59 protein-coding genes and 2 tRNA genes (2 of these 61 running past the window's edge) are annotated in these 57,671 nt (G+C 39.9%); 57 read left to right on the top strand and 4 right to left on the bottom strand.

The window, feature by feature from the left end; genetic code table 11:
* The 3 genes in view from TZ94_RS05880 to TZ94_RS05870 are tightly spaced (at most 2 nt apart) and all read left to right on the top strand, a layout consistent with a single transcriptional unit that may run on beyond the window.
* Positions 1 to 881: the 3' portion of an ABC transporter ATP-binding protein gene (locus TZ94_RS05880; protein WP_045615117.1), read on the top strand. It extends 655 nt beyond the left edge of the window; 881 of the gene's 1,536 nt are visible here — the last part of the coding sequence; the start codon falls outside the window, past its left edge; it ends in the stop codon at positions 879 to 881.
* Positions 874 to 1,932 carry an ABC transporter permease gene (locus TZ94_RS05875; protein WP_045615116.1) on the top strand — a complete coding sequence of 353 codons (1,059 nt, stop codon included), beginning with the start codon at positions 874 to 876 and terminating at the stop codon, positions 1,930 to 1,932. The genes TZ94_RS05880 and TZ94_RS05875 overlap by 8 nt, the downstream gene beginning before the upstream one ends.
* A 2-nt stretch (positions 1,933 to 1,934) precedes the next feature.
* Positions 1,935 to 2,891: an ABC transporter permease gene (locus TZ94_RS05870; RefSeq protein ID WP_045615115.1), complete on the top strand. Its 957-nt coding sequence runs from the start codon at positions 1,935 to 1,937 to the stop codon at positions 2,889 to 2,891.
* A 31-nt stretch (positions 2,892 to 2,922) separates the two neighbouring features.
* Here TZ94_RS05870 and plsY read toward each other — a convergent pair whose 3' ends face one another.
* Complete coding sequence (gene plsY / locus TZ94_RS05865) at positions 2,923 to 3,564, bottom strand: glycerol-3-phosphate 1-O-acyltransferase PlsY (protein ID WP_045615114.1); 642 nt, start codon at positions 3,562 to 3,564, stop codon at positions 2,923 to 2,925.
* Between the two features lie 216 nt (positions 3,565 to 3,780).
* Here plsY and TZ94_RS05860 point away from each other — a divergent pair, with 216 nt between their 5' ends.
* The 26 genes from TZ94_RS05860 (at position 3,781) to TZ94_RS05735 (ending at position 29,259) form a co-directional block, all read left to right on the top strand.
* Positions 3,781 to 4,422, top strand: coding sequence for an amino acid ABC transporter permease (locus TZ94_RS05860; protein ID WP_045615113.1), 642 nt, complete (start codon positions 3,781 to 3,783; stop codon positions 4,420 to 4,422).
* 10 nt (positions 4,423 to 4,432) lie between these two features.
* A complete protein-coding gene (locus TZ94_RS05855; protein ID WP_016465680.1) occupies positions 4,433 to 5,062 on the top strand; it encodes an amino acid ABC transporter ATP-binding protein in 630 nt (209 codons plus the stop codon).
* Between the two features lie 9 nt (positions 5,063 to 5,071).
* Positions 5,072 to 5,914, top strand: a complete 843-nt coding sequence (locus tag TZ94_RS05850) for an amino acid ABC transporter substrate-binding protein (protein WP_045615112.1) — start codon at positions 5,072 to 5,074, stop codon at positions 5,912 to 5,914.
* Between the two features lie 145 nt (positions 5,915 to 6,059).
* Positions 6,060 to 8,003, top strand: a complete 1,944-nt coding sequence (gene parE, locus TZ94_RS05845) for a DNA topoisomerase IV subunit B (protein ID WP_045615111.1) — start codon at positions 6,060 to 6,062, stop codon at positions 8,001 to 8,003.
* 49 nt (positions 8,004 to 8,052) lie between these two features.
* A complete protein-coding gene (locus TZ94_RS05840; protein WP_045615110.1) occupies positions 8,053 to 8,541 on the top strand; it encodes a hypothetical protein in 489 nt (162 codons plus the stop codon).
* Positions 8,538 to 9,080, top strand: coding sequence for a hypothetical protein (locus TZ94_RS05835; RefSeq protein WP_241767280.1), 543 nt, complete (start codon positions 8,538 to 8,540; stop codon positions 9,078 to 9,080). The genes TZ94_RS05840 and TZ94_RS05835 overlap by 4 nt, the downstream gene beginning before the upstream one ends.
* Complete coding sequence (locus TZ94_RS05830; protein WP_045615109.1) at positions 9,070 to 9,891, top strand: aminoglycoside 6-adenylyltransferase; 822 nt, start codon at positions 9,070 to 9,072, stop codon at positions 9,889 to 9,891. Before TZ94_RS05835 ends, TZ94_RS05830 begins: the two co-directional genes overlap by 11 nt.
* Before the next feature lie 183 nt (positions 9,892 to 10,074).
* Positions 10,075 to 12,552 (top strand): DNA topoisomerase IV subunit A, encoded by a 2,478-nt coding sequence (parC, locus tag TZ94_RS05825; RefSeq protein ID WP_052689735.1) that lies wholly within the window; start codon positions 10,075 to 10,077, stop codon positions 12,550 to 12,552.
* Positions 12,553 to 12,676: 124 nt separating this feature from the next.
* The gene (locus TZ94_RS05820; RefSeq protein ID WP_016465685.1) at positions 12,677 to 13,699 is read left to right on the top strand and encodes a branched-chain amino acid aminotransferase; all 1,023 of its coding nucleotides are present in this window, start codon (positions 12,677 to 12,679) and stop codon (positions 13,697 to 13,699) included.
* A gap of 21 nt (positions 13,700 to 13,720) precedes the next feature.
* Positions 13,721 to 15,688 carry a peptide ABC transporter substrate-binding protein gene (locus tag TZ94_RS05815; protein WP_045615107.1) on the top strand — a complete coding sequence of 656 codons (1,968 nt, stop codon included), beginning with the start codon at positions 13,721 to 13,723 and terminating at the stop codon, positions 15,686 to 15,688.
* 31 nt (positions 15,689 to 15,719) lie between these two features.
* On the top strand, positions 15,720 to 16,409 hold the full coding sequence (locus tag TZ94_RS05810) for a DUF969 domain-containing protein (protein ID WP_045615106.1): 690 nt from the start codon (positions 15,720 to 15,722) through the stop codon (positions 16,407 to 16,409).
* Positions 16,406 to 17,329, top strand: coding sequence for a DUF979 domain-containing protein (locus TZ94_RS05805; RefSeq protein ID WP_045615105.1), 924 nt, complete (start codon positions 16,406 to 16,408; stop codon positions 17,327 to 17,329). The genes TZ94_RS05810 and TZ94_RS05805 overlap by 4 nt, the downstream gene beginning before the upstream one ends.
* Before the next feature lie 13 nt (positions 17,330 to 17,342).
* Complete coding sequence (gene pcp, locus TZ94_RS05800; protein WP_045615104.1) at positions 17,343 to 17,987, top strand: pyroglutamyl-peptidase I; 645 nt, start codon at positions 17,343 to 17,345, stop codon at positions 17,985 to 17,987.
* Between the two features lie 134 nt (positions 17,988 to 18,121).
* Positions 18,122 to 18,352, top strand: a complete 231-nt coding sequence (locus TZ94_RS05795) for a DUF2969 domain-containing protein (RefSeq protein ID WP_006154105.1) — start codon at positions 18,122 to 18,124, stop codon at positions 18,350 to 18,352.
* Positions 18,353 to 18,401: 49 nt separating this feature from the next.
* Positions 18,402 to 18,482 (top strand) — tRNA-Tyr (locus TZ94_RS05790).
* A gap of 9 nt (positions 18,483 to 18,491) precedes the next feature.
* Positions 18,492 to 18,563 (top strand) — tRNA-Gln (locus TZ94_RS05785).
* A gap of 158 nt (positions 18,564 to 18,721) precedes the next feature.
* The gene (gene rpsA, locus TZ94_RS05780; RefSeq protein WP_006145742.1) at positions 18,722 to 19,924 is read left to right on the top strand and encodes a 30S ribosomal protein S1; all 1,203 of its coding nucleotides are present in this window, start codon (positions 18,722 to 18,724) and stop codon (positions 19,922 to 19,924) included.
* Between the two features lie 85 nt (positions 19,925 to 20,009).
* Positions 20,010 to 20,507 (top strand): GAF domain-containing protein, encoded by a 498-nt coding sequence (locus tag TZ94_RS05775; protein ID WP_045615103.1) that lies wholly within the window; start codon positions 20,010 to 20,012, stop codon positions 20,505 to 20,507.
* Positions 20,507 to 22,171 (top strand): DNA polymerase III subunit gamma/tau, encoded by a 1,665-nt coding sequence (gene dnaX, locus TZ94_RS05770; protein ID WP_045615102.1) that lies wholly within the window; start codon positions 20,507 to 20,509, stop codon positions 22,169 to 22,171. Before TZ94_RS05775 ends, dnaX begins: the two co-directional genes overlap by 1 nt.
* A gap of 22 nt (positions 22,172 to 22,193) precedes the next feature.
* Positions 22,194 to 22,388, top strand: coding sequence for a DUF3272 family protein (locus tag TZ94_RS05765; RefSeq protein WP_045615101.1), 195 nt, complete (start codon positions 22,194 to 22,196; stop codon positions 22,386 to 22,388).
* A 154-nt stretch (positions 22,389 to 22,542) separates the two neighbouring features.
* Positions 22,543 to 23,313 carry a Fe-S cluster assembly ATPase SufC gene (gene sufC, locus TZ94_RS05760; RefSeq protein ID WP_045615100.1) on the top strand — a complete coding sequence of 257 codons (771 nt, stop codon included), beginning with the start codon at positions 22,543 to 22,545 and terminating at the stop codon, positions 23,311 to 23,313.
* 27 nt (positions 23,314 to 23,340) lie between these two features.
* Positions 23,341 to 24,603: a Fe-S cluster assembly protein SufD gene (gene sufD / locus TZ94_RS05755; RefSeq protein ID WP_045615099.1), complete on the top strand. Its 1,263-nt coding sequence runs from the start codon at positions 23,341 to 23,343 to the stop codon at positions 24,601 to 24,603.
* A gap of 10 nt (positions 24,604 to 24,613) precedes the next feature.
* Positions 24,614 to 25,840, top strand: coding sequence for a cysteine desulfurase (locus TZ94_RS05750; RefSeq protein WP_045615098.1), 1,227 nt, complete (start codon positions 24,614 to 24,616; stop codon positions 25,838 to 25,840).
* Complete coding sequence (gene sufU / locus TZ94_RS05745; protein WP_045615097.1) at positions 25,827 to 26,267, top strand: Fe-S cluster assembly sulfur transfer protein SufU; 441 nt, start codon at positions 25,827 to 25,829, stop codon at positions 26,265 to 26,267. The genes TZ94_RS05750 and sufU overlap by 14 nt, the downstream gene beginning before the upstream one ends.
* A gap of 57 nt (positions 26,268 to 26,324) precedes the next feature.
* A complete protein-coding gene (gene sufB, locus TZ94_RS05740) occupies positions 26,325 to 27,737 on the top strand; it encodes a Fe-S cluster assembly protein SufB (RefSeq protein ID WP_045615096.1) in 1,413 nt (470 codons plus the stop codon).
* A gap of 124 nt (positions 27,738 to 27,861) precedes the next feature.
* Positions 27,862 to 29,259 (top strand): APC family permease, encoded by a 1,398-nt coding sequence (locus tag TZ94_RS05735; protein ID WP_045615093.1) that lies wholly within the window; start codon positions 27,862 to 27,864, stop codon positions 29,257 to 29,259.
* A gap of 29 nt (positions 29,260 to 29,288) precedes the next feature.
* On the opposite strand, the gene pbp3 is transcribed toward TZ94_RS05735, so the two are convergent.
* Complete coding sequence (gene pbp3, locus TZ94_RS05730) at positions 29,289 to 30,530, bottom strand: D-alanyl-D-alanine carboxypeptidase PBP3 (RefSeq protein ID WP_045615091.1); 1,242 nt, start codon at positions 30,528 to 30,530, stop codon at positions 29,289 to 29,291.
* Between the two features lie 105 nt (positions 30,531 to 30,635).
* On the opposite strand from pbp3, the gene TZ94_RS05725 reads away from it, so the two are divergent.
* From TZ94_RS05725 to TZ94_RS05655, 15 genes are all read left to right on the top strand, one after another.
* The gene (locus tag TZ94_RS05725) at positions 30,636 to 31,727 is read left to right on the top strand and encodes an AI-2E family transporter (protein WP_045615089.1); all 1,092 of its coding nucleotides are present in this window, start codon (positions 30,636 to 30,638) and stop codon (positions 31,725 to 31,727) included.
* Positions 31,728 to 31,927: 200 nt separating this feature from the next.
* A complete protein-coding gene (gene tuf / locus TZ94_RS05720; RefSeq protein WP_004253262.1) occupies positions 31,928 to 33,124 on the top strand; it encodes an elongation factor Tu in 1,197 nt (398 codons plus the stop codon).
* Between the two features lie 158 nt (positions 33,125 to 33,282).
* Entirely contained in the window at positions 33,283 to 34,392 is a 1,110-nt protein-coding gene (gene proB, locus TZ94_RS05715; RefSeq protein ID WP_045615088.1) for a glutamate 5-kinase, read from the top strand.
* Between the two features lie 9 nt (positions 34,393 to 34,401).
* Positions 34,402 to 35,664, top strand: a complete 1,263-nt coding sequence (locus TZ94_RS05710) for a glutamate-5-semialdehyde dehydrogenase (protein WP_045615086.1) — start codon at positions 34,402 to 34,404, stop codon at positions 35,662 to 35,664.
* Positions 35,665 to 35,667: 3 nt separating this feature from the next.
* Entirely contained in the window at positions 35,668 to 36,465 is a 798-nt protein-coding gene (proC, locus tag TZ94_RS05705) for a pyrroline-5-carboxylate reductase (protein WP_045615084.1), read from the top strand.
* A 109-nt stretch (positions 36,466 to 36,574) separates the two neighbouring features.
* Entirely contained in the window at positions 36,575 to 37,213 is a 639-nt protein-coding gene (tmk, locus tag TZ94_RS05700; protein WP_045615082.1) for a dTMP kinase, read from the top strand.
* A complete protein-coding gene (locus TZ94_RS05695) occupies positions 37,210 to 38,094 on the top strand; it encodes a DNA polymerase III subunit delta' (RefSeq protein ID WP_045615081.1) in 885 nt (294 codons plus the stop codon). The genes tmk and TZ94_RS05695 overlap by 4 nt, the downstream gene beginning before the upstream one ends.
* Before the next feature lie 36 nt (positions 38,095 to 38,130).
* Positions 38,131 to 38,448 carry a DNA replication initiation control protein YabA gene (gene yabA / locus TZ94_RS05690; RefSeq protein ID WP_016465702.1) on the top strand — a complete coding sequence of 106 codons (318 nt, stop codon included), beginning with the start codon at positions 38,131 to 38,133 and terminating at the stop codon, positions 38,446 to 38,448.
* 2 nt (positions 38,449 to 38,450) lie between these two features.
* Positions 38,451 to 39,329, top strand: coding sequence for a 16S rRNA (cytidine(1402)-2'-O)-methyltransferase (gene rsmI, locus TZ94_RS05685; RefSeq protein ID WP_045615077.1), 879 nt, complete (start codon positions 38,451 to 38,453; stop codon positions 39,327 to 39,329).
* Between the two features lie 133 nt (positions 39,330 to 39,462).
* On the top strand, positions 39,463 to 40,797 hold the full coding sequence (trmFO, locus tag TZ94_RS05680) for a methylenetetrahydrofolate--tRNA-(uracil(54)-C(5))-methyltransferase (FADH(2)-oxidizing) TrmFO (protein ID WP_045615075.1): 1,335 nt from the start codon (positions 39,463 to 39,465) through the stop codon (positions 40,795 to 40,797).
* A gap of 83 nt (positions 40,798 to 40,880) precedes the next feature.
* Positions 40,881 to 41,618 (top strand): UMP kinase, encoded by a 738-nt coding sequence (gene pyrH, locus TZ94_RS05675; protein WP_006145718.1) that lies wholly within the window; start codon positions 40,881 to 40,883, stop codon positions 41,616 to 41,618.
* An 8-nt stretch (positions 41,619 to 41,626) separates the two neighbouring features.
* Entirely contained in the window at positions 41,627 to 42,184 is a 558-nt protein-coding gene (gene frr / locus TZ94_RS05670) for a ribosome recycling factor (protein WP_006152642.1), read from the top strand.
* A 60-nt stretch (positions 42,185 to 42,244) separates the two neighbouring features.
* Positions 42,245 to 43,099 (top strand): RNA-binding virulence regulatory protein CvfB, encoded by an 855-nt coding sequence (gene cvfB, locus TZ94_RS05665; RefSeq protein ID WP_045615071.1) that lies wholly within the window; start codon positions 42,245 to 42,247, stop codon positions 43,097 to 43,099.
* Between the two features lie 8 nt (positions 43,100 to 43,107).
* Positions 43,108 to 43,323 carry a YozE family protein gene (locus TZ94_RS05660; protein ID WP_001232087.1) on the top strand — a complete coding sequence of 72 codons (216 nt, stop codon included), beginning with the start codon at positions 43,108 to 43,110 and terminating at the stop codon, positions 43,321 to 43,323.
* A gap of 84 nt (positions 43,324 to 43,407) precedes the next feature.
* Positions 43,408 to 44,394, top strand: coding sequence for a PhoH family protein (locus TZ94_RS05655; RefSeq protein WP_045615069.1), 987 nt, complete (start codon positions 43,408 to 43,410; stop codon positions 44,392 to 44,394).
* A gap of 49 nt (positions 44,395 to 44,443) precedes the next feature.
* Here the strand turns inward: TZ94_RS05655 and ald are convergent, their stop codons facing one another.
* On the bottom strand, positions 44,444 to 45,556 hold the full coding sequence (gene ald / locus TZ94_RS05650; protein WP_045615067.1) for an alanine dehydrogenase: 1,113 nt from the start codon (positions 45,554 to 45,556) through the stop codon (positions 44,444 to 44,446).
* A gap of 165 nt (positions 45,557 to 45,721) precedes the next feature.
* Between ald and TZ94_RS05645 the strand changes: the two genes are divergently transcribed.
* From TZ94_RS05645 to TZ94_RS05585, 13 genes are all read left to right on the top strand, one after another.
* Positions 45,722 to 46,291, top strand: coding sequence for a GNAT family N-acetyltransferase (locus TZ94_RS05645; RefSeq protein WP_045615064.1), 570 nt, complete (start codon positions 45,722 to 45,724; stop codon positions 46,289 to 46,291).
* 65 nt (positions 46,292 to 46,356) lie between these two features.
* Positions 46,357 to 46,998: a helix-hairpin-helix domain-containing protein gene (locus tag TZ94_RS05640; protein WP_045615062.1), complete on the top strand. Its 642-nt coding sequence runs from the start codon at positions 46,357 to 46,359 to the stop codon at positions 46,996 to 46,998.
* Complete coding sequence (locus TZ94_RS05635) at positions 46,982 to 49,192, top strand: ComEC/Rec2 family competence protein (protein ID WP_045615060.1); 2,211 nt, start codon at positions 46,982 to 46,984, stop codon at positions 49,190 to 49,192. Before TZ94_RS05640 ends, TZ94_RS05635 begins: the two co-directional genes overlap by 17 nt.
* Before the next feature lie 123 nt (positions 49,193 to 49,315).
* On the top strand, positions 49,316 to 50,602 hold the full coding sequence (locus TZ94_RS05630; RefSeq protein ID WP_045615058.1) for a peptidase U32 family protein: 1,287 nt from the start codon (positions 49,316 to 49,318) through the stop codon (positions 50,600 to 50,602).
* A gap of 13 nt (positions 50,603 to 50,615) precedes the next feature.
* Positions 50,616 to 50,927 (top strand): CHY zinc finger protein, encoded by a 312-nt coding sequence (locus TZ94_RS05625; protein ID WP_045615057.1) that lies wholly within the window; start codon positions 50,616 to 50,618, stop codon positions 50,925 to 50,927.
* 227 nt (positions 50,928 to 51,154) lie between these two features.
* The gene (locus tag TZ94_RS05620; protein ID WP_045615055.1) at positions 51,155 to 51,355 is read left to right on the top strand and encodes a F0F1 ATP synthase subunit C; all 201 of its coding nucleotides are present in this window, start codon (positions 51,155 to 51,157) and stop codon (positions 51,353 to 51,355) included.
* Between the two features lie 34 nt (positions 51,356 to 51,389).
* Positions 51,390 to 52,103 carry a F0F1 ATP synthase subunit A gene (gene atpB / locus TZ94_RS05615; protein WP_045615053.1) on the top strand — a complete coding sequence of 238 codons (714 nt, stop codon included), beginning with the start codon at positions 51,390 to 51,392 and terminating at the stop codon, positions 52,101 to 52,103.
* A gap of 13 nt (positions 52,104 to 52,116) precedes the next feature.
* Entirely contained in the window at positions 52,117 to 52,611 is a 495-nt protein-coding gene (gene atpF, locus TZ94_RS05610; protein WP_045615052.1) for a F0F1 ATP synthase subunit B, read from the top strand.
* On the top strand, positions 52,611 to 53,147 hold the full coding sequence (locus TZ94_RS05605) for a F0F1 ATP synthase subunit delta (RefSeq protein ID WP_045615050.1): 537 nt from the start codon (positions 52,611 to 52,613) through the stop codon (positions 53,145 to 53,147). The genes atpF and TZ94_RS05605 overlap by 1 nt, the downstream gene beginning before the upstream one ends.
* Positions 53,148 to 53,161: 14 nt before the next feature.
* Positions 53,162 to 54,667, top strand: coding sequence for a F0F1 ATP synthase subunit alpha (gene atpA, locus TZ94_RS05600; protein WP_045615048.1), 1,506 nt, complete (start codon positions 53,162 to 53,164; stop codon positions 54,665 to 54,667).
* Between the two features lie 15 nt (positions 54,668 to 54,682).
* Positions 54,683 to 55,561: a F0F1 ATP synthase subunit gamma gene (locus tag TZ94_RS05595; protein ID WP_045615047.1), complete on the top strand. Its 879-nt coding sequence runs from the start codon at positions 54,683 to 54,685 to the stop codon at positions 55,559 to 55,561.
* An 81-nt stretch (positions 55,562 to 55,642) separates the two neighbouring features.
* Positions 55,643 to 57,049 carry a F0F1 ATP synthase subunit beta gene (atpD, locus tag TZ94_RS05590; protein ID WP_000094353.1) on the top strand — a complete coding sequence of 469 codons (1,407 nt, stop codon included), beginning with the start codon at positions 55,643 to 55,645 and terminating at the stop codon, positions 57,047 to 57,049.
* 10 nt (positions 57,050 to 57,059) lie between these two features.
* Positions 57,060 to 57,479: a F0F1 ATP synthase subunit epsilon gene (locus TZ94_RS05585; RefSeq protein ID WP_006150932.1), complete on the top strand. Its 420-nt coding sequence runs from the start codon at positions 57,060 to 57,062 to the stop codon at positions 57,477 to 57,479.
* Between the two features lie 40 nt (positions 57,480 to 57,519).
* On the opposite strand, the gene TZ94_RS05580 is transcribed toward TZ94_RS05585, so the two are convergent.
* A protein-coding gene (locus TZ94_RS05580; RefSeq protein ID WP_045615045.1) for a lactonase family protein crosses the window boundary here: on the bottom strand, positions 57,520 to 57,671 show its end. 862 nt of this gene lie beyond the right edge of the window; the window shows 152 of its 1,014 coding nt (coding positions 863-1,014); its start codon lies off the right edge, out of view — the gene reads right to left on this strand; the stop codon is at positions 57,520 to 57,522.

Genomic DNA, 57,671 nt, shown 5'->3' with positions numbered 1-57,671 from the left:
AATCTATCGAAACAGTTGAAATTGCTGGTGCAACTAATGCTGACTTGGCAGAAATGATGGTGGGACGTTCTGTTTCTTTCAAAACTGCTAAAGAAGCATCACATCCAAAAGAAGTTGTTCTTTCTATTAAGGACTTGGTTGTAAATGAAAACCGTGGTGTTCCTGCTGTTAAAAATCTTTCACTCGATGTTCGAGCTGGTGAGATTGTCGGAATTGCTGGGATTGATGGTAATGGACAGTCAGAATTGATCCAAGCTATCACTGGACTCCGTAAGATTGAGTCTGGTAGTGTGGAGTTGAAAGGCCAGTCTATCGTAGGTTTACACCCTCGCCAAATTACAGAAATGAGTGTGGGCCACGTTCCTGAAGACCGTCACCGTGATGGTTTGGTCTTGGAAATGATGATTTCTGAAAATATCGCTCTTCAAACCTACTATAAGGAACCTCTTAGTAAGAAGGGAATTTTAAATTATACCAATATCATCGGGTACGCTAAGCAATTAATGCAAGAATTCGATGTGCGTGCTGCTAGTGAGATTGTTCCAGCCTCAGCTCTTTCTGGAGGAAATCAACAAAAAGCAATTATCGCTCGTGAAGTTGATCGAAATCCTGATCTCCTCATCGTCAGCCAACCAACTCGTGGTTTGGACGTCGGTGCCATTGAGTACATTCACAAACGCTTGATTCAAGAACGTGATAATGGAAAAGCTGTCCTTGTAGTCAGCTTTGAACTAGATGAGATATTAAATGTTTCAGATAGAATTGCCGTTATCCATGATGGTAAGATTCAAGGGATTGTAACGCCAGAAACAACCAACAAGCAAGAGCTTGGAGTCTTGATGGCTGGTGGTGAATTGGAAAAGGAGAAGAGTGATGTCTAAAAAATTACAACAAATTTCGGTTCCCTTGATTTCTGTTATTTTAGGAATTCTACTCGGAGCCATCGTCATGTGGATTTTCGGTTACGATGCTATCTGGGGTTATGAAGAACTGTTCTACACAGCCTTTGGTAGTGTTCGAGGAATCGGTGAAATCTTCCGTGCCATGGGACCTTTGATTTTGATTGCTCTCGGATTTGCAGTTGCGAGTCGTGCTGGTTTCTTTAACGTCGGGCTTCCAGGACAAGCACTCGCTGGTTGGGTTATGAGTGGCTGGTTCGCTCTTTCAAATCCAGATTTGCCACGTCCATTGTTGATTCTTGCGACAGTTGTCATTGCGTTAGTGGCTGGAGGAATCGTTGGAGCCATTCCTGGTGTTTTAAGAGCCTATCTTGGAACATCTGAAGTTATCGTAACCATTATGATGAACTACATAGTTCTTTATGTGGGAAATGCCTTTATCCACCACTTCCCTAAAGAAATCATGCAAAGTACTGACTCATCAATCCGAGTAAGTGCAAATGCAACATATCAAACACCTTGGCTTGCTGAGTTAACAGGAAACTCTCGTATGAACATAGGGATTTTCTTTGCTATCATAGCAGTTGCGGTTATATGGTTCTTGCTCAAGAAAACAACTCTTGGTTTTGAAATCCGTGCAGTTGGTCTCAATCCGAATGCTTCTGAATACGCAGGTATTTCTGCCAAACGTACCATTATTCTATCAATGATTATTTCTGGTGCCCTTGCAGGACTTGGTGGAGCAGTAGAAGGACTTGGTACCTTCCAAAACGTCTACGTTCAAGGTTCATCATTGGCAGTTGGATTTAATGGTATGGCGGTAAGTCTGCTTGCTTCAAACTCACCAGTTGGAATTCTATTTGCAGCCTTCCTTTTCAGTGTTCTTCAAGTAGGTGCTCCTGGTATGAATGCTGCACAAGTACCATCTGAGCTTGTAAGTATCGTTACAGCCTCAATTATCTTCTTTGTCAGCGTTCACTACATCATCGAACGCTTTGTCAAACCAAGAAAACAACTTAAAGGGGGTAAATAAGGATGTCGATTACAACAATGTTAACCCTTATGGTTTCTTCAATGTTGATTTATGCAGCACCACTTATTTTCACAAGTATCGGAGGAGTTTTCTCCGAACGTGGTGGAGTTGTTAACGTTGGTCTTGAAGGAATCATGGTCATGGGTGCCTTTTCTGGAGTTGTTTTTAACCTTGAATTTGCTCAAGATTTGGGAGCACTAACTCCTTGGTTGGCTCTCTTAGTTGGTGGATTAGTTGGAGCTATCTTCTCGCTCATTCACGCAGTAGCTACAGTTCATTTCCGTGCAGACCATGTTGTCAGTGGTACCGTACTTAACTTGATGGCGCCAGCCTTGGCAGTTTTCTTGGTGAAGGTACTTTATAACAAGGGCCAAACGGACAACTTAACGCAAACTTTTGGACGTTTTGATTTCCCTGTTTTGGCTAATATCCCAGTTATCGGAGATATCTTCTTTAAGTCAACAAGTTTACTTGGTTATCTAGCAATTGCCTTCTCATTCTTAGCATGGTTTATCCTCTTTAAGACTCGCTTTGGACTTCGTCTTCGTTCAGTTGGTGAACACCCACAAGCAGCAGACACTTTGGGGATTAATGTCTACAAGATGAGATATCTGGGAGTTGTGATTTCAGGTTTCCTTGGAGGAATCGGTGGAGCTATTTACGCTCAATCAATTTCCGTTAACTTCTCAGTTACAACTATCGTAGGACCTGGATTTATCGCTCTTGCAGCTATGATCTTTGGTAAATGGAATCCCGTTGGTGCTATGCTTTCAAGTCTCTTCTTTGGACTATCACAAAGTTTAGCAGTTATCGGTTCCCAACTTCCTTTCTTGCAAGGAGTTCCAGCCGTTTATTTGCAAATCGCACCATACCTCTTGACCATTGTTGTACTAGCAGCCTTCTTTGGTAAAGCTGTTGCACCTAAGGCAGATGGTATCAACTATATCAAGTCTAAATAACATAAAAAAAACGTCAGTTAAAACTGACGTTTTATTTTTTTGGTTCTTGGTGTGTTAAGTTAAGTCCCCAAGGAATGAGATTTTCTGTTTTATTTTGGATCCGTTTGATGTTGTCCTTATGTCGCACAATTACCAGACTCGCAAGAGCGATAATAATCAAAGTGAAGAGTAGATCATAACTAGTTAAAATAAATCCAAATAGAGGAAACAGGAGGACGCCAATAATCGCAGCAATAGCAGCTGAAATACTAGAGAGGGAAATCATACTTCCCAGATAAAGGATTCCAAAGAAAATGACTGCTAGATAAAGGCAAAAGAGAGGAGCAAATCCAAAAATAACTCCTGCACTGGTAGCGACAGCCTTGCCACCCTTGAATTTGGCAAAGATAGGGAAGGTGTGGCCAATGACTGCTAAAAGCCCAAAGACGATTGGTGAAACTCCCTGCACATGGAAGATTAGTGGAAGTAGAGTGGCTAGAGTACCTTTAAAGAAATCAATGACAAAGGTTGCCATTCCAGCTTTCTTGCCTATGATTCGGAAGGTATTGGTCGTCCCAGTATTACCAGATCCATGTTCTCTTAGATTGATGTTAAAGAATATTTGTCCAATCCACAAGCCTGAAGGAATTGAACCTAATAAATAAGCTAAAATTAATAATACTATTGTCATCATATTTCTATTATACCATGAAATAGGAGAGAAACGAAACTGAATCTTTTCACCACTTGTGACATCTGATACTTGAGATAAGTAGAAAAAGATACTTATGAGTACTTTTATTATTAGAAATCAATGAAAAGTTTTAAAAATTCATGAAAATATCTGAAAATCCTTGCTTTTGTGTTTATTTATGCTATAATAGGAACAATTATTTTTAGGAGGTGGAGTATGTCTTACTTATTCGAGATATTACCAAGTTTATTGAGCGGTGCGACAATGACTTTACAAGTTTTTGCACTGGTCTTACTCTTTTCAATCCCTTTAGGCATTTTGGGTGCCTTTTGCTTACAGGTTCATTGGAAACCCCTCCATTACATGATTGATGTTTATATCTGGGTGATGCGTGGAACACCCTTACTTTTGCAGTTGATTTTTATTTATTATGTCCTGCCAAGTATCGGAATTCGACTTGACCGAGTACCAGCGGCTATTATTGCCTTCACGCTTAATTATGCAGCTTATTTTGCAGAAGTATTCCGTGGAGGGATTGCCACCATTCCTCAGGGTCAATATGAGGCAGCGAAAGTTTTAAAATTCAATCCTATCGATACTGTTCGCTATATCATCTTGCCACAGGTGACCAAGATTGTCCTACCAAGTGTATTTAACGAGGTTATGAGTTTGGTTAAGGATACTTCTTTGGTTTATGCACTCGGTATTTCAGATTTAATCCTAGCCAGTCGAACTGCGGCCAATCGTGATGCTAGCTTGATTCCGATGTTTCTAGCGGGAGCTATCTATCTTCTAATGATTGGTGTTGTTACAATCCTAGCTAAGAAACTTGAGAAAAAGTTCAGCTACTATAGATAGGAGGCTATCCATGTTAGAGTTAAGAAATATCAGTAAAAAATTTGGAAAAAAAGAAATTTTATCCAATTTCAGTTTAACAATTCCTGAAAAGCAGATTTTGGCCATCGTTGGACCTTCTGGTGGTGGAAAGACTACCTTGCTTAGAATGTTAGCTGGACTTGAGACCATTGATTCAGGAGAGATTTTTTATAATGGAGAATCCCTACCATTGGATGAACTTGAAAAACGACACTTGTTAGGATTTGTTTTTCAAGATTTTCAGCTTTTTCCGCACCTTTCCGTTATGGAAAATTTGATCTTGTCACCCATCAAGACTATGGGAATGTCTGAAGCAGATGCTAAGAAGAAGGCGGTAGAATTACTCACTCGTCTAGGTCTTGAAGCACACGCAGATGCTTATCCATACTCATTGTCTGGTGGTCAAAAGCAACGGGTTGCCTTAGCACGTGCAATGATGATAGATCCAGAAGTGATTGGGTATGATGAACCAACTTCTGCCCTTGATCCAGAGTTGCGTCTCGAAGTTGAAAAGCTGATTTTACAAAATAGAGAATTAGGCATGACTCAAATTGTCGTAACCCACGATCTCCAGTTTGCAGAGAATATCGCTGACCAGATTCTCAAAGTAGAGCCTAAGTAGGAGGTGTCTATGAATCGAAAGAAAATCAGCCTTGTTTTGGGATTCTTTCTTGCTTTTTTCCTCGTAGGATGCACGCAAAAGGCTAGCAATCCTAAAGTAGATAATTGGGAAAAATACCAACAACAGGGAACAATTACTATCGGATTTGACAATACTTTTGTTCCTATGGGATTTGAAGAAAAGAATGGGCAATATGTTGGATTTGATATTGATTTAGCCCAAGCTGTTTCTGAGAAACTTGGCTTTAAGGTTCAGTTTCAACCTATTGATTGGGATATGAAGGAAACAGAACTTCAAAACGGTACCATTGATGCGATCTGGAATGGATATTCAGCGACGGATGAACGCCGTGAAAAGGTAGCTTTTACCATTCCTTACATGGAAAATCAGCAAGTTCTCGTCTCTAAAAAATCGCAAAATATCCAATCAGTGTCTGATATGGCAGGTAAGATTTTGGGTGCTCAGGCAGGTTCTTCGGGTTATCTGGACTTTGAAGCGCAACCTGACCTTTTGAAAAATATCGTAAAAGATCAAAAGGCTAACCAATATCAAAGTTTTAATGAAGCCTTGATTGACTTACAAAATGACAGGATTGATGCCCTTCTAATTGACCGTGTTTATGCCAACTATTATCTTAAAACTGAAGGAATCTTAGACCAGTATGAGATTTTCACAGCTGGTTTTGAGAGTGAATCCTTTGCAGTCGGAGTAAGACCAGCTGATAAGACCTTGTTAGAAAATTTGAATAAAGCTTTTGTCGAACTCTATCAAGAAGGAAAATTCCAAGAAATCAGCCAGAAATGGTTTGGCGAAGATGTGGCTACGAGCCAAATTAAAGGAAAAGAAAACTAAGATTTTGTCTTGGTTTCTTTTTTTGGTGAAGATGGACGATTTTTTGCTAAAAAAGACTTCGGAATAGGCTTTTTAACTAGAAAAACTTTGCAAAATCCTTAGAAAACCTGTAAAATAGAAAAGATGAACAAATAGGAGGTTCCTTGTGTCAAAAAAGGAAATCAATATTAACAATTATAATGATGACGCCATCCAGGTGCTAGAAGGGTTGGATGCGGTCCGTAAACGTCCAGGGATGTATATCGGATCGACAGACGGTGCTGGACTCCATCACCTAGTCTGGGAAATCGTGGATAATGCGGTTGACGAAGCCTTGTCTGGATTTGGTGATCGGATTGATGTAACCATTAATAAGGATGGGAGTTTAACGGTTCAAGACCACGGACGTGGGATGCCAACGGGAATGCACGCTATGGGGATTCCAACAGTAGAGGTGATTTTTACCATCCTTCATGCTGGAGGAAAATTCGGTCAGGGTGGTTATAAGACTTCTGGTGGTCTTCACGGAGTTGGTTCTTCTGTTGTCAATGCCCTCTCTAGCTGGCTTGAAGTAGAAATTACGCGTGATGGTGCTGTTTATAAACAACGCTTTGAAAATGGTGGGAAGCCCGTAACAACTCTTGAAAAGGTTGGGACAGCACCAAAATCTAAGACAGGTACCAAAGTGACCTTTATGCCGGATGCTAGTATCTTTTCTACGACTGACTTTAAATACAATACCATTTCAGAGCGTCTCAATGAGTCAGCCTTTCTCTTAAAAAATGTAACCTTGTCATTAACAGACAAGCGAACAGACGAAGCGATCGAGTTCCATTATGAGAACGGGGTGCAGGACTTTGTTTCCTACCTCAACGAAGATAAGGAAACCTTGACGCCTGTCCTATACTTTGAAGGCGAAGACAATGGTTTCCAAGTAGAAGTAGCCCTCCAGTATAATGATGGATTTTCAGATAACATCTTGTCCTTTGTTAATAATGTCCGTACCAAAGACGGTGGAACGCATGAGACAGGACTCAAGTCAGCCATTACCAAGGTTATGAATGACTATGCCCGTAAGACAGGGCTTCTCAAAGAAAAAGATAAAAATCTTGAAGGATCCGATTACCGTGAAGGGTTATCGGCTGTTCTTTCTATCCTAGTTCCTGAAGAACATTTGCAATTTGAAGGACAGACTAAGGACAAACTAGGTAGTCCCCTTGCTCGTCCTGTTGTAGATGGAATTGTGGCTGATAAGTTGACCTTCTTCCTCATGGAAAATGGAGAATTAGCTTCAAATCTGATTCGTAAAGCTATCAAGGCCCGTGATGCTCGTGAAGCAGCACGAAAAGCGCGTGATGAGAGCCGAAATGGCAAGAAAAACAAGAAAGACAAGGGCTTGCTTTCAGGTAAATTAACGCCAGCCCAGTCTAAAAATCCAGCTAAGAATGAACTTTACCTAGTCGAGGGGGATTCTGCCGGTGGTTCTGCTAAGCAAGGTCGTGACCGCAAGTTCCAGGCTATCTTGCCACTTCGCGGTAAAGTTATCAATACAGCCAAGGCCAAGATGGCTGATATCCTCAAAAACGAAGAAATCAATACCATGATTTATACCATCGGTGCTGGTGTAGGGGCAGACTTCTCCCTTGAAGACGCCAACTATGACAAGATTATTATCATGACCGATGCGGATACCGACGGTGCTCACATCCAAACGCTTCTCTTAACCTTCTTTTATCGTTATATGCGTCCGCTAGTTGAAGCTGGACATGTCTATATCGCCCTTCCCCCACTTTACAAGATGTCTAAAGGCAAAGGCAAGAAAGAAGAAGTGGCCTACGCTTGGACGGATGGCGAGCTAGAAGAACTTCGCAAGCAGTTCGGCAAAGGCGCTACCCTCCAACGCTACAAAGGTCTTGGTGAGATGAATGCGGACCAACTCTGGGAAACAACTATGAATCCAGAAACTCGCACCCTTATCCGTGTCACAATCGAAGACCTAGCACGCGCAGAACGTCGCGTCAATGTCCTCATGGGTGACAAGGTCGAACCACGCCGTAAATGGATTGAGGATAATGTCAAGTTTACGCTGGAAGAAGCAACAGTATTTTAAGTAAATCTTCCTTCTTCAAAATCTTAGCTCTCTAAAAGAGGTATACATCATGATAAGTTTATTGTATCATACTCCTTTTCTTGCGATAGTTTTAGCTATAGGTGCAGTTATGTTTATAACAGCTAAACAAGGAAAACCTGAGAAAATTCGCTTTCTTGAATTTTTACTATTAGCTATAGTAACCGCCTGTGTCTTTTTATTTGATAACCCTTTAAGGTCTAATCCTTATGCAGGTTTGCTATTCTATACTTTTGACATTTTTATTTTCACACCAGCTAGCTTAGCTTTTGGATTCACAGCTATTTATAAGAGCAATAAACATCTCAAACATTATCATAGTAGTTACTCAAAACTTCTTAGGCTAAATGCCTGGTTTTTAGAAATATTTTCAGTTATTAATTTCCTATTTTTAATGCTGACGGAAGAAATGGGAATTATGTTGCTGCTACCTTTTTTTGGAATTAGTTCTATCATTCAATTTATAGTCGGAGAGCTTGAAAGAAAAAGAGTTCAGAAGACAAAGGAGGGTGAACAGTGAACAGTTCTTTAATAATGATATTTTTCTTTTTCGAAATCATTGTTATCGCTGGTATAATTCTTGATGCAATCTCCAATAGCGAGAAAATAGACTATTCAAACTCATTAAGTTCCTTAGTATTTATGGCGTGTAATATTGGTGTGTTCGTATTATTTAATCCGTCTATAGACGACCCCTACTTAGAAGTAATTTTAAGGATATTTTATTTACTAACCCATATACCTTTAAGTTTAACTTATGCGATTACTACTCTTTATAAAAGTATCAAACACATCAAGTATTTTCCTAGTAAGTTTGATCGGATATTAATATGCAACGTTACGATTATATTTCTCCTCTCAATTGTAAATGTTTTTGTATTTTTTAGAGAAACGAAAGAAATTTATATACTTATTTTCTTGCAAGGCCTTTTTTCAGGAATTCAATTCCTACTTTGGATACTTGAAAGAAAAAGAGTTCAGAAGCTTCTTAAGCAAAGAAATGAAGATCCTGTTATTCAGAACTTAGAGACCACTGAGGATGAACCGCATGAGGACTGACCAGGAAATGCTTGACCTGATTTTACAAATAGCTAAAAAGTTACAGGTTGATGCTGTGGCCCTATCTGGTTCGCGTACAAACCAAAAGATTCAAACAGATGAATTTCAAGACTATGATGTGGTCTATATTGTGGATGATTTGGATAATTTGACAAGCAATCTATCTTGGCTGGACCAGTTCGGCAAACGTATCGTAGAGCAAGAGGTGACTCTGGGACATCGCCGTCTTTACCTCATGCTTTTTGAAGATGGGAATCGTATTGATCTAACCCTCTGTCCTAAAGTTCATATCAACGAGTGGGTGGATAGTGAGGCAGGATTCATAGTTTTAGTAGATGATAAGGGCTTGTTTGGGTCCTATTCTTCCAGTCCAGAGCGTTTCTGGATACATCCAGCTAGTGAGACGGATTTTGAAAAATCCTGCAATGAATTTTGGTGGGTGTCAGCCTACGTTGTCAAAGGAATTTGTCGCAAGCAAGTCATCTATGCGACAGACCATCTATACGGTATCTGCCAGCAAGAACTCTTGAAAATCTTGGCTTGGCAGGTAGCAAGAGATAGAGGAGCAGTCGACATCGGTAAGAACTACAAGTATCTCTTTAACTACTTGCCATCTGAGAAGGAGAAGGCTTTCTCAAATCTGCTTGATTTCTCAAGTTTAGACAAAATCATTCAGTCTCTATTGGCTACGATGCAACTTTTCCACCAAGAAGCTCAAAGACTTGCAAAAAAAATGGGATTTGACTACGATAGGGAAGTAGCTGAGAAGATGATTCAGTATGCTGAGGAAAAACTTCAAAGCACTAAGTAAATAAAGAACATATTTCAAAACTTTAAACTACAGAAAGGATAGTTTGGTTACTAGAGGTAACTGAACACGGGACTAATTTCTTAAGAAAAAAGATAAATCGCTTTGGGTTCATCGAACCCTGCATCGATTTCCTATTTTTCTACAGAAATTTTCGGCAAGCCGAAACGTCCCTTTGTATCTTATATGAGTAATATCCAAAATATGTCCTTGGAGGACATCATGGGAGAGCGCTTTGGTCGCTACTCCAAATACATCATTCAAGACCGGGCTTTGCCAGATATTCGTGATGGCTTGAAGCCGGTTCAACGCCGTATTCTTTATTCGATGAATAAGGATGGCAATACTTTTGATAAGAGCTACCGTAAGTCGGCTAAGTCTGTCGGGAACATCATGGGTAATTTCCACCCACACGGAGATTCTTCTATCTATGATGCCATGGTTCGTATGTCTCAGGACTGGAAAAATCGTGAGATTCTGGTCGAAATGCACGGTAATAACGGTTCTATGGACGGGGATCCGCCTGCGGCTATGCGTTATACCGAGGCCCGTTTGTCTGAGATTGCAGGCTACCTTCTTCAGGATATCGAGAAAAAGACAGTTCCTTTTGCTTGGAACTTTGACGATACCGAGAAAGAGCCAACAGTCTTGCCAGCGGCTTTTCCAAACCTTTTAGTCAATGGTTCAACTGGAATTTCGGCTGGTTATGCCACAGATATTCCACCGCATAATTTGGCCGAAGTTATTGAAGCTACGGTTTATATGATTGATCATCCGACTGCCAAGGTTGAAAAGCTCATGGAATTCTTGCCTGGGCCAGATTTCCCTACTGGTGCCATTATCCAAGGTCGTGATGAAATCAAAAAGGCCTATGAAACTGGTAAAGGGCGCGTGGTTGTTCGTTCTAAGACAGAAATTGAGAATCTTAAAGGTGGTAAGGAACAAATCGTTATTACTGAGATTCCTTATGAAATCAATAAGGCTAACTTGGTCAAGAAAATCGATGAAGTCCGTGTCAATAACAAGGTGTCAGGTATCGCTGAGGTTCGTGATGAGTCTGACCGTGATGGTCTTCGCATCGCTATAGAACTCAAAAAAGATGCGAACACGGAACTTGTTCTCAACTACCTTTTCAAATACACTGACTTGCAAATCAACTACAACTTCAACATGGTGGCGATTGACAATTTCACACCTCGTCAGGTTGGGATTGTGCCAATCTTGTCTAGTTATATCGCCCACCGTCGTGAAGTCATCTTGGCGCGTTCTAGCTTTGACAAGGAAAAGGCTGAAAAACGTCTCCATATCGTGGAAGGTTTGATTCGCGTTATCTCGATTTTGGATGAAGTCATTGCCCTTATCCGTGCTTCTGAGAATAAGGCTGATGCCAAGGAAAACCTCAAGGTCAGCTATGAATTTACCGAAGAACAGGCTGAAGCTATTGTTACCTTGCAACTTTATCGTTTAACTAATACAGACGTGGTTGTATTGCAGGAAGAAGAAGCAGAACTTCGTGAGAAGATTGCTATGCTTGCGGCTATCATCGGTGACGAACGAACTATGTACAATCTCATGAAGAAAGAACTCCGTGAGGTCAAGAAGAAATTTGCGACTCCACGTTTGAGTACTTTAGAAGATACAGCAAAAATTATCGAGATTGATACAGCTAGTCTAATCGCTGAAGAAGATACTTACGTCAGCGTGACTAAGGCAGGTTACATCAAGCGTACTAGTCCTCGTTCTTTCGCAGCTTCGACCATAGAAGAAATTGGGAAACGAGATGATGACCGTTTGCTATTTGTCCAATCAGTTAAAACCACTCAGCATCTCTTAATCTTTACAACGCTTGGAAATGTCATTTACCGACCAGTCCATGAATTAGCAGATATTCGTTGGAAGGATATCGGGGAGCACTTGAGTCAAACAATTACAAACTTTGAAACCAATGAAGAAGTGCTCTATGTTGAAGTTGTGGATCAGTTTGAGGATGCGACAACCTACTTTGCAGCGACTCGCCTTGGACAAATCAAACGTGTTGAACGTAAAGAATTTTCTCCATGGAGAACCTACCGTTCTAAATCTGTTAAGTTCGCTAAGTTGAAAGACGATAGTGACCAGGTTGTAGCTGTTGCACCAATCAAGCTTGATGACGTTTTATTGATTAGTAAAAATGGTTATGCCCTTAGATTTAATATCGAAGAAGTTCCAGTTGTTGGATCTAAGGCTGCAGGGGTCAAAGCTATGAATCTGAAAGCAGATGATGAACTTCAATCTGCCTTTATCTGCAATACTTCATCCTTCTATCTGTTAACGCAACGTGGAAGTTTGAAACGTGTTTCAACAGAGGAAATTCCAGCAACCAGTCGTGCTAAGCGTGGTCTTCAAGTTCTTAGAGAATTGAAGAACAAGCCACATCGTGTCTTCCTGGCTGGAGCAGTCTCAGAACAAGGATTTATCGGAGATCTCTTTAGTACAGAAGTAGAAGATGGCGAACAAACTCTTGTCATTCAATCAAATAATGGAACGATTTACGAAGCAATCCTACAAGATTTGAATCTATCAGAGCGTACAAGTAATGGAAGCTTTATCTCAGATACTATTTCAGACGAGGAAGTTTTCGATGCCTACCTTAAAGAAATCTTTAGAGAAGACAAAGAAAATTAGAAATCAGTCCTATGGACTGATTTTTTATGAGCAAAATTTTCAGAAAATTACAAATAATACTTGAATTTTTAGGAGAATAGTGTAGAATAGAACACAAAGCCTGATTAGAATAAAGGAGATTATCATGACAGTTACGATTGATTGGGAAAATCTCGGTTTTTCCTATATGAAACTACCTTATCGTTATATCGCTTATTTTAAAGATGGACAATGGACACAAGGGGAATTAACAGAAGATGCAACCTTGCATATTTCAGAATCATCTCCAAGTCTTCACTATGGACAGCAAGCATTTGAAGGATTGAAAGCCTATCGTACAAAGGATGGTAGCGTACAACTCTTCCGTCCAGATGAAAATGCTAAACGTCTACAACGTACTTGTGATCGCCTTTTGATGCCTCAAGTTCCAACAGAAATGTTTGTAGAAGCATGTAAAGCAGTTGTTCGTGCCAATGAAGAATACGTACCACCTTATGGAACTGGTGGAACCCTCTACCTCCGTCCACTCTTGATTGGTGTCGGAGATATCATTGGTGTAAAACCAGCAGAGGAGTATATCTTTACCATCTTTGCGATGCCAGTTGGAAATTACTTTAAGGGTGGATTGGTTCCAACAAACTTCTTGATTCAAGATGAGTATGACCGTGCTGCACCAAATGGAACAGGGGCTGCTAAGGTCGGTGGTAACTATGCAGCCAGTCTTTTACCAGGAAAAATGGCTAAATCCCGTCATTTCTCAGATGTTATTTATCTAGATCCCTCAACCCACACCAAGATTGAAGAAGTCGGTTCAGCAAACTTCTTTGGGATTACAGCTGACAATGAGTTTGTAACCCCATTGAGTCCATCAATCTTGCCATCCATTACCAAGTACTCATTACTTTACTTGGCAGAGCATCGTTTGGGCTTGAAACCTGTTGAGGGGGATGTGCCAATTGATAGTCTGGATCGATTTGTAGAAGCAGGTGCCTGTGGTACTGCAGCCGTAATTTCACCTATTGGGGGAATCCAACACGGTGATGACTTCCATGTTTTCTACAGTGAAACAGAGGTTGGTCCAGTAACTCGTAAACTATACGATGAATTGACAGGTATCCAATTTGGTGACATTGAAGCACCAGAAGGCTGGATTGTAAAAGTAGATTAAAAATTATTAAAGGAGATCTTTATGAAAACGAAAAAATGGATGTTAACAGCAGGAGTTGTCCTGAGTACAGCAGTTCTTCTTGTGGCTTGTGGTAAAGCTGACAAGGAAGCAGACGCACCTACAACCTTCTCTTACGTCTATGGAGTAGACCCATCATCTTTGGACTACAGTATCGCAACTCGTACTTCAACAACGGATATCATCGGTAACGTCGTTGATGGTTTGTTGGAAAATGACGAATACGGAAATTTGGTTCCATCTCTAGCTGAGGATTGGAGCATCTCACAAGACGGTTTGACTTATACTTATAAACTTCGTAAAGGAGTTAAATGGTATACTTCAGAGGGTGAAGAATACGCTGAAGTAACTGCGCATGACTTTGTCACAGGATTGAAACACGTTGCAGATGGTAAATCAGACGGTGTCACTCTTATTCAAAACTCCATCAAGGGCTTGAATGAATATATGACTGGTGAGACTAACGACTTCTCAACAGTTGGGGTTAAGGCATTGGACGATTACACAGTCCAGTACACTCTTAATGCACCTGAAAGTTTCTGGAATTCAAAAGTGACCTCAGCAACTATGTTGCCTGTAAATGAAGAATTCCTCAAAGCTTCAGGTAAAAATTACGGAGCAGTCAGCCCATCTGGTATCCTTTATAACGGTCCGTATATCTTGAAGACTTTGACTTCAAAATCTTTAATCGAATACGAAAAGAATCCAAATTATTGGGATAAAGAGAAGGTTAAAATTGAGAAGGTTAAATTGACCTACTATGATGGTTCAGACCAAGAATCATTGATCCGTAGTTTCTCTTCAGGTGTTTATACAACAGCTCGTATCTTCCCAAGTAGCTCAAACTTTGCTTCTACTTTAGAACAATACGGAGATAAAATCACCTACAGTCCACAGGATTCAACTAGTTATTACTTCACGTTTAACGTAAACCGTCAATCATACAATAAGACAGCAAAAACAAGCGAAGAACAAAAAACTTCCACAAAAGAAGCAATGTTGAACAAGGATTTCCGTCAAGCAATCAACTTTGCCTTCAACCGTCATTCTTATGCTGCACAGCTCAATGGTGAAGATGGTGCGGATAAGATTATTCGTAACAGCCTAGTTCCAGATAACTTTGTACAATCTGGCGGTAAAAACTTTGGTGACATCGCTCAAGCAGAATTGGTTAACTACGGCGACCAATGGAAAGGCATTGAGCTTGTAGACGGAAAAGATACCATCTACAATCCTGATAAAGCCAAAGCTTCGTTTGAGAAAGCTAAGAAAGAATTGGAAGCAAAAGGTGTAACTTTCCCAATTCACTTGGATGTCCCAGTTGAGCAAACAGATACAATTGCAGTTCAACAAAGCAATTCCTTTAAACAATCAATCGAGTCAACTCTTGGTTCTGAAAATGTCGTGATTGACGTACTTCAGATGACTGACAATGAAAAGGAAAGTATTACATCACAAGCACGTGTTCCTGCTCAGAAAGACTATGACTTGAATAGTACTGGTTGGGCTCCAAGCTATCAAGACCCAGCAAGTTATCTAAATATCATGGATCCTAAGACTGGTTCTGCTATGAAACACCTTGGTATTACGAAAGGTAAAGACAAGGAAGTAGTAGCTCAACTTGGTCTGGACGAATACAAGAAACTCTTGGATGATGCGGTTTCTGAGACAAATGACTTGGACAAGAGATATGAAAAATATGCCAAAGCTCAAGCATGGCTTACTGATAGTTCTCTCTTGATGCCGACAGCTTCATCAGGAGGCTCACCAGTAGTCAGCAACGTCGTTCCATTCTCTAAACCATACTCACAAGTAGGTATCAAGGGTGATCCATATATCTTCAAGGGCATGAAATTGCAAAAAGAGATTGTATCTGCTAAAGAATATCAAGCAGCTCTTGAAAAATGGCAAAAAGAGAAATTGGAATCAAACAATAAATACCAAAAAGAACTAGAAAGTCATGTCAAATAAACCATACTAGTATTTTGGAAAAGGGGCCTATATGGAATGGATTAAACTAATAGGGATACTTATCATTGTGGTTGGTTTTATCTATAAATTAGATACCATTGCAACGGTAGTCTTAGCTAGTTTAGTTACAGCTCTAGTTTCTGGAGTTTCTCTTGTTGAGTTCTTGGAAATTTTGGGAAAAGAATTTAGTAATCAACGAGTTCTGACGATTTTTATAGTGACTTTGCCACTGGTAGGTTTATCTGAAACTTTTGGGCTCAAGCAACGGTCGATTGATTTGATTCAAAGGATAAAGGGGCTGACCGTAGGAAGTTTTTATACCGTTTATTTCTTTTTTCGGGAACTTGACAGCTTCTTTGCCATTCGTATCGGAGGACATCCGCAGTTTGTAAGGCCTTTGGTTCAACCCATGGGACAAGCAGCAGCAGAGTCACAATTAGGTAGAAAATTAACAGAGCGGGAAAGCGAAGCGCTAAAAGCGCGTGCAGCAGCAAATGATAATTTTGCAAATTTCTTTGCTCAGAATACTTTCGTTGGTGCAGGTGGTGTCCTCTTAGTTGGGGGCACTCTGGACCAATTAGGTTACGAAAGTAATTATGCAGGTATCGCTTCGGCTTCTCTTATTGTTGCAGGAGTTGCCCTGTTTGTGGTAGGGATTTACAATTACCTATTTGATAGAAGACTGCTAACGAATAAGCTTAGCAAAGGAAAAGAAGAATGACCGAACTAGCAAGACAGTTATTAGAGTTAACCTATATTGTGATTGGTTGTCAATTTCTTCATACGGCCTATTGTAGCTATAAAGACAAAACAAACCCAGTTCGATATGGAACAGCTGGGTTTTGGGTTTTATTGGGCATCAGTTTTATTGGTGGTTCCTATCTACCGTCTCTCTATATTGGAGTAATCGTAGTGCTCTTAGCTCTACTGACTCTTTTTAAACAGGTTCGTATAGGAACCTTACCGACTCTGGATGAAGTCAAGGCAAAATTTGAAGCTAAACGGTTAAAGAATAAAATTTTTATTCCAGTCATGTTAATGGCTTTAATCGCTTTGGTATTAGCAAAAATGTTTCCTGAATTTAGTAAGATTGCTATCAGTCTTGCAGCATTTTTTGCAACCATCTCTCTCTTATTAATTACTAAAAGTCATCCTAAAAGCTTGTTAGTAGAAAACAATCGCATGGTTCAGCAAGTCTCAACTAGTGGTATTGTTCCGCAGCTTTTAGGAGCTTTAGGTGCTATTTTTACTGTAGCTGGAGTTGGAGACTTGATTTCTAACTTGATAAGCGGTATAGTTCCTTCGGGTAGTCGTTTTATGGGAGTGGTAGCTTATGTCCTTGGGATGGTTCTATTTTCCATGATAATGGGGAATGCATTTGCGGCTTTCACAGTCATTACTGCTGGAATTGGTGTTCCCTTTGTATTTGCCTTGGGAGCTGATCCAATCGTAGCCGCTGCACTTGCAATGACAGCAGGTTGCTGTGGGACCTTACTGACTCCAATGGCTGCTAACTTTAATGCATTACCGGCAGCACTTTTGGAGATGAAAGATCCAAATGGCGTTATCAAAGCGCAAGTAGGAGTGGCTGTTATCATGATAATCCTACATGTATTTTTAATGTACTATTTGGCGTTTTAGCAAAGGAAATAAAATGAAAATATTAGTTACAGGTTTTGATCCTTTCGGTGGTGAAAAGGTCAATCCAGCTCTGGAAGCAGTTAAATCATTGCCGTCTGTAATTCATGGAGCGGAGATACGCTGGGTAGAGATTCCAACAGTCTTTTATCAATCAGCAGAGGTTTTAGAAACAGAAATTGTCCGTTATCAACCAGATGTGGTACTTTGCATCGGACAAGCAGGAGGTAGAGCTAGTTTAACTCCTGAACGAGTTGCCATCAACCAAGATGATGCTAGAATTCCAGATAACGATGGAAATCAGCCGATTGATACACCTATTCGCCTAGATGGAGAAGCTGCCTATTTTAGCACCCTCCCTATCAAAGCAATGGTACAAGCCATAAAAGAGGTAGGGCTGCCAGCTACAGTATCCAATACAGCTGGAACCTTTGTTTGCAACCATTTGATGTATCAGGCTCTCTATTTAGCGGATAAAAAGTTTTCGAATATGAGAGCAGGTTTTATGCATATTCCTTATATGACAGGACAGGTGATAAACAAACCGAATACTGCATCTATGAATTTAGCTGATATCGTCAAAGGAATCGAAGCTGCGATTGGTGCTATCGTGGACTACAAAGATAAGGACTTGAAAATAGTTGGTGGAGCAACCCATTAATTGACTAAAATTCAAGGAAAAAAATTCTCTAGAAGATTCTAGGAACTCTTTACCAAGATTAGCTTGGTAGAGAGTTTTTTCTTGCGAGATTGGGGAATTTCTTGTAAAATAGAAAAAGTGAAAAGAGGTATTGTATGAGTAAAAAAGATAAAAAAATTGAGATTCAGTTGTCAGATGCTAAAGTAGTAGTTGGAAAAGATAACTATGATGGTTATACATTAACGATTGGCAAAAAATTGATTGGTGAAATTGCCGAACTAGATAACCAATTTGCTATTATAAAGAATGGAAATGTCGATAGTTTTTACAAAAATCTTGAAAAAGCTGTGGAAATATTGATTGAAAACTATAATTTAGCAAAATAGTGCTTGTTTTTTGCAATTTTTCATGATATAATAGATTTTGTTCATTATCGGAGAGATAGCGAAGAGGCTAAACGCGGCGGACTGTAAATCCGCTCCTTCGGGTTCGGGGGTTCGAATCCCTCTCTCTCCATTTCACTTTTGGGGTATAGCCAAGCGGTAAGGCAAGGGACTTTGACTCCCTCATGCGTTGGTTCGAATCCAGCTACCCCAGTTTCTAGGTAATAAATTCAAGATAAAAAGAAAAATATCTTAGGGTATTTTATTTTTATAATTGAAGGACGTTCGAGATGTTCATGTCGTTGCGGGTGCTTAGGAAAAAAATTATAAGTATGTCAAGTTAAAAAACTTGATTGTTGGAGGATTTTTTAGATGAATGAATTTGAAGATTTGCTAAATAGCGTTAGCCAAGTTGAACCTGGTGATGTTGTTAGTGCTGAAGTATTGACAGTTGATGCTAATCAAGCTAACGTTGCAATCTCAGGAACTGGTGTTGAAGGTGTCTTGACTCTTCGCGAATTGACAAACGATCGCGATGCAGATATCAATGACTTTGTAAAAGTAGGTGAAGTATTTGACGTTCTTGTACTTCGTCAAGTAGTTGGTAAAGATACTGATACAGTAACATACCTTGTATCTAAAAAACGCCTTGAAGCTCGCAAAGCATGGGACAAACTTGTAGGACGCGAAGAAGAAGTTGTTACAGTTAAAGGAACTCGCGCTGTTAAAGGTGGACTTTCAGTAGAATTTGAAGGGTTGCGTGGATTTATCCCAGCTTCAATGTTGGACACTCGTTTCGTACGTAACACTGAGCGTTTTGTAGGTCAAGAATTTGAAGCTAAAATCAAAGAAGTTGACCCTAAAGAAAACCGCTTCATCCTTTCACGTCGTGAAGTTGTAGAAGCAGCTACTGCTGCAGCTCGTGCTGAAGTATTCGGTAAATTGGCTGTTGGTGATGTTGTAACTGGTAAAGTTGCACGTATCACAAGCTTCGGTGCTTTCATCGACCTTGGTGGTGTTGATGGATTGGTTCACTTGACTGAATTGTCACACGAACGTAACGTTTCACCTAAATCAGTTGTAACTGTTGGTGAAGAAGTTGAAGTGAAAATCCTTGATCTTAACGAAGAAGAAGGACGTGTATCACTTTCACTTAAAGCAACAACTCCTGGACCATGGGATGGCGTTGAGCAAAAATTGGCTAAAGGTGACGTTGTAGAAGGTACAGTTAAACGTTTGACTGACTTTGGTGCGTTTGTTGAAGTATTGCCAGGTATCGATGGACTTGTTCACGTATCACAAATTTCACACAAACGTATTGAAAATCCAAAAGAAGCTCTTACAGTTGGTCAAGAAGTTACTGTTAAAGTTCTTGATGTTAACGCTGACGCAGAACGCGTTTCACTTTCTATCAAGGCTCTTGAAGAACGTCCAGCTCAAGAAGAAGGACAAAACGAAGAAAAACGTGCTCCACGTCCACGTCGTCCAAAACGTCAAGAAAAACGTGACTTTGAACTTCCAGAAACTCAAACTGGATTCTCAATGGCTGACTTGTTCGGTGATATCGAACTTTAATCAATTAGATTTAATTACAAATCCTTTGTTGTTAAAACAAGGGATTTTTCTTTTTTCAACTAGTATTTTTTGATATAATGGTTTTATGTTATATTCCGAAAAAGAATCAGTTTATCAGATGGTAAATGCCCAACTCGCTGCGCTTTTAGATACCGAGTCAAATGTGTTAGCTAATCTTTCAAATGCCAGTGCACTCATAAAAATGAACTTTCCTCATACTGTTTTTGCAGGATTCTATTTATATGACGGGAATGAGCTTATTTTAGGGCCTTTTCAGGGTGGAGTTTCATGTGTTAGAATCGCCCTTGGAAAAGGAGTTTGTGGGGAGTCTGCGGCTAGCCGTCAAACAGTTATCGTTGGGGATGTAAAGACCTATCCCAACTATATTTCTTGCGATAGTAGTGCTCGTAGTGAGATTGTTCTTCCAATGGTAAAAGATGGACAGCTTCTCGGAGTGTTAGATTTGGATTCATCTTATGTAGATGATTATGATCACATTGATCAACAGTATTTAGAAGAGTTTGTTGCCATTTTGTTAGAAAAAACAGAATGGACATTTTCAATGTTTGAGGAGAAAGCATAATGTATCAGGCGCTTTATCGAAAGTATAGAAGTCAAAATTTTTCACAGCTAGTGGGCCAGGAAGTTATTGCTCGAACCCTTAAACAGGCTGTGGAACAAGATAAAATCAGTCATGCCTACCTATTTTCAGGCCCTCGTGGAACAGGTAAAACCAGTGTAGCCAAGATTTTTGCCAAGGCGATGAACTGTCCGAATCAAGAAGGGGGAGAACCTTGCAATAACTGTTATATCTGTCAAGCTGTCACAGAAGGAAGTTTGGAAGATGTTATCGAGATGGATGCGGCTTCTAATAATGGAGTTGATGAAATCCGTGATATTCGTGACAAATCAACTTATGCTCCGAGTATAGCTCAGTACAAGGTCTATATCATTGACGAGGTCCACATGCTTTCAACAGGTGCCTTTAATGCCCTTTTGAAAACACTGGAAGAACCTACTCCAAATGTCGTTTTTATACTGGCGACTACAGAGTTGCATAAAATTCCTGCAACTATCCTGTCTCGCGTTCAACGCTTCGAGTTTAAGTCTATTAAGACGCAGGATATTCGTGATCATATCTTCCAGATTTTGGAAAAGGAAGGGATTGATTATGAAACAGAAGCTGTTGAAATTATTGCTCGACGAGCTGAAGGCGGGATGCGGGATGCCTTGTCAATTCTAGACCAAGCATTAAGCTTAACACAAGAACCTACTCTTACAACAGCTGTTTCAGAAGAAATTACGGGTACTATTAGTCTAAGTGCCTTAGATCATTACGTGGCTGCTTTAGCTCAAAAGGATGTAACAGCTGCCTTAGAAAATCTGGACTTAATATTTGAGAATGGAAAGAGCATGACACGGTTTGTAGTGGATTTACTACAATACTTACGTGATATCTTAATTGTTCAAGCAGGTGGAGAGAATACTCACCATAGTGATGTATTTGAGAGAAATTTAAACCTTCCGCAGGATATCTTGTTTGAGATGATTAGTCTTGCTACTAAAAGTCTGGCTGATATTAAGGCTAGCTTACAACCTAAGATTTATGCTGAAATGATGACTATTCGTTTGGCAGAAATTGATTCCCAACCAGAACTTTCGGGTGAGGTTGCTGAAGAGCTATCTTCTCTTCGAGAAGAAGTTGCACGATTGAAACAAGCGCTTGCTAATGTAGGGTCTACCCCAAAACAATCTGTTTCGACACCGAGTCGTCCAACGAACAGTAAGTCCATCTATCGTGTAGACCGAAATAAGGTACAGTCTATTCTTCAAGAAGCGGTAGAAAATCCAGACTTAGCTCGTCAAAACCTAATTCGTCTTCAGAACGCTTGGGGAGAAGTCATTGAAAGCTTATCTGGGCCAGACAAGGCACTTTTAGCTGGTTCCCAACCTGTTGCAGCAAATGAACATCATGCTATTTTAGCTTTTGAATCGAATTTCAATGCTGGTCAAACCATGAAACGAGACAATCTTAACACCATGTTTGGCAATATTCTTAGTCGTGCTGCTGGATTTTCTCCAGAGATTCTTGCTATTTCTATGGAAGAATGGAAGGAAGTTCGAGCTGCATTTTCAAGCAGAGCTAAAGGTTCTCAAGAACAAGTCTCTAAGGAGGAGTCAGAGGAATCAATTCTTCCTCAAGGATTTGAATTTTTAGCAGATAAAGTGACGATAACAGAAGACTAAAAGGAATTTGTGGTAGAAGACTATGAACAGACAACAATTCATTATCATGGCCTTATTTACTGCTGCTGAGACTTATTTCTTTAATGAATCCATCATGGAGCAACGGTATATCGTGGCCTTACTTTGGGCTATTTTGATCCTGAGAAATCTTCGAGTAAGCTATATCATGGGTAAAATTGTGAGCGCTATAGATAATCATTTTCAAGGGAAGAAGTAGCTCCTAGCTTCTAGACAAAATAAAAGCCTTTTAGGCTTTTTTTTGTTATACTATTAAGGTATATTTATTGACATTTTACCGTGTTTTTCTAGGGATTTAAAAAGGTTAAGTTTCAGGTGAATACAGTAAAAAGGATAAAAAGAAAGGAACAATCATGTCAGTATTAGAGATCAAAGATCTTCATGTTGAAATTGAAGGAAAAGAAATTTTAAAAGGGGTCAATCTGACTCTTAAAACAGGAGAAATTGCAGCTATCATGGGACCAAATGGTACAGGTAAGTCTACTCTCTCAGCTGCAATTATGGGAAACCCAAACTATGAAGTCACTAAAGGTGAAGTCTTGTTTGACGGTGTAAATATCCTTGAATTGGAAGTGGACGAGCGTGCTCGCATGGGACTCTTCCTTGCTATGCAATACCCATCAGAAATTCCTGGAATCACAAATGCTGAATTTCTTCGTGCAGCCATGAATGCTGGTAAAGAAGATGACGAAAAGATTTCAGTTCGAGAGTTCATCACTAAATTGGATGAAAAAATGGAATTGCTCAACATGAAAGAAGAAATGGCTGAGCGTTACCTTAATGAAGGATTCTCTGGTGGTGAGAAAAAACGTAATGAAATTCTACAACTCTTGATGTTGGAACCAACTTTTGCCCTTCTTGATGAGATTGACTCAGGTCTTGATATCGATGCCCTTAAAGTTGTCTCAAAAGGTGTGAATGCTATGCGTGGTGAAAGTTTTGGTGCTATGATCATTACTCACTACCAACGTCTTTTGAACTATATCACACCAGATGTGGTACACGTGATGATGGAAGGTCGTGTTGTTCTTTCTGGTGGTCCAGAATTGGCTGCACGCTTGGAACGTGAAGGATACGCGAAACTAGCTGAAGAACTTGGCTATGACTACAAGGAAGAATTGTAATTCCCTCGTATCTTTTAGGAGAAGTAAATGACTAAAGAAACTATTAAACTTTTTTCAGAAATGCACGCTGAACCAAGCTGGTTGTCAGACCTCCGTCAAAAAGCGTTTGATAAGATTGAGAGTTTGGAATTGCCAGTCATTGAGCGTGTAAAATTTCACCGTTGGAATCTTGGTGATGGAACTATTACAGAAAGTGAACCGTCAGCAAATGTTCCTGATTTCACTGCTCTAGACAATCACTTGAAGTTGGTGCAGGTTGGAACTCAAACTGTTTTTGAACAAATTCCAGTTGAGTTGGCTGAACAAGGAGTTGTCTTTACAGACTTCCACTCAGCTCTAGAAGAAATTCCAGAACTCGTAGAAGAATTTTTCATGTCATCAGTGAAATACGATGATGATAAGTTGGCAGCCTACCATACAGCATACTTTAACAGTGGTGCTGTTCTCTACATTCCAGATAACGTAGAAATCACAGAACCAATTGAAGGTATTTTCTACCAAGACAGCGATAGCGATGTGCCATTTAACAAGCATATCCTCATTATCGCTGGTAAGAACAGTAAGATTAGCTACCTTGAGCGTCTGGAGTCACGTGGTGAAGGTAGTGCTAAGGTAACTGCCAATATCACAGTAGAAGTCATTGCACGTTCAGGCGCACAAGTGAAGTTTGCAGCGATTGACCGCCTAGGCGAAAACGTTACTGCCTACATTAGCCGCCGTGGGAAATTGGGCAACGATGCAAGTATTGACTGGGCTATCGGTGTCATGAACGAAGGAAATGTCGTTGCTGACTTTGATAGTGACTTGATTGGTAATGGTAGCCATGCAGATCTCAAGGTCGTAGCACTTTCAAGTGGCCGTCAGGTTCAAGGGATTGATACTCGAGTGACTAACTATGGTTCCAACTCTATTGGTAATATCCTTCAACATGGGGTTATTCTTGAAAAAGCAACCTTGACATTTAACGGTATAGGACACATCATTAAGGGTGCCAAAGGAGCAGACGCCCAACAAGAAAGCCGAGTTCTCATGCTTTCGGACCAAGCTCGTTCAGATGCTAACCCAATTCTTTTGATTGATGAAAATGACGTAACTGCGGGACACGCGGCTTCTATCGGTCAAGTAGATCCAGAAGACATGTACTACCTCATGAGTCGTGGTTTGGATAAAGCGACTGCAGAACGCTTGGTTGTTCGCGGTTTCCTTGGCTCCGTAATTGTTGAGATTCCAGTCAAAGAAGTTCGTGAAGAAATGATTGCAACCATCGAAGAAAAATTGTCAAAACGCTAAGGGGAAGTCTATGTTAGATGCAGAAGTGATTCGCAAGGATTTTCCGATTTTAGACCAGATTGTCAATGATGAGCCTTTGGTCTATCTGGACAATGCTGCGACGACACAAAAACCACTAGCAGTTCTGGAAGCCATTAATCACTACTATAAGCAGGATAATGCCAATGTTCACCGTGGGGTTCATACTTTGGCAGAACGAGCAACAGCTTCTTATGAAGCTGCTCGTGAAACCATTCGTAAGTTTATCAATGCAGGTTCGACAAAGGAAGTGCTCTTCACAAGAGGAACTACGACTAGTCTCAACTGGATAGCGCGCTTCGCTGAGGAAGTCTTGACTGAGGGAGACCAGGTCTTGATTTCAGTCATGGAACACCATTCCAACATCATTCCTTGGCAGGAAGCTTGTCGCAAGGCCGGAGCTGAGCTTGTCTATGTCTATCTCAAAGATGGCGTTTTGGATATGGATGACTTGCAGGCTAAATTGACTGATAAGGTTAAATTTGTTTCACTAGCACATGCTTCCAACGTTCTTGGAGTGGTCAATCCTATCAAAGAAATCACGCAAATGGCTCATAAAGTTGGAGCTATTATGGTGGTAGATGGTGCTCAGTCTACACCTCATATGAAGATTGATGTCCAGGACTTGGATGTAGACTTCTTTGCCTTCTCAGGTCACAAGATGGCTGGTCCGACTGGTATCGGTGTCCTTTATGGGAAAGAAAAGTATCTGGAACAAATGTCACCAGTTGAATTTGGTGGAGAGATGATTGATTTTGTTTATGAACAATCTGCAAGTTGGAAGGAATTACCTTGGAAATTTGAGGCTGGAACTCCCAATATGGCAGGTGCGATTGGACTTGCTGCTGCAGTAGATTATCTTGAAAATCTTGGGATGGATGGGATTGAAGCTCATGAACAGGAATTGATTGCATATGTTTTTCCAAAATTGCAGGCAATTGAGGGATTGACCATTTACGGTTCGCAAGATTTGGCTCAACGTTCAGGCGTCATTGCCTTTAATCTAGGTGATCTTCATCCTCACGACCTTGCGACTGCTCTGGATTATGAAGGAGTAGCGGTTCGTGCCGGTCACCATTGCGCTCAACCTTTGCTCCAGTATTTAGAAGTTCCAGCAACAGCTCGTGCAAGTTTTTATATCTACAATACTAAGGCAGATTGCGACAAGTTAGTCGATGCATTACTAAAGACAAAGGAGTTTTTCAATGGCACTTTCTAAACTAGATAGCCTTTATATGGCAGTGGTAGCGGACCATTCGAAAAATCCCCATCATCAAGGTAGGTTGGAAGATGCTGAACAAATTAGCCTTAACAATCCAACTTGTGGGGATGTCATCAACCTCTCTGTCAAGTTTGATGCAGATGATCGTTTGCAAGATATTGCTTTTCTAAACTCTGGTTGTACGATTTCAACTGCCTCTGCTAGTATGATGACAGATGCAGTCTTAGGAAAGACCAAGCAAGAAATCTTAGAGCTTGCAACCATCTTTTCTGAAATGGTTCAAGGTCAAAAGGATGAGCGTCAAGATCAACTTGGAGATGCAGCTTTCTTATCAGGAGTTGCCAAGTTTCCTCAACGAATCAAATGCGCAACACTAGCTTGGAACGCCCTTAAAAAAACAATTGAAGACCAAGAAAACAAATAAGACAAAGTTTCTTTGTTTTATTAATCATAAGTAATGAAGAATGAAAGAAAGGATATTATGGCTGAAGAAAGAGTAGAACCAAAACCAATTGATCTTGGTGAATATAAATTTGGTTTCCATGATGATGTAGAGCCTGTCCTATCGACAGGAAAAGGATTGAACGAAGCTGTCATTCGTGAGCTATCAGCTGCTAAGGGTGAACCTGAGTGGATGTTAGAATTCCGTTTGAAATCTTATGAAACCTTCAAAAAAATGCCCATGCAAACATGGGGAGCAGACTTGTCAGAGATTGATTTTGATGACTTGATTTACTACCAAAAACCATCTGATAAACCAGCTCGTTCATGGGATGATGTACCTGAAAAGATTAAGGAAACCTTTGAACGTATTGGGATTCCTGAAGCTGAGCGTGCTTATCTAGCTGGAGCTTCTGCCCAGTATGAGTCAGAAGTGGTTTACCATAACATGAAGGAAGAATTTGAGAAGTTAGGAATTATCTTTACAGATACAGATTCTGCCCTCAAGGAATACCCAGACTTGTTTAAGCAATACTTTGCTAAGTTAGTACCGCCGACAGATAACAAGTTAGCTGCACTCAACTCAGCAGTATGGTCAGGTGGAACTTTTATCTATGTACCAAAAGGAGTTAAAGTGGATATTCCACTTCAAACTTACTTCCGTATCAATAACGAAAATACAGGTCAGTTCGAACGTACCTTGATTATCGTTGATGAGGGAGCAAGTGTCCACTATGTAGAAGGATGTACAGCGCCTACTTATTCAAGTAATAGCTTGCACGCGGCTATTGTGGAAATCTTTGCTTTGGATGGAGCTTATATGCGTTATACAACTATTCAAAACTGGTCTGATAACGTCTATAACTTGGTAACAAAACGTGCTAAAGCCTTGAAAGATGCGACTGTTGAGTGGATTGATGGAAACTTAGGTGCCAAAACAACTATGAAATACCCATCTGTTTACCTTGATGGAGAAGGTGCGCGTGGAACCATGCTTTCGATTGCCTTTGCCAATGCAGGGCAACACCAAGATACTGGTGCTAAGATGATTCACAATGCACCACATACAAGCTCGTCAATCGTGTCTAAATCCATCGCTAAAGGTGGAGGAAAGGTTGACTATCGTGGACAAGTAACCTTTAACAAGAACTCTAAGAAATCTGTTTCTCACATTGAGTGTGATACCATTATCATGGATGACTTATCAGCATCAGATACCATTCCATTTAATGAAATTCATAACTCACAAGTCGCTTTGGAGCACGAAGCCAAAGTTTCTAAGATTTCAGAAGAACAACTCTATTACCTTATGAGTCGTGGCTTGTCAGAGACTGAAGCAACTGAGATGATTGTCATGGGATTTGTAGAACCCTTCACCAAAGAACTTCCGATGGAATACGCTGTTGAGCTTAACCGCTTGATTAGCTATGAAATGGAAGGGTCTGTCGGATAAACATTATAAATAAAAACTGAGCAAATACTAATTTGTTCAGTTTTTTAATATACAATTTTATAAATATTCACAAAATCCATTATTTGTGGTAAAATAAAACAATTATTGTTAGTGGAGATCAAATATGAATATTTTTAGAACTAAAGACGTAAGTCTAGGTAAAACAGAGATGCATCGTCATCTGAAATTATGGGATTTAATTCTCCTGGGAATTGGAGCCATGGTGGGAACAGGTATCTTTACCATTACAGGAACAGCTGCGGCTACATTAGCAGGTCCAGCCCTTGTTGTTTCTATCGTTATCTCAGCTATCTGTGTTTCCTTATCTGCCCTTTTTTTTGCGGAGTTTGCATCTCGTGTTCCAGCAACTGGTGGTGCTTATAGTTATTTATATGCAATTTTGGGAGAATTTCCTGCTTGGATAGCTGGTTGGTTAACTATTATGGAATTTATGACAGCAGTCTCTGGTGTAGCATCTGGTTGGGCTGCCTATTTTAAAGGTTTGCTTAGCCATTATGGAATTTCCTTGCCACAAACCTTGAATGGAACTTTTAATCCTGAGCATGGTACTTATATTGATCTTTTGCCAATTTTAGTGATTATGCTTGTTACTGCAGTCGTCCTCATGAATTCGAAAACTGCTCTTCGTTTTAATTCGATTCTTGTTGTTTTAAAATTTTCTGCTCTTGCCTTATTTATCTTAGTTGGAATTTGGTATATCAAACCTGAGAACTGGTCCAATTTTGCTCCATTTGGTTTTGGTCAGATTTATGGTGGAAGCACAGGGATTATGGCAGGTGCTTCGCTCATGTTCTTCGGATTCTTAGGTTTTGAGTCCATTTCTATGGCAGTTGATGAAATTCAAAGTCCACAAAAGAATATTCCACGTGGGATTGTTTTATCCTTGATGATTGTAACCATCCTTTATGCCATGGTTACCTTGATATTAACTGGTATCGTTCACTATAGTAAGCTCAATGTTGATGATGCAGTGGCTTTTGCTCTGAGAAGTATCGGTATTGGTTGGGCAGCTAATTATGTTTCACTCGTTGCGATTCTTACCTTGATTACGGTATGTATTTCAATGACCTATGCCTTGTCACGAATGATTTATAGCTTAGCTCGTGATGGCCTCTTGCCTCAGAGTTTCAAACAAGTAACCAAGACCAGTCGAGTACCTAAGAATGCTACTATTTTAACGGGAGTCGTTTCAGCGATTGCAGCAGGGATTTTTCCTCTATCTAGTATTGCTGCCTTTCTTAATATCTGTACCTTGGCTTATCTTATTTTATTAGCCTATGGGATTATCAAGCTAAGAAAAGACAAGGGGATGCCCAAAGAGGGAGAATTTAAAACACCATTGGTTCCTTTTTTACCAATCTTGTCTATTCTGATTTGCCTCTCATTCATGCTTCAGTATACCCTTGAAACATGGATGGCATTTGGCCTTGCTTTATTAATAGGAGTTATTATTTACTTTGTTTATGGATATAACCATTCGACTATAGCCGAAAATGAATAAAGAAAAAATCGCGAGTAATCGCGATTTTTTTATAATTTTTCATTTACAAATCGAACGAAACGATTCCACCAAACTTTCAAGAAAAAGGCTTTTTCAACATTTTTTTCAGCAACCATATCAAAGCTTGGTTTGTCAGAGGTAATATAACCTTGACCAACTAAGTCTTTGTCTTCGTATGTCAGATGTCCAACCACTGTGCCTGCATCAAGTGGTGCAGTATGCTCAGTACTATCAGGTGTATAAGTAATAGATGACTGTGCGCGACTACCAAGACGTTGGACAATTTTTATATCTTCTTTAGCGACTGCTGTAACAGTATCTTGCTTTCCGTCATAAACTGGAGATTTACTTTCTTGGTAGCTTTCCCCTTGATTGACGATTGTTTGAAGAGCAAAATTGGATGAGATATAATCTAAAAGAGCTGAAGTTGCTGTGAAACGAGCGTAAGGATTGGTATCTTGGTTGTCAGCGTTAAGGACAACAGTAATGATACGCATGCCTTTTTCAACAGTTGTACCGACAAAGGATGCTCCTGCTTTATCAGTTGTTCCAGTCTTGAGTCCATCAATTCCACCACGATAGGCTGGTAACCCCTCTAACATATAGTTGGTAGAATGAATTGTCATCCCTGCAAAAGTAGAAGAAGGTTTCTTGGTAATTTCTAAAACTTGAGGATACTTGAGGATAAGATTACGAGCGACGACAGCCACATCATAGGCGCTCAATTTATTTTCATCGTCTTTTTTAGACCCTGGGTAGATGTTGTTCCCAAGGGTTTCGTTGTTAAGACCGGTTGTATTGACTAGGGTAGCATCTTGGATTCCCCATTCAAGAAGTTTGGCCTTCATCATATCGACAAAGTCTTTTTCAGATCCAGCAACCTTTTCTGCTAAGGCGATAGCTGCACTATTGGCACTAGATACCAATGTTGCTTCTAGTAACTCTTCAACAGTATAGTTACGAGCTTCCACAGGAACGTTACTTGCTTCGGAGTTGGTTGTGAGCTGATATGGGTAATCTGAAATTTCTACCGGAGTGGAAAGAGTGATTTTTCCTTGTTCCAGTGCTTCATAGACTAGGTAAACAGTAAGTAGCTTACTAATAGAGGCAATTTCAACAGGTTGATTTGCCTCTTTTTCATATAAAATCTTACCAGTATTAGCTTCAACAGCAATGGCATGTTTTGCAGCAACATCAAAATCCTGGGCAAAAACCGTAGTAGCAGAACCAAATGAAATAAGTGTTAGTAGTGTTAAAAATAATTTCTTCATAGTAATTGTATTCTATCATAAAGACAAAAAATAATCTTGTTTTTATAATGTAGGTTATCAATCTTTTTCGAAATATGGTAAAATAGGAAAAAGAGGAGGTGGCTTATGTTTCGGAGAAATAAATTATTCTTCTGGACCACTGAGATATTATTAATAACCCTTATTTTCTACTTATGGAGAGAAATGGGTGCTATTATTACACCATTTGTAAGTGTCGTAAATACCATCATGATTCCCTTCTTATTAGGAGGATTTCTGTATTACCTAACCAACCCAATTGTTATCTTTTTAGAGAAAGAGTGTAAAATCAACCGAATTATCGGGATTTTGTTGACACTTTTTGTTCTCATTGGTTCTCTGGTGATAGGTGTAGTATATCTTTTACCGATTTTAATCAATCAGTTGAGTAGTTTGATTAATTCTAGCCAAGGTATTTATGGTCGACTTCAAGATTTAGTAATAGAATTATCAAAATATCCTGCTTTCCAAGAGCTAGATGTCCAACAAACAATCCGACAATTAAATCTTTCTTACATCGATATTTTACAGAATATCTTAAATAGTGTAACAAACAGTGTTGGAAGTGTTCTTTCAGCTTTGGTTAGCACTGTTTTAATTATCATTATGACACCAGTTTTCTTGATTTATTTTCTTTTAGATGGGCATAAATTTTTGCCGATGTTAGAAAGAACTATTTTAAAACGAGACAAACTCAATATATCTGGTTTGATAACAAACTTGAATGCTACTATTTCCCGTTACATAAGTGGAGTATCCATTGATGCGTTTATTATTGGATGTTTGGCCTTTATCGGCTATAGTGTGATTGGCTTGAAATATGCATTAGTTTTTGCTATTTTCTCTGGTTTAGCCAATTTGATTCCTTATGTTGGACCGAGTATTGGACTAATACCGATGATTATTTCAAATCTGTTTACGGATCCTCAAAAGATGATAATAGCAGTTATCTATATGCTGATTATCCAACAAGTAGATGGGAATATCCTATACCCTCGAATTGTGGGTGGTGTCATGAAGGTTCATCCGATTACAATTCTCGTCCTATTATTGCTATCAAGTAATATCTATGGTGTCGTTGGTATGATTGTTGCCGTTCCTACCTACTCTATTCTCAAAGAAATATCCAAATTCCTAGTTCGACTTTATGAAAAACATAAAGAAGTACAAGAAAAATAAAGATTTTCAAAAAGAAACAGATTCATCTGTTTCTTTTTTTATCAATAAATCGAGTACCGAGAAGAAGAATAAGAATAATTCACAAAATCTTTGTAAAACACTTGCAATTTAGCTAAAATTTGATAAAATAGTAAGGAAAGTTAGACTGTATTGCCTACTGTCTATCTATAAAATATATTTTATTGGAGGCTTTTACTCAAATGGCAAAAGAAAAATACGATCGTAGTAAACCACACGTTAACATTGGTACTATCGGACACGTTGACCACGGTAAAACTACCCTAACTGCAGCTATCACAACTGTTTTGGCACGTCGCTTGCCTTCAGCAGTTAACCAACCTAAAGACTATGCGTCTATCGATGCTGCTCCAGAAGAACGCGAACGCGGTATCACTATCAACACTGCGCACGTTGAGTACGAAACTGAAAAACGTCACTACGCTCACATCGACGCTCCAGGACACGCGGACTACGTTAAAAACATGATCACTGGTGCCGCTCAAATGGACGGAGCTATCCTTGTAGTAGCTTCAACTGACGGACCAATGCCACAAACTCGTGAGCACATCCTTCTTTCACGTCAGGTTGGTGTTAAACACCTTATCGTCTTCATGAACAAGATCGACTTGGTTGACGACGAAGAATTGCTTGAATTGGTTGAAATGGAAATCCGTGACCTTCTTTCAGAATACGACTTCCCAGGTGACGATCTTCCAGTTATCCAAGGTTCAGCTCTTAAAGCTCTTGAAGGTGACTCTAAATACGAAGACATCATCATGGAATTGATGAACACTGTTGATGAGTACATTCCAGAACCAGAACGTGACACTGATAAACCATTGCTTCTTCCAGTCGAAGACGTATTCTCAATCACTGGACGTGGTACAGTTGCTTCAGGACGTATCGACCGTGGTACTGTTCGTGTCAACGACGAAATCGAAATCGTTGGTATCAAAGAAGAAACTTCAAAAGCAGTTGTTACTGGTGTTGAAATGTTCCGTAAACAACTTGACGAAGGTCTTGCAGGAGATAACGTAGGTGTCCTTCTTCGTGGTGTTCAACGTGACGAAATCGAACGTGGACAAGTTATTGCTAAACCAGGTTCAATCAACCCACACACTAAATTCAAAGGTGAAGTTTACATCCTTACTAAAGAAGAAGGTGGACGTCACACTCCATTCTTCAACAACTACCGCCCACAATTCTACTTCCGTACTACTGACGTTACAGGTTCAATCGAACTTCCAGCAGGTACTGAAATGGTAATGCCAGGTGATAACGTGACAATCGACGTTGAGTTGATCCACCCAATCGCCGTAGAACAAGGTACTACATTCTCTATCCGTGAGGGTGGACGTACTGTTGGTTCAGGTATGGTTACAGAAATCGAAGCTTAATTCGATTTAGTTCCCAGAAGAACAATTATTTAAGTCAGACACTAAAAGAATCTTGCTAAGCAAGGTTCTTTTTTTATTTTTGAAGATATGAGAGTAGCTTTTTTACATTTTCATAAAATCATGGTAAAATGGATAAATATAAAAAATGAGGTATGAATATGAAGTATAAACGAATCGTATTTAAAGTTGGAACATCATCATTGACACACAAGGATGGAAGTTTATCTCGAAGTAAAGTGAAGGCAATTACTCAACAACTCTCAATGTTACACGAGTCAGGTCATGAATTAATTCTTGTATCTTCTGGGGCTGTTGCAGCTGGTTTTGGTCCACTTGGATTTAAGAAAAGACCGACAAAAATTGCTGATAAACAAGCTGCAGCAGCTGTTGGTCAGGGTTTGCTTTTAGAGGAATATACAACCAACCTCCTCATGCGCCAAATTGTCTCTGCACAAATCTTACTTACTCAGGATGATTTTGTAGACAAAAGACGTTATAAAAATGCGCATCAAGCTTTAACAGTTCTCCTTAATCGTGGAGCAATCCCCATCATCAATGAGAATGACAGTGTAGTGATTGATGAACTGAAAGTTGGAGATAATGATACACTGAGTGCTCAGGTGGCTGCTATGGTTCAGGCAGATTTGCTAGTTCTTTTGACAGATGTGGATGGACTTTATACAGGAAATCCTAACACAGATCCAAAGGCTAAACGCTTGGATAAAATTGAGTCTATTAACCGTGAGATTATTGATATGGCTGGTGGTGCTGGATCTTCAAATGGAACAGGTGGTATGTTAACGAAAATAAAAGCTGCTACCATTGCAACTGAGTCAGGTGTTCCCGTTTATATCTGTTCTTCCTTGAAACCTGATGCTTTAATTGAAGTAGCTGAAGAGACTCATGATGGTTCTTTCTTTTTTGCACAAGAAAAGGGACTTCGTACCCAGAAACAATGGTTGGCTTTTTATGCAAAAAGTCAGGGCATTATTTGGGTAGATAGTGGAGCGGCAGAAGCATTAACAAAGAACGAAAAAAGTCTCCTTTTATCTGGTGTAGTAGATGTAGAAGGTAATTTCTCTTACCACGATATTGTAACGGTGGCTGATAAAGAAACTGGTCAATCACTTGGAAAGGGACGTGTTCAATTTGGAGTTTCTGCCGTGGAAGATATGATGCGTTCGCAAAAAGCTAAGGGAGTCTTGATTCACCGTAATGATTGGATTTCTATTACTCCTGAAATTCAACTGCTCTTTACAGAATTTTAGAGGTAAACTATGGTAAGTACACAAGAACAATTTGAACAAGTACAGGCTGTAAAAAAGTCGATCAACACAGCTAGTGAAGAGCTTAAAAACCAAGCCTTGCTAGCTATGGCTGATCACTTAGTAGCAACTACTGAGGAGATTTTAACAGCCAATGCTCGTGATATGGAAGAGGCTAAAGGTAAAATCTCAGAAGTTATGTTGGATCGTCTTTATTTGGATGCAGGTCGTATTCAAGATATGGCAACTGGCATTCGTGAGGTGGTTGCTCTTCCAGACCCAATTGGTGAAACCCTAGAAACAAATCATCTTGAAAATGGATTGGTGATTACTAAGAAACGTGTAGCTATGGGAGTTATTGGTATTATCTATGAAAGTCGTCCCAATGTAACCTCCGATGCGGCTGCTTTAGCTATAAAAAGTGGAAATGCAGTTGTCCTTCGTAGTGGTAAGGACGCCTTTCAAACCGCTCATGCTATTGTTGTTGCTTTGAAAAAAGGATTAGAGGAAACTGAAATCCACCCAGACGTCATTCAGTTGGTGCAGGATACCAGCCGTGAAAGTAGCTATGCTATGATGAAGGCGAAAGGCTACCTAGATCTCCTTATTCCTCGTGGAGGTGCGGGCTTGATTAGTGCAGTAGTAGAAAATGCTATTGTACCAGTTATTGAGACAGGTACTGGTATCGTCCATGTGTACGTGGATAAGGATGCTGATGAGGATAAGGCGCTCTCTATTGTCAATAATGCTAAAACTAGTCGCCCTTCTGTATGTAATGCAATGGAGGTTTTGCTGGTTCATGAAAATATAGCAGCGACTTTTCTTCCTCGCTTGGAGCAAGTTCTTGTGAATGAACGTGAAGAAGCTGGACTTGAACCAATTCAACTGCGTCTAGATGAGAAAGCTAGACAGTTCATTTCCGGTGAAGTAGCTAAGTCTCAAGATTTTGACACTGAGTTTTTAGATTATGTCCTTGCTGTTAAGGTCGTTTCGAGTCTCGAGGAAGCGGTAGAGCATATCGAAGCTCACAGCACCCATCATTCGGATGCAATTGTAACAGAAAATCCAGTCGCAGCTGCTTATTTTGTAGAACAAGTGGATTCAGCAGCGGTTTATGTTAATGCTTCAACACGTTTTACGGATGGTGGTCAGTTTGGACTTGGCTGTGAAATGGGTATTTCTACTCAGAAATTGCATGCGCGTGGACCAATGGGATTAAAAGAATTAACCAGCTACAAGTATGTAGTTAATGGTTCTGGACAGATAAGGGAGTAAGGTATGAAGATTGGATTTATTGGACTAGGTAATATGGGTTCTAGTTTGGCAAAAGCAGTTATAGCTGCAACATCTGAAAACCAAGTTCTACTGGCTAACCGGAGTCAAGCTAAAGTAGATTCTTTTGTAGCCAACTACGGCGGACAGACTTCTAGTAATGAAGAAATTTTTGCAGTAGCAGATGTGATTTTTTTAGGAGTCAAGCCAGCCCAATTCTCTGAACTGCTTTCACAATATCAATCAATCCTTGGAAAAAGAGACAGTCTTCTATTGATCTCCATGGCTGCTGGCTTAACCTTGGAAAAACTAGAGAATTTGATTCCAAGTCAACATCGCATGATTCGTATCATGCCAAATACCCCTGTTGCTATTGGACAAGGAGTGATTAGTTTTGCGAAGTCTACAAACTGTCATCCAAAAGATAATGAGCTTTTTTGTCGACTCTTAAGTAAGGCAGGCCAATTAGTTGAAATAAATGAACAATTAATCGATGCTGCGACAGGTCTTGCAGGCTGTGGACCAGCCTTTGTCTATCTTTTTATCGAAGCTTTGGCAGATGCTGGTGTGCAAACAGGTTTACCACGCGATACAGCATTGGAAATGGCAGCACAAACAGTAGTAGGTGCAGGTCAGATGGTTCTTAAGACTCAACAACATCCTGGAGTTTTGAAAGATCAAGTTTGTAGCCCAGGAGGTTCTACTATTGCTGGTGTAGCAAGTTTGGAAGAACATTCTTTTAGGGGAACAGTTATGGATGCAGTCTATCAATCCTATAAACGAACACAAGAACTTGGTAAATAAGAGGTCGGAATACTTTCCGGCCTCTTTTATGATTAGTGAATAAAAAGCTTTTCACAAATGCCTATTTTTTTGATAAAATAGAAGGAAGAAAAAAAGAAATGAGTTAGTCATGTCAAAAGGATTTTTAGTCTCTCTGGAGGGGCCAGAGGGAGCTGGTAAAACGAGTGTTCTTGAAGCTATCCTTCCTATGTTAGAAGAAAAAAATATTGAGGTCTTAACGACACGTGAACCAGGTGGTGTATTGATTGGTGAAAAGATTCGAGAAGTTATTCTGGACCCTAGTCATACTCAAATGGATGCTAAGACAGAGCTTCTACTCTATATTGCTAGTCGTAGACAACACCTAGTGGAAAAGGTCTTACCAGCACTTGCAGCAGGGAAACTGGTCATCATGGATCGTTTTATTGATAGTTCCGTTGCTTATCAAGGTTTTGGTCGTGGTTTAGATATTGAAGCTATTGATTGGCTCAACCAATTTGCGACAGATGGTCTCAAACCAGATTTGACACTTTATTTTGATATCGAAGTAGAGAAGGGGCTTGAACGAATTGCGGCAAACAGTGATCGCGAAGTCAATCGTTTGGACTTGGAAGGTTTAGACTTGCATCGCAAAGTCCGTCAGGGATATCTCTCCCTTCTTGAAAAAGAAGGTGATCGCATTGTTAAGATTGATGCCAGCTTACCACTAGATCAAGTTGTTGAGAATACTAAGAAAGTCTTATTTGACAGAATGGGGCTGCAAGAATGAATCAAGAGGAATTAAAAGCTTGTCAACCACAACAATTTGAACGTTTTGTTCATATCTTAGAACAAAAACAGCTCAATCATGCCTATCTCTTTTCAGGCTTTTTTGGAAGTATGGAGATGGCTTTATTTCTGTCTAAGAGTTTGTTTTGTACTGAAAAACAGGGGGTCTTACCCTGCGAGTCTTGTCGAAATTGTAAGTTGATTGACCAAGAAGAATTTCCTGATGTCACAATTATTCGTCCCATTAATCAGATTATAAAAACAGAAAGAATTAGAGAACTAGTTAGTCAGTTTTCTCAATCAGGGATTGAAAATCAACGTCAGGTTTTTATCATTGAACAAGCTGAAAAAATGCATGTTAATGCTGCTAATTCACTTCTAAAGATTATCGAAGAACCTCAAAGTGAAATCTATATTTTCTTCTTAACCAATGATCAAGAACAAATTTTGCCAACCATTCGAAGTCGGACACAGATTTTCCAATTTAAGAAACAAGTGGCAAATCTTATGGTTGAACTCGAGAAAGCAGGATTGGTCAAAAATAAAGCAAGGCTTTTAGCTGAGTTTAGCCAATCGCAAGCAGAAGCCGAAAAACTGATCAATCAACCTAGTTTTTGGACTTTGGTAGAAGAAAGTGAGCGTTTCTTTGCATGGTTAGAAACTGGGAAAAAGGAAGCGTATTTGCAGGTGGCAAAATTAGCTAGTTTAGCAGACGACAAAGAAAAGCAAGACCAGGTATTTAGAATTCTAGAAGTAATCGCTGGACAAGAGATTCTAAAAAATTCAGCTCGTAGAATCTTGCAAAATCTTGTCGAAGCTAGAAGAATGTGGAAGGCAAATGTGTCTTTCCAAAATGCTTTGGAATACCTCGTTTTACAATAATATAAAGATGAAAACAGAAAAAAGAAAGGGCTGTCTATGAACAAGAAAGAATTATTTGATGCCTTAGATGATTTTTCTCAACAGTTGTTGGCGACCTTGGCAGATGTCGAAGCCATCAAAAAAAATCTCAAAAGTGTAGTAGAAGAGAATACAGCTCTTCGCTTGGAAAATGATAAACTGAGAGAGCGCTTAGGAGAGGAAGAGGATTCTGCTCCTGCAAAGACCAAGCATGTTCGAGAAAATGTTCGTCGAATCTATGAAGATGGCTTTCATGTGTGTCGTGATTTTTATGGACAGCGTCGTGAACAAGATGCAGAATGTATGTTCTGTGATGAGTTGTTGTTTAGGGAGTAAGCATGCAGATTCAAAAAAGTTTTAAAGGTCAGTCACCTTATGGTAAGCTATATCTTGTTGCAACGCCGATTGGAAATCTTGAGGATATGACCTATCGTGCCATTCAGACTTTGAAAGAAGTGGACTGGATTGCTGCCGAGGATACTCGAAATACTGGGCTTTTACTCAAGCATTTTGATATTCCGACCAAACAAATCAGTTTTCATGAGCACAATGCCAAGGAAAAGATTCCTGATTTGATTGATTTGTTGAAACAAGGTCAAAGTATTGCTCAAGTTTCTGATGCAGGACTTCCTAGCATTTCAGATCCAGGTCACGATTTGGTTAAGGCTGCAATTGAAGAGGATATAGCAGTTGTCACAGTTCCAGGTGCTAGCGCAGGAATTTCTGCCTTGATTGCCAGTGGTTTAGCCCCCCAACCTCATATCTTTTATGGATTCTTACCTCGAAAATCGGGACAACAAAAGCAATTTTTCGAATCAAAAAAAGAGTATCCTGAGACCCAGATTTTCTATGAATCTCCACATCGCGTGGCTGATACTCTAGAAAATATGCTAGAGGTCTACGGTGATCGTTCAGTGGTTCTAGTTCGAGAATTGACTAAGATTTATGAAGAATACCAACGTGGAAGTATTACTGAATTATTAGAAAATATTTCTCAAACACTGCTCAAAGGCGAATGCCTTCTCATTGTAGAAGGTGCTAGTCAAGAAGTAGAAGATAAGGATGAGGAGGACTTGTTCTCAGAAATCCAAGAACGTATCCAACAAGGAATCAAGAAAAATCAAGCTATTAAGGAAGTCGCTAAAATTTATCAGTGGAACAAAAGCCAGCTCTACGCTGCCTACCATGAGTGGGAAGAGAATCAATCTAATGACTAAACAGGGAAGTTTGCCTTCTTCCCTTTTTTTGTTATACTAGTAAAAGAAAAAATAGAAAGATTTGTGGGTATCAAACAGTCTAGTAGCTTGTTTTAATTTGGACTTAGTTTGCACCCAAAGAGGTATTAGTGTCATGTCTCAATCTTATATCAATGTTATTGGTGCTGGTTTGGCAGGTTCGGAAGCAGCTTACCAAATCGCACAGCGTGGTATTCCTGTTAAACTCTATGAAATGCGTGGTGTCAAATCAACACCTCAGCATAAAACAGACAATTTTGCTGAGTTGGTTTGCTCAAACTCCTTGCGTGGAGATGCTCTTACAAATGCTGTAGGTCTCCTTAAGGAAGAAATGCGTCGTCTAGGCTCTCTTATCTTGGAGTCAGCAGAAGCAACGCGTGTTCCTGCTGGTGGTGCTCTCGCGGTTGACCGTGATGGTTTCTCTCAAATGATCACTGAAAAGATTGCCAATCATCCTTTGATTGAGGTCGTTCGTGACGAAATCACAGAATTGCCAACAGATGCCATTACAGTTGTAGCAACTGGTCCTTTGACAAGTGATGCTCTTGCTGAGAAAATTCACGTACTTAATGGAGGAGATGGTTTTTATTTCTACGATGCTGCAGCGCCTATTGTGGATGTCAATACAATCGATATGAACAAGGTCTACCTAAAGTCTCGTTATGATAAAGGAGAAGCAGCTTATCTGAATGCTCCAATGACCAAACAAGAATTTATGGATTTCCATGAAGCCTTGGTCAATGCAGAAGAAGCACCTCTTAACTCTTTTGAAAAAGAAAAGTACTTTGAAGGCTGTATGCCAATTGAAGTCATGGCCAAACGTGGCATTAAAACTATGCTCTATGGTCCTATGAAACCAGTTGGACTAGAATATCCAGAAGATTACAAGGGACCTCGTGATGGAGACTTTAAAACTCCTTATGCAGTCGTTCAGCTTCGTCAGGACAATGCAGCAGGTAGTCTCTACAATATCGTGGGATTCCAGACTCACCTCAAATGGGGAGAGCAGAAGCGTGTCTTCCAAATGATTCCAGGTCTTGAAAACGCCGAGTTTGTCCGTTATGGCGTTATGCACCGCAATTCCTATATGGACTCTCCAAATCTCCTTGAGCAGACTTATCGTTCTAAGAAACAGCCAAATCTTTTCTTTGCTGGTCAGATGACGGGTGTGGAAGGATATGTTGAATCAGCAGCTTCAGGATTAGTAGCAGGTATTAACGCAGCTCGTCTTTTCAAGGGAGAAAGCGAAGCTATTTTTCCAGAGACAACAGCTATCGGAAGTTTAGCTCATTACATCACACATGCTGATAGCAAACACTTCCAACCTATGAATGTCAACTTTGGCATTATCAAGGAATTAGAAGGTGAACGAATCCGCGATAAAAAGACTCGTTATGAGAAAATCGCGGAACGCGCCTTGTCTGATTTAGAGAAATTTTTATCTGTCTAATTTTTTTGAAAGAATCGCTCATGATACTATAAAAATCTTTCAAATTGTGATAAAATAGGTAGGATGAAAAAAGGAGAGAGAAAATGGTAGAACCTAAGTATAAACGTATCTTAATCAAGCTATCTGGTGAAGCCCTCGCTGGCGAACGTGGTGTCGGGATTGACATCAAAACTGTTCAAAGTATGGCCCAAGAAATCAAGGAAGTTCACGAGCTAGGAATTGAAATTGCCTTGGTTATCGGTGGTGGAAACCTTTGGCGTGGAGAACCTGCAGCAGAAGCTGGTATGGATCGTGTTCAAGCGGATTACACTGGAATGCTTGGGACAGTCATGAATGCTCTTGTGATGGCAGATTCATTGCAACAAGTTGGGGTTGATACTCGCGTACAAACAGCTATTGCTATGCAACAAGTAGCAGAGCCTTATATTCGTGGGCGTGCCCTTCGCCACCTTGAAAAAGGACGTATCGTTATCTTTGGCGCAGGAATTGGTTCACCTTACTTCTCTACAGATACAACAGCGGCTCTTCGTGCAGCTGAAATTGAAGCAGACGCTATTTTGATGGCTAAGAATGGTGTAGACGGTGTCTACAATGCTGATCCTAAGAAAGATAAGACTGCTGTTAAGTTTGAAGAATTGACTCACCGTGATGTCATTAATAAAGGTCTTCGTATCATGGACTCAACGGCTTCAACACTTTCAATGGATAATGACATCGACTTGGTAGTCTTTAATATGAACCAACCTGGCAATATCAAACGTGTTGTATTTGGTGAAAATATCGGAACAACTGTTTCAAACAATATCGAAGAAAAGGAATAAGAAAAATTATGGCTAACGCAATTGTAGAAAAAGCTAAAGAGAGAATGACTCAATCTCACCACTCACTTGCTCGTGAATTTGGTGGTATCCGTGCAGGTCGTGCTAACGCTAGCTTGCTTGACCGTATTACTGTTGAATACTATGGTGTCGAAACACCTCTTAACCAAATTGCTTCTATCACAATTCCTGAAGCGCGTGTCCTATTGGTAACACCATTTGATAAATCTTCATTGAAGGATATCGAGCGTGCTTTGAACGCTTCAGATCTTGGTATTACACCAGCTAACGATGGTTCTGTTATTCGCTTGGTAATCCCAGCTCTTACAGAAGAAACTCGTCGCGACCTCGCTAAAGAAGTGAAAAAAGTTGGTGAAAATGCTAAAGTAGCTATCCGTAATATCCGTCGTGACGCTATGGATGAAGCTAAGAAACAAGAAAAAGCTAAAGAAATCACTGAAGATGAATTGAAGACTCTTGAAAAAGATATTCAAAAAGCGACAGACGATGCTGTTAAACACATCGACGACATGACTGCAAATAAAGAAAAAGAAATCTTGGAAGTCTAAGAAATAAACAGAAAAACTCAGTTGGCATTGCTGGCTGAGTTTTATTCGAAAGAAGGAAACATGAATACAAATCTTGCAAGTTTTATCGTTGGACTTATCATCGATGAAAATGACCGTTTTTACTTTGTTCAAAAGGATGGTCAAACATACGCTCTTGCTAAGGAAGAAGGTCAGCATACAGTTGGTGATACTGTTAAAGGTTTTGCCTACACAGACATGAAGCAAAAACTTCGCTTGACAACTCAAGAAGTGACTGCAACTCAGGATCAATTTGGTTGGGGTACAGTAACAGAGGTTCGTAAGGATTTGGGTGTTTTTGTTGATACAGGACTTCCTGACAAGGAAATCGTTGTGTCACTTGATATCCTGCCTGAACTGAAAGAGCTCTGGCCTAAGAAGGGCGATAAACTTTATGTTCGTCTAGAAGTAGACAAGAAAGACCGTATCTGGGGAGTTTTGGCTTATCAGGAAGACTTCCAACGTTTAGCACGTCCAGCATACAACAACATGCAAAATCAGAACTGGCCAGCAATCGTTTATCGTCTTAAGTTATCAGGAACTTTTGTCTACCTACCAGAAAACAACATGCTTGGATTTATCCATCCAAGTGAGCGCTATGCAGAGCCACGTTTGGGGCAAGTGTTAGATGCGCGTGTCATTGGTTTCCGTGAAGTTGACCGAACTCTTAATCTGTCACTAAAACCTCGCTCTTTTGAGATGTTAGAAAATGATGCACAAATGATTCTGACTTACTTGGAAAGCAATGGCGGTTTCATGACCTTAAATGACAAATCATCGCCTGACGATATCAAGGCTACTTTTGGTATCTCAAAAGGTCAGTTTAAAAAAGCACTTGGTGGTTTGATGAAGGCTGGTAAAATCAAGCAAGACCAGTTTGGTACAGAGTTAATTTAGGGAGGCTTATGAGAAAATCATTTTATACTTGGCTCATGACAGAACGAAATCCTAAAAGTAATAGTCCCAAAGCCATTTTAGCGGATCTTGCCTTTGAGGAGTCAGCCTTCCCAAAACATACGGATGATTTCGATCAGGTGAGTCGATTTTTAGAAGAACATGCCAGTTTTTCCTTTAATATGGGAGACTTCGATCGCATCTGGCAGGAATATTTAGAACATTAAAAAGGGCATAGGTGTTAAGGATAGCAATTTCCAAATGCCTTTGCTATAATAAAAAGAAATTAAAGAGTTAGAGAGGTTCTTTGTTTGAAGGAACATTCAATAGACATTCAGTTAAGTCATCCAGATGACCTGTTTCATCTTTTTGGTTCCAATGAACGCCATCTTCGCTTGATAGAAGATGAGTTAGATGTTATCATCCATGCTCGTACAGAGATTGTACAAGTCTTGGGAGAGGAGTCTTCTTGTGAAGAAGCACGGCAAGTCATTCAAGCCTTGATGGTCTTGGTTAATCGTGGCATGACTGTCGGAACTCCGGATGTGGTGACAGCCATCAATATGGTTAGAAACAATGAAATCGATAAGTTTGTTGCCCTCTATGAAGAAGAGATTATCAAAGACAATACTGGTAAGCCGATTCGGGTCAAGACACTGGGACAAAAACTTTATGTTGATAGTGTTAAGAATCATGATGTTACCTTCGGAATTGGGCCGGCTGGTACGGGTAAAACATTCCTAGCAGTGACCTTGGCTGTTACAGCTCTTAAACGTGGTCAAGTCAAGCGTATTATCCTGACTCGTCCAGCAGTAGAAGCTGGAGAAAGCTTGGGATTTCTTCCAGGAGATCTCAAGGAAAAGGTAGACCCTTATCTTCGACCTGTCTATGATGCCTTGTACCAAATTCTTGGGAAGGACCAAACAACTCGTCTCATGGAGCGAGAAATTATTGAAATTGCCCCTTTGGCCTACATGCGTGGTCGTACTCTGGATGATGCCTTTGTCATTTTGGATGAAGCGCAAAATACAACTATCATGCAGATGAAGATGTTTTTGACTCGTCTTGGATTTAATTCAAAAATGATTGTCAATGGCGATATTAGCCAGATTGACCTGCCGCGTAATGTTAAATCAGGTCTGATTGATGCCCAGGAAAAACTTAAGAACATTCACCAGATTGACTTCGTTCATTTTTCAGCCAAGGATGTGGTTCGCCATCCAATCGTTGCTCAGATTATTAGAGCTTATGAACCTCGACCTGTCAAAGCTGAAGAAAATCAAGAAGAAACAGAATAAAGAAAAAGAGCAGTTGAAAAACTGCTCTTAATTTTTTTTGAATTTCTTATTAAACAAGCTCACTAATAGGTGTATAGTCACGTTCTAAACCTTCAGCAACTGGTTGACTAGTCAATTGACCTTGGTAAGTTGTAACCCCTTCACGTAAACCAGCATCTTCAAGGATTGCTTTCTTAAATCCTTTACCTGCTAAGGCTTCGATATAAGGAAGAGTCACATTTGTAAGGGCGATGGTAGAAGTACGGGCAACTGCTCCAGGAATATTGGCAACCGCATAGTGAAGGACACCGTGTTTTTCATATACAGGCTCATCATGGGTTGTCACACGGTCAGCTGTTGCAATAACACCACCTTGGTCTACAGCAACGTCTACGATGACAGAACCAGGACGCATTTGTTGAACCATGTCATCTGTCACCAATTTTGGAGCTTTAGCACCAGGAATCAATACTGCACCGATAACAACGTCTGCTTCACGCACACTTGCTTCAATATTAAATGGGTTAGACATCAAAGTTTGGATTTGGTGACCAAAGACATCTTCAAGTACAGAAAGGCGCTTAGCGCTGATATCAAGAATAGTTACTTGAGCTCCCAAACCAAGAGCGATACGAGCTGCGTGTGTACCAACGACACCACCACCGATAATGGTTACTTTTCCTTTTGGTACACCTGGGACACCACCCAATAGAACTCCAGAACCACCAGCTTGTTTCGTCAAGAAGTGAGCTCCGATTTGGACAGCCATTCGACCTGCAACCTCACTCATTGGAACCAATAGAGGAAGTTGACCTTCAGTATCGCGTACAGTTTCATAAGCAACACCAGTTGTTTTAGCTGCAAGCATAGCATCAGCTAATTCTGGAGCAGCTGCCATATGCAAGTAGGTGAAAAGAAGTAAGTCTTCACGCAAGAATTGATATTCACTAGCAAGTGGCTCTTTTACTTTAACAACTAACTCTGCAGCCCAAGCTTCAGCTGCTGTAGCTACAATCTCAGCTCCTTGCTTTTCATAGTCGGCATCAGCAAAACCAGATCCAAGTCCAGCATTTGTTTCAATGAGGACACGGTGACCACGACCAACAAGACTCTGTACACCAGCAGGTGTCAAAGCAACACGATTTTCATTATTTTTAATTTCCTTTGGAATTCCAATTAACATAAAGATAACTCACTTTCTATCAGACAGTTTCAGTTTTATATCACATTTTTTGAGTTTTTTGTGATGATTTTATTGTATATGAAACCGCTATAAATTGCAAGAAAAACTTGTAAACCTATTTCTTTTATGTTATTCTTTTACCAACCTATTTTAGGAGGTACAATCATGGAATCACTATTTATCAAACTAGCTAAGCATCAAATTATCGAAACAGAACGCTTAGTGCTTAGACCTGTAACACTTGATGATGCAGAAGCCATGTTTGAGTATGCTTCAAATAAAGAAAATACGCGCTACACTTTTCCAACTAATCAAAGTCTAGAGGAAACTAAGAACAATATTGCTCAGTTTTATCTAGCCAATCCCTTGGGCCGATGGGGAATTGAACTAAAAAGTACTGGAGAGTTTATCGGAACTATTGACCTGCACAAGATGGATACTGTTCTTAAGAAGGCAGCCATTGGTTACATTATCAATCAAAAATATTGGAATCAAGGTTTGACAACTGAAGCCAATCGTGCTGTGATTGAACTGGCTTTTGAAAAGATAGGAATGAATAAGTTGACGGCTTTTCATGATAAGGACAATCCTGCATCAGGAAAGGTTATGGAGAAATCAGGCATGCGCTTTTCTCACGAAGAACCTTATGCTAGAATGGATAAAAATGAACCTGGAAGATTCGTAACAGATGTCCATTACGTCTTGACCAAGGAAGACTATTTTGTAAATAAGTAAGCAGTTGAAAAGATTTTCAGCTGTTTTTTTCTTTCTCTTACGAATAAGCTAAGAGAGGAGTAAATATGGAAGAACTTATTGAGAAAATTAAAGAATATAAAATCATTGTTATTTGCGTTAGTTTGGGCTTGGTCTTGGGTGGATTTTTCCTCCTAAAGCCTATCACTCAAACACCTGCTAAGGAAAGTAATTTGCAGACAGAAGTTACAACTGTTTCGAAGGATTCGACGGATGAAAAGGAGGATGGGAATCAGAAGGAAGAAGCGGTGGAGCAAGATCTGATTACTGTCGATGTTAAAGGGGCTGTCAAAACACCAGGGATTTATGATTTGCCAGTTGGAAGTCGTATCAATGATGCTGTTCAAAAAGCTGGTGGACTGACAGATAATGCCGATAGCAAGTCTATCAATCTAGCCCAGAGAATTAGTGACGAAGCACTGGTCTATGTTCCGACCAAGGAAGAAGCTACCAGTCAAGAATCACAATCAAATACCTCTAACAACAAGGAAAGTAAGAAAGTCAATCTCAATAAAGCCAGTTTAGAGGAGCTTAAACAAGTTAAAGGATTAGGTGCTAAACGTGCTCAGGATATCATTGAGCATCGTGAGTCCAACGGTAAGTTTAAGTCAGTTGATGAGCTTAAAAAGGTTTCTGGTATTGGTGCAAAAACGATAGAAAAGTTAAAAGAGTATGTCACAGTGGATTAATCGTTTTCCCATCCCCAAAATATATCTTAGTTTTCTTTTGTTATGGCTCTACTACGCTATCTTTTCAGCAAGTGTCTTAGCACTTTTGGGCTTTGTCTTTTTACTAATCTGCCTCTTTTTTCAATTTTCATGGAAGACTGTGGTCAAGGTTCTCTTTGTTTGTGGTCTTTTTGGAAGCTGGTTTATATTTCAAAAATGGCAGCAAGAAGAAGCGAGTCAACATCTTGTTGACTCAGTTAATACGGTACGAATCTTGTCTGATACCATCAAGGTGAATGGTGATAGTTTATCCTTTCGTGGTAAGGCAAATGGTAGACTTTTTCAGGTCTATTATAAACTCCAGTCAGAAGCTGAAAAGAAAAAATTTCAAGACTTATCTGAACTGCATGAGCTTGTGGTAAAAGGAAAGCTAGCTATTCCTCAAGGAGCAAGTAATTTTGCTGGATTTGATTATCGAAACTACCTTAAAACTCAAGGAATTTATCAGACCTTGACCATATCGGAAATTGTCGAATTAAGGAAAACATCAAGTTTGGATATTGGAGAAAACCTATCAAGCTTGAGGAGAAAAACAGTTGTCTGGATAAAAAGGAATTTTCCCGATCCCATGCGCAACTACATGACCGGTCTTTTATTGGGACATTTAGATACAGACTTTGAGGAAATGAATGAACTTTATTCCAGCCTAGGGATTATTCATCTTTTTGCTTTGTCTGGAATGCAGGTCGGCTTTTTCATGGATGCTTTTAAGAAGTTACTTCTGCGTTTGGGTTTGACGCAAGAGAAGTTCAAATGGTTAGCCTATCCATTGTCATTGGTCTATGCAGGTTTGACAGGATTTTCAGCCTCTGTTATTCGTAGTCTCCTCCAAAAGCTATTGGCTCAGCATGGCTTTAAGTCACTAGATAATTTTGCTTTGACGATTCTTATTCTATTTCTTATCATGCCGAACTTTTTCTTAACAGCTGGAGGGGTTCTATCCTGTGCCTATGCTTTTATACTGACCATGACAGGTGAAGAAATAGAAGGAATAAGAGGGTTGGTTAGAGAGAGTTGCATCATTTCCTTGGGAATTCTACCAATCTTATCTTTTTACTTTTCTGAATTCCAACCGTGGTCCATTCTCTTGACATTTGTCTTTTCATTCTTATTTGATATGGTTCTGTTACCGCTCTTATCGATTCTCTTCTGTCTGTCATTTATATATCCCATCACCCAGTTCAACTTTCTCTTTGAATGGCTTGAAAACATCATTCGCTATATTTCTCAGCTATCTACGAGGCCTCTTGTTTTTGGTCAGCCAAGTCTTTGGATTTTAATCCTTCTTTTGATTACTTTAGCTCTCATCTACGATTATCGAAAGAACTTGAAAAAAATATCTATGCTTGTCATAGTTGCCTTCTCACTCTTTTTAGTAACCAAACATCCACTAGAAAATGAAATCACAGTCCTAGATATGGAACAGGGGCGGAGCATTTTCCTAAGAGACATGGCAGGAAAGACCATACTACTGGATGTCGGGGAAAAGTATGAAGTTGAAAAGAAAGAAGCCTGGCAGGAGAAGGTCATAACGAGCAATGCCAAACGTAGTTTAATCCCTTATCTCAAAAGTCGAGGAGTGGCCAAGATTGATCAGCTTGTGCTAACGACTAGTGATACTAAGCAGTTAGATCATGTGTTAGAAATCAGTAAAGCCTTCGAGCTTAAACAGATTCTAGTAACTGAAGAAACATTATCTAAAAGAGAATTTATGGATAAGCTGAAGGAAACCAAAATTAAGGTGGCTGCTATTAAAACAGGACAGCAGTTGTTTATTTTTGGGAGTAGTTTGGAAGCAATCACTAGCCAAAATAGCGATAAAAAGGATTCAATGGTCTTGTATGGAAAGTTACTAAATCAAACCTTTCTAATTACTGGAAATTTAGAGGAGAAGTTCTTAACGAGTCATTCCTCAAAATTCCGAGCAGATGTAGTGATAATGCATCAGCAAGCATCGAAGAAAAAGACAGATGTAGAGGTCTTCAAAGCTTTACAACCTAAAATCACGGTCATTTCGGTAGATAAGAAGAAAAAATTCAAAGAAAAAAATGAGGAAAGTAATCAAGAACTTGAGAATTCGATTTACAAAACAGACAAAAAGGGTGCCATTCGTTTTAAAGGTTGGAGTTCTTGGCAAATAGAAACAGTTCGCTGAACTCATGAACGAGAATAACATTAAAATTGTCTAAACAATCAATCAAAACTTGATTTTAGAACCTTTTTGCTATAAAATGGTAAAGATTAGTGTCAAACTTTTATATTGCAAATAGGAGAAAACATGACAAAAACTTTGAAACGTCCTGAGGTTTTATCACCTGCAGGAACTCTTGAAAAACTAAAAGTAGCTGTTCAATACGGTGCAGATGCTGTCTTTATCGGTGGTCAGGCCTATGGTCTACGTAGCCGTGCTGGTAACTTTACTTTCGAACAAATGGAAGAAGGAGTACAGTTTGCGGCTAAGTATGGCGCTAAGGTTTATGTAGCGGCTAATATGGTTATGCACGAGGGAAATGAAGAAGGTGCTGGAGAATGGTTCCGTAAATTGCGTGATATCGGAATTGCAGCGGTCATCGTATCAGATCCAGCCTTGATTATGATTGCGGCAACTGAAGCACCAGGTCTTGAAATCCACCTTTCGACACAAGCTAGTGCGACCAACTATGAAACTCTTGAATTCTGGAAAGAACTTGGATTAACTCGTGTCGTGTTGGCGCGTGAGGTTTCTATGGAAGAGTTGGCAGAAATCCGCAAACGTACAGATGTTGAGATTGAAGCTTTCGTTCATGGAGCTATGTGTATCTCATACTCTGGTCGTTGTACTCTTTCAAACCATATGAGTATGCGCGATGCCAACCGTGGTGGATGTTCACAATCTTGCCGTTGGAAATATGATCTTTACGATATGCCATTTGGTAAAGAGCGTAAGAGTCTTAAGGGAGAAATTCCTGAAGAGTTCTCCATGTCTGCGGTTGATATGTCTATGATTGACCATATTCCAGATATGATTGAAAATGGCGTTGACAGTTTGAAGATTGAAGGTCGTATGAAGTCTATTCATTACGTTTCAACAGTAACAAACTGCTACAAAGCTGCAGTCGATGCTTACCTTGAGAGCCCTGAAAAGTTTGAAGCAATCAAGCAAGACTTGATTGATGAAATGTGGAAGGTTGCCCAACGTGAATTGGCTACAGGTTTCTACTATGGAACACCAACTGAAAATGAACAATTGTTTGGTGCTCGTCGTAAGATTCCAGAATACAAGTTTGTTGCTGAAGTAGTAGCTTATGATGATGCGACACAAACAGCAACTATTCGCCAACGTAACGTTATCAACGAAGGTGACCAAGTTGAGTTTTACGGTCCAGGTTTCCGTCATTTTGAAACCTACATCGAAGACCTTCATGACTCAAAAGGAAATAAAATCGACCGTGCACCAAACCCAATGGAACTCTTGACCATCAAGGTTCCTCAACCAGTACAAGCAGGTGATATGGTCCGTGCTTTGAAAGAAGGTCTGATTAATCTCTATAAAGAAGATGGAACAAGCGTTACTGTTCGTGCCTAGATAAGGAAAAAACATGGTTCAAGCTCAGGGATTACTGGTAGATGATGAAAGCAGATGTGTTCATTACCATACTGATAAAGATATCGTAGCACTTCAATGCTATGAGTGTCAAAAATACTACGCCTGTTATCAGTGTCATAATGAACTAGAGTCGCACGTATTTTCTCCCTATCCTTTAAGGCTAAAAGAGGACAGACCTATCTTATGTGGTTCCTGTAAGAAAACCTTAACTTATGAGGAATATTCAAAGAAAAGTAGCTGTGCATATTGTAATGCTGCATTTAATCCAGCTTGTCAGAGTCACCATTCCTATTATTTTAAATAAGGACAAAAAATCCAGGTTGTAAAACCTGGATTTTTGCTTTCAGAAAAATGTGAAAGGAAAGGAAAATGATATGAAAAGTCCTTAAAATTTTCTATATAAAGGTCATGAAAATCGCAAAATTAGAAATAAATGATTAGAAACGCTTTCAATGCTAGTAAAAAGTTGACAAAAGCAAATTTTAGGACTAAACTAGGGAAGTAAATTTATTTAAAAAAGGAGAATTCGTCATGAATTTAACATTTTTCGGTCTATGTCTTGCCTGTATGGGTGTATCTCTTGCAGAAGGATTTTTGATGAACGGTTTGTTCAAATCTGCAGCGCGCCAACCAGATATCATTCCACAATTGCGTAGTTTGATGATCTTGGGGGTTGCCTTTATTGAAGGAACTTTCTTCATAACTCTCGTATTTTCATTTATCATCAAATAAAGAGAAGTATAAAATGGAAAAGGGAGGATTCTAGATGGAAGAAAGTATCAATCCAACCATCAATATTGGTCCTGTTACCTTTGATTTAACCTTGACAGCAATGACTTTGTTGTCTGTGGCACTGATTTTTGGCTTTATCTATTGGGCAAGTCGTAATATGACTGTGAAACCCAAAGGAAAGCAAAATGTACTAGAGTATCTCTATGACTTTGTAGTCGGATTTACAGAACCTAACGTTGGTTCACGGTACATGAAAGATTACTCACTCTTTTACTTGTGTTTGTTTCTTTTTATGGTCATCGCAAATAATCTTGGTTTGATGGCAAAACTTCAAACTACAGATGGGACAAACCTTTGGACATCGCCAACTGCAAATCTTTCATTTGACCTTGTCTTGTCGTTCTGTATTATTGTGATGGCACACATTGAGGGGATTCGTCGTCGTGGGATTAAACAATACCTAAAAGGTTTTGTAACTCCTGCATTTATGACACCGATGAATCTACTTGAAGAATTCACGAATTTCCTTTCTCTTGCTTTGCGGATTTTTGGGAATATCTTTGCAGGTGAAGTAATGATAAGCTTGCTTCTCTTACTTTCACATCAGGCTATTTTTTGGTATCCAGTCGCATTTGGGGCAAACTTAGTTTGGACTGCATTTTCCGTGTTCATTTCTTGTGTACAAGCCTATGTCTTTACACTATTATCCTCTATGTACCTAGGAAATAAAATTAATGATGAAGAGTAGAAAGGAGTAAATGATGCACGTAACAGTAGGTGAATTGATTGGTAACTTTATTTTAATTGCTGGCTCTTTTATCCTTTTGATCGTCTTAGTCAAAAAATACGCATGGTCAAACTTGACAAGTGTCTTCGAAGAACGCGCAGAAAAGATTGCTGCTGATATTGATGGTGCTGAACAAGCTCGTCAAAAAGCAGAAACTCTTGCACAAAAACGTGAAGACGAATTAACAGGTAGCCGAAGCGAAGCTAAAACTATCATCGAAAATGCTAAGGAGACAGCTGAAAAGAGCAAATCAGATATTCTGGCTGAAGCTAAGCTAGAAGCTGGTCGCTTGAAAGACAAAGCTAACCAAGAAATTGAGCAAAATAAAGCAGAGGCTTTACAAAGCGTTAAAGGTGAGGTAGCAGATTTGACAGTTAGTCTAGCTGGAAAAATTATCTCACAAAACCTTGATGGTCATGCCCACAAAGAACTCATTGATCAGTATATCGATCAGCTAGGAGAAGCTTAATGGACAAAAAGACAGTAAAGGTAATTGAAAAATACAGCATGCCTTTTGTCCAATTGGTGATTGAAAAAGGAGAAGAAGACAGTATCTTCTCAGATTTGACTCAAATCAAGCAAGTCGCTGAAGAAACAAATTTGCCTTCTTTTTTGGCTCAGGTGGATGTGGATGAGTCTGATAAGGATAAAACAGTTAGTTATTTCCAAGACTCGGCATCGCCATTATTACAAAACTTCATTCAAGTTCTGTTATACAATCATCGGTCATATCTTTTTTATGATGTGATTGTAGATTGTTTAAACCGTCTTGAGAGAGAAACGAATCGTTTTGAAGTAACGATTGTGTCTGCTCATCCTCTAACTGATGAACAGAAAGAACGTTTGGTTCCAATTATCGAGAAAAAGATGTCTTTAAAAGTGCGTAGCATTAAAGAAGAAATCGACGATAGTTTAATCGGTGGTTTTGTCATTATCGCCAATCACAAGACAATTGATGTTAGTATTAAACAACAACTTAAAGTTGTTAAGGAAAATTTGAAATAGAAAGTGGTGTTCTTTTGTCAATTAACGCACAAGAAATCAGCGCTTTAATTAAGCAACAAATTGAAAATTTCAAACCCAATTTTGATGTTACTGAAACTGGTGTTGTAACCTATATCGGGGACGGAATTGCGCGTGCTCATGGCCTTGAAAACGCCATGAGTGGAGAGTTGTTGATTTTTGAAAACGGCTCTTATGGTATGGCGCAAAACTTAGAATCAACTGATGTTGGTATTATCATCCTTGGAGACTTTACAGATATCCGCGAAGGCGACACTATTCGTCGTACTGGGAAAATCATGGAAGTTCCAGTTGGTGATAGCTTGATTGGTCGTGTCGTGGATCCACTTGGTCGTCCAGTAGATGGACTTGGTCCAATCGACACAAACAAAACTCGTCCAGTTGAAGCACCAGCTCCTGGTGTTATGCAACGTAAATCAGTATCAGAACCATTGCAAACTGGTTTGAAGGCTATTGATGCCCTTGTTCCAATCGGTCGTGGTCAGCGTGAGTTGATTATCGGTGACCGTCAAACAGGGAAAACTACCATCGCTATCGATGCAATCTTGAACCAAAAAGGTCAAGATATGATCTGTATCTATGTAGCGATTGGTCAAAAAGAATCAACAGTTCGTACACAAGTAGAAACACTTCGTCAGTACGGAGCCTTGGATTATACAATCGTCGTGACAGCGTCAGCTTCACAACCTTCTCCATTGCTTTTCCTCGCACCTTATGCAGGGGTTGCTATGGCGGAAGAATTTATGTACCAAGGTAAGCACGTATTGATTGTTTATGATGACTTATCTAAACAAGCGGTAGCTTATCGTGAACTTTCTCTCTTGCTTCGTCGTCCGCCAGGTCGTGAAGCATTCCCAGGGGATGTATTCTACCTTCATAGCCGTCTACTTGAACGTTCAGCTAAAGTTTCGGATGAATTGGGTGGAGGATCTATCACAGCTCTTCCATTTATCGAGACACAAGCCGGAGATATCTCAGCCTATATCGCTACAAACGTAATCTCTATTACGGATGGACAAATCTTCCTAAGTGATAGCCTCTTTAATGCAGGTATCCGTCCAGCTATTGATGCGGGTTCTTCCGTATCTCGTGTTGGTGGTTCTGCACAGATTAAGGCCATGAAGAAGGTTGCTGGTACTCTTCGTATCGACCTTGCTTCATACCGTGAGTTAGAAGCCTTCACTAAATTTGGTTCTGACTTGGATGCAGCTACTCAGGCTAAATTGAACCGTGGTCGTCGTACTGTAGAAGTATTGAAACAACCTGTTCACAAACCATTACCTGTTGAGAAACAAGTTACTATTCTCTACGCTTTGACCCATGGTTTCTTGGATACAATTCCTGTAGACGATATCGTTCGTTTTGAAGAAGAGTTCCATATGTTCTTTGATGCTCAACATCCTGAGATTTTGGAAACCATTCGTGAAACAAAAGACTTGCCAGATGAAGCAGTCTTGGATGCTGCGATTACTGAGTTTCTCAATCAATCAAGCTTCCAGTAAGAATAGAGGTGTCAGATGGCAGTATCTCTAAATGATATTAAAACAAAAATCGCCTCAACAAAAAATACTAGTCAAATTACCAACGCTATGCAGATGGTTTCTGCAGCTAAGTTAGGTCGTTCTGAAGAAGCAGCTCGTAACTTCCAAGTGTATGCACAAAAAGTGCGTAAACTAGTTACAGATATCCTCCACGGAGATGGCGCAGGCGGATCAACGAACCCTATGTTGATCAGTCGCCCTGTCAAGAAAACAGGTTATATCGTCATTACATCTGACCGTGGTCTTGTTGGAGGATATAATTCTTCAATCTTAAAAGCAGTCATGGAACTTCAGCAAGAATACCATCCGTCAGGTGATGATTTTGAAGTTATCTGTATCGGTGGTATGGGAGCCGATTTCTTCAAATCACGCGGTATTCAACCAATCTATGAATTGCGTGGACTTGCAAACCAACCAAGCTTTGATGAAGTTCGTAAGATTATTACAAAAACGATTGAAATGTATCAAAACGAACTTTTTGATGAGCTCTATGTTTGCTACAACCACCACGTTAATACACTGACAAGTCAAATGCGTGTAGAACAGATGCTTCCTATTGTGGACTTGGATCCAAATGAAGCGGATGAGAACTATAGCTTGACCTTTGATCTTGAAACAAGTCGTGAAGAAATCTTGGATCAATTACTACCACAATTTGCTGAAAGTATGATTTATGGTGCTATTATTGATGCCAAGACAGCTGAAAATGCTGCTGGTATGACAGCCATGCAAACAGCGACTGATAATGCTAAAAAAGTGATTAATGATTTGACCATTCAGTATAACCGTGCCAGACAGGCGGCGATTACACAAGAAATCACAGAAATCGTGGCAGGAGCTAGCGCTTTAGAATAAAGCCATCCTGCTCAAATGAATGAACTTAGGACCTAGCAATACTAGGAACCGACAGTATCTTATATAGAATAGGAGAAGGAGATGAGTTCAGGTAAAATTGCTCAGGTTATCGGACCCGTTGTAGACGTTTTGTTTGCAGCAGGGGAAAAACTTCCTGAGATTAACAATGCACTTGTCGTCTACAAAAATGACGAAAAGAAAACAAAAATCGTCCTTGAAGTAGCCTTAGAGTTGGGAGATGGTATGATTCGTACCATCGCTATGGAATCAACAGATGGTTTAACTCGTGGAATGGAAGTATTGGACACTGGTCGTCCAATCTCTGTACCAGTAGGTAAAGAAACCTTGGGACGTGTCTTCAATGTTTTGGGAGATACCATTGACTTGGAAGCTCCTTTTGGAGAAGACGCAGAACGTCAGCCAATTCATAAAAAAGCACCTACTTTTGATGAGTTGTCTACCTCTTCAGAAATCCTCGAAACAGGGATTAAGGTTATCGACCTTCTTGCCCCTTATCTTAAAGGTGGTAAAGTCGGACTCTTCGGTGGTGCCGGAGTTGGTAAGACTGTCTTGATCCAAGAATTGATCCATAACATTGCCCAAGAACACGGTGGTATCTCAGTATTTACTGGTGTTGGGGAACGTACTCGTGAAGGGAACGACCTCTACTGGGAAATGAAAGAATCAGGCGTTATCGAGAAAACAGCCATGGTATTTGGTCAGATGAACGAGCCACCAGGAGCACGTATGCGTGTTGCTCTTACCGGTTTGACTATCGCTGAATACTTCCGTGATGTTGAAGGCCAAGACGTTCTTCTCTTCATTGATAATATCTTCCGTTTCACACAAGCTGGTTCAGAAGTATCTGCCCTTTTGGGTCGTATGCCTTCAGCCGTTGGTTACCAGCCAACACTCGCAACTGAAATGGGTCAATTGCAAGAACGTATCACTTCAACTAAGAAAGGTTCTGTAACCTCTATCCAGGCTATCTACGTGCCAGCGGACGACTATACTGACCCAGCGCCAGCAACAGCCTTCGCTCACTTGGATTCAACTACCAACTTGGAACGTAAATTGGTTCAATTGGGTATCTACCCTGCCGTAGACCCACTTGCTTCAAGTTCACGTGCCTTGGCACCTGAAATCGTTGGAGAAGAGCACTACGCAGTTGCTGCTGAGGTTAAACGTGTCCTTCAACGTTACCATGAATTGCAAGATATCATTGCGATCCTTGGTATGGATGAACTTTCTGATGAAGAAAAAACTTTGGTTGCTCGTGCGCGTCGTATTCAGTTCTTCCTTTCACAAAACTTCAACGTTGCGGAACAATTTACTGGTCAACCAGGTTCATATGTTCCAGTAGCTGAAACAGTTCGTGGATTTAAGGAAATTCTCGACGGAAAACACGATCATCTCCCAGAAGATGCCTTCCGTGGGGTAGGTTCAATCGAAGATGTTATTGCTAAGGCTGAAAAAATGGGATTTTAAGAGGTGACCTATGGCTCAGTTAACTGTCCAGATCGTGACACCAGATGGCCTCGTCTATGATCACCATGCCAGCTTTGTATCGGTTCGAACTCTGGATGGTGAGATGGGGATCTTGCCACGACATCAAAATATGATTGCGGTATTAGCAGTTGATGAAGTTAAAGTCAAACGTGTTGATGATGATTCTCATGTAAACTGGATAGCAGTAAACGGAGGAATCATTGAGATTGCTAATGATGTCATAACTATCGTTGCTGACTCAGCTGAACGCGCTCGTGATATCGATGTTAGCCGTGCAGAACGTGCGAAACTTCGTGCAGAACGTGAAATCGAAGAAGCACAAGATAAACATTTGATTGACCAAGAACGTCGTGCTAAGATTGCATTGCAACGTGCCATTAACCGTATCAATGTCGGAAATAAATTATAAAATAAAAAAGAACTTGATCTTTATTCAAGTTCTTTTTTTGTTAGTGATGAAAACTAATGCAGACCGCTTCAGGTACATGAAAGTCATTCGAAAGTTCTGCAAGTCGACCAGTTTCAGGATTACGCTTAAAGACAGTTGCATTATCTGAATCTTGGTGAACTGCGATGAGGAACTCTTGGTCTGGTGACAAAT

Source organism: Streptococcus infantis (genome assembly GCF_000960085.1).
Classification (GTDB): domain Bacteria; phylum Bacillota; class Bacilli; order Lactobacillales; family Streptococcaceae; genus Streptococcus; species Streptococcus infantis_C.
Note: the sequence above shows the minus strand (reverse complement) of the source record. Positions and strands in the feature narration are given on the sequence as shown.

Excerpts from the sequence above, each read along its gene's own strand:
- ald (WP_045615067.1), bottom strand. The coding sequence starts at position 45,556 with ATGTTAATTGGAATTCCAAAGGAAATTAAAAATAATGAAAATCGTGTT.
- frr (WP_006152642.1), top strand. The coding sequence starts at position 41,627 with ATGGCTAACGCAATTGTAGAAAAAGCTAAAGAGAGAATGACTCAATCT.
- TZ94_RS05725 (WP_045615089.1), top strand. The coding sequence starts at position 30,636 with ATGTTTCGGAGAAATAAATTATTCTTCTGGACCACTGAGATATTATTA.
- pbp3 (WP_045615091.1), bottom strand. The coding sequence starts at position 30,530 with ATGAAGAAATTATTTTTAACACTACTAACACTTATTTCATTTGGTTCT.
- TZ94_RS05585 (WP_006150932.1), top strand. The coding sequence starts at position 57,060 with ATGGCTCAGTTAACTGTCCAGATCGTGACACCAGATGGCCTCGTCTAT.
- TZ94_RS05635 (WP_045615060.1), top strand. The coding sequence starts at position 46,982 with ATGTCACAGTGGATTAATCGTTTTCCCATCCCCAAAATATATCTTAGT.
- atpB (WP_045615053.1), top strand. The coding sequence starts at position 51,390 with ATGGAAGAAAGTATCAATCCAACCATCAATATTGGTCCTGTTACCTTT.
- atpD (WP_000094353.1), top strand. The coding sequence starts at position 55,643 with ATGAGTTCAGGTAAAATTGCTCAGGTTATCGGACCCGTTGTAGACGTT.
- TZ94_RS05660 (WP_001232087.1), top strand. The coding sequence starts at position 43,108 with ATGAGAAAATCATTTTATACTTGGCTCATGACAGAACGAAATCCTAAA.
- TZ94_RS05710 (WP_045615086.1), top strand. The coding sequence starts at position 34,402 with ATGGTAAGTACACAAGAACAATTTGAACAAGTACAGGCTGTAAAAAAG.
- TZ94_RS05815 (WP_045615107.1), top strand. The coding sequence starts at position 13,721 with ATGAAAACGAAAAAATGGATGTTAACAGCAGGAGTTGTCCTGAGTACA.
- TZ94_RS05830 (WP_045615109.1), top strand. The coding sequence starts at position 9,070 with ATGAGGACTGACCAGGAAATGCTTGACCTGATTTTACAAATAGCTAAA.
- rsmI (WP_045615077.1), top strand. The coding sequence starts at position 38,451 with ATGCAGATTCAAAAAAGTTTTAAAGGTCAGTCACCTTATGGTAAGCTA.
- TZ94_RS05855 (WP_016465680.1), top strand. The coding sequence starts at position 4,433 with ATGTTAGAGTTAAGAAATATCAGTAAAAAATTTGGAAAAAAAGAAATT.
- sufU (WP_045615097.1), top strand. The coding sequence starts at position 25,827 with ATGGCACTTTCTAAACTAGATAGCCTTTATATGGCAGTGGTAGCGGAC.
- proC (WP_045615084.1), top strand. The coding sequence starts at position 35,668 with ATGAAGATTGGATTTATTGGACTAGGTAATATGGGTTCTAGTTTGGCA.
- TZ94_RS05820 (WP_016465685.1), top strand. The coding sequence starts at position 12,677 with ATGACAGTTACGATTGATTGGGAAAATCTCGGTTTTTCCTATATGAAA.
- rpsA (WP_006145742.1), top strand. The coding sequence starts at position 18,722 with ATGAATGAATTTGAAGATTTGCTAAATAGCGTTAGCCAAGTTGAACCT.
- TZ94_RS05765 (WP_045615101.1), top strand. The coding sequence starts at position 22,194 with ATGAACAGACAACAATTCATTATCATGGCCTTATTTACTGCTGCTGAG.
- dnaX (WP_045615102.1), top strand. The coding sequence starts at position 20,507 with ATGTATCAGGCGCTTTATCGAAAGTATAGAAGTCAAAATTTTTCACAG.
- TZ94_RS05630 (WP_045615058.1), top strand. The coding sequence starts at position 49,316 with ATGACAAAAACTTTGAAACGTCCTGAGGTTTTATCACCTGCAGGAACT.
- tuf (WP_004253262.1), top strand. The coding sequence starts at position 31,928 with ATGGCAAAAGAAAAATACGATCGTAGTAAACCACACGTTAACATTGGT.
- TZ94_RS05645 (WP_045615064.1), top strand. The coding sequence starts at position 45,722 with ATGGAATCACTATTTATCAAACTAGCTAAGCATCAAATTATCGAAACA.
- TZ94_RS05605 (WP_045615050.1), top strand. The coding sequence starts at position 52,611 with ATGGACAAAAAGACAGTAAAGGTAATTGAAAAATACAGCATGCCTTTT.
- TZ94_RS05775 (WP_045615103.1), top strand. The coding sequence starts at position 20,010 with ATGTTATATTCCGAAAAAGAATCAGTTTATCAGATGGTAAATGCCCAA.
- TZ94_RS05870 (WP_045615115.1), top strand. The coding sequence starts at position 1,935 with ATGTCGATTACAACAATGTTAACCCTTATGGTTTCTTCAATGTTGATT.
- TZ94_RS05595 (WP_045615047.1), top strand. The coding sequence starts at position 54,683 with ATGGCAGTATCTCTAAATGATATTAAAACAAAAATCGCCTCAACAAAA.
- TZ94_RS05640 (WP_045615062.1), top strand. The coding sequence starts at position 46,357 with ATGGAAGAACTTATTGAGAAAATTAAAGAATATAAAATCATTGTTATT.
- TZ94_RS05805 (WP_045615105.1), top strand. The coding sequence starts at position 16,406 with ATGACCGAACTAGCAAGACAGTTATTAGAGTTAACCTATATTGTGATT.
- parC (WP_052689735.1), top strand. The coding sequence starts at position 10,075 with ATGAGTAATATCCAAAATATGTCCTTGGAGGACATCATGGGAGAGCGC.
- cvfB (WP_045615071.1), top strand. The coding sequence starts at position 42,245 with ATGAATACAAATCTTGCAAGTTTTATCGTTGGACTTATCATCGATGAA.
- plsY (WP_045615114.1), bottom strand. The coding sequence starts at position 3,564 with ATGATGACAATAGTATTATTAATTTTAGCTTATTTATTAGGTTCAATT.
- pcp (WP_045615104.1), top strand. The coding sequence starts at position 17,343 with ATGAAAATATTAGTTACAGGTTTTGATCCTTTCGGTGGTGAAAAGGTC.
- TZ94_RS05795 (WP_006154105.1), top strand. The coding sequence starts at position 18,122 with ATGAGTAAAAAAGATAAAAAAATTGAGATTCAGTTGTCAGATGCTAAA.
- atpF (WP_045615052.1), top strand. The coding sequence starts at position 52,117 with ATGCACGTAACAGTAGGTGAATTGATTGGTAACTTTATTTTAATTGCT.
- TZ94_RS05860 (WP_045615113.1), top strand. The coding sequence starts at position 3,781 with ATGTCTTACTTATTCGAGATATTACCAAGTTTATTGAGCGGTGCGACA.
- TZ94_RS05840 (WP_045615110.1), top strand. The coding sequence starts at position 8,053 with ATGATAAGTTTATTGTATCATACTCCTTTTCTTGCGATAGTTTTAGCT.
- pyrH (WP_006145718.1), top strand. The coding sequence starts at position 40,881 with ATGGTAGAACCTAAGTATAAACGTATCTTAATCAAGCTATCTGGTGAA.
- tmk (WP_045615082.1), top strand. The coding sequence starts at position 36,575 with ATGTCAAAAGGATTTTTAGTCTCTCTGGAGGGGCCAGAGGGAGCTGGT.
- TZ94_RS05810 (WP_045615106.1), top strand. The coding sequence starts at position 15,720 with ATGGAATGGATTAAACTAATAGGGATACTTATCATTGTGGTTGGTTTT.
- TZ94_RS05735 (WP_045615093.1), top strand. The coding sequence starts at position 27,862 with ATGAATATTTTTAGAACTAAAGACGTAAGTCTAGGTAAAACAGAGATG.
- yabA (WP_016465702.1), top strand. The coding sequence starts at position 38,131 with ATGAACAAGAAAGAATTATTTGATGCCTTAGATGATTTTTCTCAACAG.
- TZ94_RS05695 (WP_045615081.1), top strand. The coding sequence starts at position 37,210 with ATGAATCAAGAGGAATTAAAAGCTTGTCAACCACAACAATTTGAACGT.
- TZ94_RS05750 (WP_045615098.1), top strand. The coding sequence starts at position 24,614 with ATGTTAGATGCAGAAGTGATTCGCAAGGATTTTCCGATTTTAGACCAG.
- TZ94_RS05620 (WP_045615055.1), top strand. The coding sequence starts at position 51,155 with ATGAATTTAACATTTTTCGGTCTATGTCTTGCCTGTATGGGTGTATCT.
- TZ94_RS05625 (WP_045615057.1), top strand. The coding sequence starts at position 50,616 with ATGGTTCAAGCTCAGGGATTACTGGTAGATGATGAAAGCAGATGTGTT.
- sufC (WP_045615100.1), top strand. The coding sequence starts at position 22,543 with ATGTCAGTATTAGAGATCAAAGATCTTCATGTTGAAATTGAAGGAAAA.
- proB (WP_045615088.1), top strand. The coding sequence starts at position 33,283 with ATGAAGTATAAACGAATCGTATTTAAAGTTGGAACATCATCATTGACA.
- trmFO (WP_045615075.1), top strand. The coding sequence starts at position 39,463 with ATGTCTCAATCTTATATCAATGTTATTGGTGCTGGTTTGGCAGGTTCG.
- TZ94_RS05850 (WP_045615112.1), top strand. The coding sequence starts at position 5,072 with ATGAATCGAAAGAAAATCAGCCTTGTTTTGGGATTCTTTCTTGCTTTT.
- TZ94_RS05875 (WP_045615116.1), top strand. The coding sequence starts at position 874 with ATGTCTAAAAAATTACAACAAATTTCGGTTCCCTTGATTTCTGTTATT.
- sufD (WP_045615099.1), top strand. The coding sequence starts at position 23,341 with ATGACTAAAGAAACTATTAAACTTTTTTCAGAAATGCACGCTGAACCA.
- sufB (WP_045615096.1), top strand. The coding sequence starts at position 26,325 with ATGGCTGAAGAAAGAGTAGAACCAAAACCAATTGATCTTGGTGAATAT.